At 72.3% G+C, this 57,671-nt stretch carries 43 protein-coding genes, 3 tRNA genes and 3 rRNA genes (2 of these 49 running past the window's edge); 18 read left to right on the forward strand and 31 right to left on the reverse strand.

Going from position 1 to position 57,671, the window contains the following annotated elements:
- Positions 1-660 carry the 3' portion of a phosphoserine transaminase gene (serC, locus tag BJ976_RS08935; RefSeq protein ID WP_135029998.1) on the forward strand. The gene continues 468 nt to the left of window position 1, outside the view, so 660 of the gene's 1,128 nt are visible here — the last part of the coding sequence; its start codon lies beyond the left edge, outside the window; its stop codon occupies positions 658-660.
- A gap of 55 nt (positions 661-715) precedes the next feature.
- Here the strand turns inward: serC and BJ976_RS08940 are convergent, their stop codons facing one another.
- Together BJ976_RS08940 and BJ976_RS08945 are read right to left on the reverse strand one after the other, a co-directional pair.
- Positions 716-1,189 (reverse strand): DUF3027 domain-containing protein, encoded by a 474-nt coding sequence (locus BJ976_RS08940; RefSeq protein WP_135029996.1) that lies wholly within the window; start codon positions 1,187-1,189, stop codon positions 716-718.
- A 4-nt stretch (positions 1,190-1,193) separates the two neighbouring features.
- Positions 1,194-1,577 (reverse strand): cold-shock protein, encoded by a 384-nt coding sequence (locus tag BJ976_RS08945; RefSeq protein WP_135029994.1) that lies wholly within the window; start codon positions 1,575-1,577, stop codon positions 1,194-1,196.
- 215 nt (positions 1,578-1,792) lie between these two features.
- Between BJ976_RS08945 and BJ976_RS08950 the strand changes: the two genes are divergently transcribed.
- The 5 genes from BJ976_RS08950 (at position 1,793) to BJ976_RS08970 (ending at position 6,108) form a co-directional block, all read left to right on the forward strand.
- Positions 1,793-2,083: a hypothetical protein gene (locus BJ976_RS08950; RefSeq protein ID WP_135029992.1), complete on the forward strand. Its 291-nt coding sequence runs from the start codon at positions 1,793-1,795 to the stop codon at positions 2,081-2,083.
- A 73-nt stretch (positions 2,084-2,156) separates the two neighbouring features.
- Entirely contained in the window at positions 2,157-2,864 is a 708-nt protein-coding gene (locus BJ976_RS08955; protein WP_135029990.1) for a response regulator transcription factor, read from the forward strand.
- A 1-nt stretch (position 2,865) separates the two neighbouring features.
- On the forward strand, positions 2,866-4,689 hold the full coding sequence (locus BJ976_RS08960; RefSeq protein ID WP_311768988.1) for a sensor histidine kinase: 1,824 nt from the start codon (positions 2,866-2,868) through the stop codon (positions 4,687-4,689).
- Positions 4,690-4,807: 118 nt separating this feature from the next.
- Positions 4,808-5,098: a WXG100 family type VII secretion target gene (locus BJ976_RS08965; RefSeq protein ID WP_135029989.1), complete on the forward strand. Its 291-nt coding sequence runs from the start codon at positions 4,808-4,810 to the stop codon at positions 5,096-5,098.
- 77 nt (positions 5,099-5,175) lie between these two features.
- Entirely contained in the window at positions 5,176-6,108 is a 933-nt protein-coding gene (locus BJ976_RS08970; RefSeq protein ID WP_135029987.1) for a DUF4031 domain-containing protein, read from the forward strand.
- A gap of 223 nt (positions 6,109-6,331) precedes the next feature.
- Here BJ976_RS08970 and groL read toward each other — a convergent pair whose 3' ends face one another.
- The 3 genes from groL to BJ976_RS08985 form a co-directional block, all read right to left on the reverse strand.
- A complete protein-coding gene (gene groL, locus BJ976_RS08975) occupies positions 6,332-7,966 on the reverse strand; it encodes a chaperonin GroEL (RefSeq protein WP_135029985.1) in 1,635 nt (544 codons plus the stop codon).
- A 291-nt stretch (positions 7,967-8,257) separates the two neighbouring features.
- A complete protein-coding gene (locus tag BJ976_RS08980) occupies positions 8,258-9,346 on the reverse strand; it encodes a LytR C-terminal domain-containing protein (RefSeq protein ID WP_135029983.1) in 1,089 nt (362 codons plus the stop codon).
- Positions 9,347-9,350: 4 nt separating this feature from the next.
- Complete coding sequence (locus BJ976_RS08985; RefSeq protein WP_135029981.1) at positions 9,351-9,668, reverse strand: DUF3263 domain-containing protein; 318 nt, start codon at positions 9,666-9,668, stop codon at positions 9,351-9,353.
- 52 nt (positions 9,669-9,720) lie between these two features.
- On the opposite strand from BJ976_RS08985, the gene BJ976_RS08990 reads away from it, so the two are divergent.
- The gene (locus tag BJ976_RS08990) at positions 9,721-10,398 is read left to right on the forward strand and encodes a uracil-DNA glycosylase (protein ID WP_135029980.1); all 678 of its coding nucleotides are present in this window, start codon (positions 9,721-9,723) and stop codon (positions 10,396-10,398) included.
- A gap of 21 nt (positions 10,399-10,419) precedes the next feature.
- Here BJ976_RS08990 and BJ976_RS08995 read toward each other — a convergent pair whose 3' ends face one another.
- From BJ976_RS08995 to BJ976_RS09015, 5 genes are all read right to left on the reverse strand, one after another.
- Entirely contained in the window at positions 10,420-12,327 is a 1,908-nt protein-coding gene (locus BJ976_RS08995; RefSeq protein WP_135029978.1) for a threonine/serine exporter family protein, read from the reverse strand.
- Between the two features lie 99 nt (positions 12,328-12,426).
- A tRNA-Val gene (locus BJ976_RS09000) sits at positions 12,427-12,500 on the reverse strand.
- A gap of 184 nt (positions 12,501-12,684) precedes the next feature.
- Positions 12,685-14,622, reverse strand: coding sequence for a S8 family peptidase (locus BJ976_RS09005; RefSeq protein WP_135029976.1), 1,938 nt, complete (start codon positions 14,620-14,622; stop codon positions 12,685-12,687).
- 303 nt (positions 14,623-14,925) lie between these two features.
- Positions 14,926-15,002: transfer RNA gene (locus tag BJ976_RS09010), tRNA-Thr, on the reverse strand.
- Positions 15,003-15,057: 55 nt separating this feature from the next.
- Positions 15,058-15,921 (reverse strand): DsbA family protein, encoded by an 864-nt coding sequence (locus BJ976_RS09015; RefSeq protein WP_229667232.1) that lies wholly within the window; start codon positions 15,919-15,921, stop codon positions 15,058-15,060.
- A 177-nt stretch (positions 15,922-16,098) separates the two neighbouring features.
- On the opposite strand from BJ976_RS09015, the gene BJ976_RS09020 reads away from it, so the two are divergent.
- Positions 16,099-17,433, forward strand: coding sequence for a DUF4032 domain-containing protein (locus BJ976_RS09020; RefSeq protein ID WP_135029974.1), 1,335 nt, complete (start codon positions 16,099-16,101; stop codon positions 17,431-17,433).
- A gap of 4 nt (positions 17,434-17,437) precedes the next feature.
- Here BJ976_RS09020 and treZ read toward each other — a convergent pair whose 3' ends face one another.
- The 4 genes from treZ to BJ976_RS09040 form a co-directional block, all read right to left on the reverse strand.
- Positions 17,438-19,558: a malto-oligosyltrehalose trehalohydrolase gene (treZ, locus tag BJ976_RS09025; RefSeq protein ID WP_135029972.1), complete on the reverse strand. Its 2,121-nt coding sequence runs from the start codon at positions 19,556-19,558 to the stop codon at positions 17,438-17,440.
- A complete protein-coding gene (gene treY / locus BJ976_RS09030) occupies positions 19,555-22,029 on the reverse strand; it encodes a malto-oligosyltrehalose synthase (protein WP_135029970.1) in 2,475 nt (824 codons plus the stop codon). The genes treZ and treY overlap by 4 nt, the downstream gene beginning before the upstream one ends.
- Positions 22,030-22,097: 68 nt before the next feature.
- The gene (locus BJ976_RS09035) at positions 22,098-22,559 is read right to left on the reverse strand and encodes a hypothetical protein (RefSeq protein WP_135029968.1); all 462 of its coding nucleotides are present in this window, start codon (positions 22,557-22,559) and stop codon (positions 22,098-22,100) included.
- Positions 22,560-22,609: 50 nt separating this feature from the next.
- Positions 22,610-23,620, reverse strand: a complete 1,011-nt coding sequence (locus BJ976_RS09040; protein WP_135029966.1) for an aldo/keto reductase — start codon at positions 23,618-23,620, stop codon at positions 22,610-22,612.
- Positions 23,621-23,677: 57 nt separating this feature from the next.
- Here BJ976_RS09040 and BJ976_RS09045 point away from each other — a divergent pair, with 57 nt between their 5' ends.
- Positions 23,678-24,580 (forward strand): fumarylacetoacetate hydrolase family protein, encoded by a 903-nt coding sequence (locus tag BJ976_RS09045; RefSeq protein ID WP_135029964.1) that lies wholly within the window; start codon positions 23,678-23,680, stop codon positions 24,578-24,580.
- An 82-nt stretch (positions 24,581-24,662) separates the two neighbouring features.
- Here BJ976_RS09045 and BJ976_RS09050 read toward each other — a convergent pair whose 3' ends face one another.
- A complete protein-coding gene (locus tag BJ976_RS09050; protein WP_135029962.1) occupies positions 24,663-25,913 on the reverse strand; it encodes an endonuclease/exonuclease/phosphatase family protein in 1,251 nt (416 codons plus the stop codon).
- Positions 25,914-26,018: 105 nt separating this feature from the next.
- On the opposite strand from BJ976_RS09050, the gene BJ976_RS09055 reads away from it, so the two are divergent.
- From BJ976_RS09055 to BJ976_RS09080, 6 genes are all read left to right on the forward strand, one after another.
- Positions 26,019-26,753, forward strand: coding sequence for an NADPH-dependent F420 reductase (locus BJ976_RS09055; RefSeq protein WP_135029960.1), 735 nt, complete (start codon positions 26,019-26,021; stop codon positions 26,751-26,753).
- Between the two features lie 122 nt (positions 26,754-26,875).
- The gene (locus BJ976_RS09060) at positions 26,876-28,492 is read left to right on the forward strand and encodes a DUF5129 domain-containing protein (protein WP_135029958.1); all 1,617 of its coding nucleotides are present in this window, start codon (positions 26,876-26,878) and stop codon (positions 28,490-28,492) included.
- Between the two features lie 240 nt (positions 28,493-28,732).
- Positions 28,733-29,704 (forward strand): lamin tail domain-containing protein, encoded by a 972-nt coding sequence (locus tag BJ976_RS12260; protein ID WP_477461452.1) that lies wholly within the window; start codon positions 28,733-28,735, stop codon positions 29,702-29,704.
- On the forward strand, positions 29,674-32,646 hold the full coding sequence (locus tag BJ976_RS12195) for a metallophosphoesterase (protein ID WP_135029954.1): 2,973 nt from the start codon (positions 29,674-29,676) through the stop codon (positions 32,644-32,646). The genes BJ976_RS12260 and BJ976_RS12195 overlap by 31 nt, the downstream gene beginning before the upstream one ends.
- 245 nt (positions 32,647-32,891) lie before the next feature.
- Positions 32,892-33,383 (forward strand): carboxymuconolactone decarboxylase family protein, encoded by a 492-nt coding sequence (locus tag BJ976_RS09075; protein WP_135029952.1) that lies wholly within the window; start codon positions 32,892-32,894, stop codon positions 33,381-33,383.
- Between the two features lie 11 nt (positions 33,384-33,394).
- Positions 33,395-34,594 (forward strand): pirin family protein, encoded by a 1,200-nt coding sequence (locus tag BJ976_RS09080; RefSeq protein WP_308421558.1) that lies wholly within the window; start codon positions 33,395-33,397, stop codon positions 34,592-34,594.
- 231 nt (positions 34,595-34,825) lie between these two features.
- Here the strand turns inward: BJ976_RS09080 and BJ976_RS09085 are convergent.
- A tRNA-Pro gene (locus BJ976_RS09085) sits at positions 34,826-34,902 on the reverse strand.
- A gap of 220 nt (positions 34,903-35,122) precedes the next feature.
- Between BJ976_RS09085 and BJ976_RS09090 the strand changes: the two genes are divergently transcribed.
- On the forward strand, positions 35,123-35,500 hold the full coding sequence (locus BJ976_RS09090) for a hypothetical protein (protein WP_135029951.1): 378 nt from the start codon (positions 35,123-35,125) through the stop codon (positions 35,498-35,500).
- Between the two features lie 118 nt (positions 35,501-35,618).
- On the opposite strand, the gene rrf is transcribed toward BJ976_RS09090, so the two are convergent.
- The 12 genes from rrf to BJ976_RS09150 form a co-directional block, all read right to left on the reverse strand.
- A 5S ribosomal RNA gene (gene rrf, locus BJ976_RS09095) occupies positions 35,619-35,735 on the reverse strand.
- Between the two features lie 205 nt (positions 35,736-35,940).
- Positions 35,941-39,033 (reverse strand): 23S ribosomal RNA (locus tag BJ976_RS09100).
- A 427-nt stretch (positions 39,034-39,460) separates the two neighbouring features.
- Positions 39,461-40,983, reverse strand: a 16S ribosomal RNA gene (locus BJ976_RS09105).
- The 16S, 23S and 5S rRNA genes sit together here, the layout of an rRNA operon.
- A gap of 767 nt (positions 40,984-41,750) precedes the next feature.
- The gene (glgB, locus tag BJ976_RS09110) at positions 41,751-44,000 is read right to left on the reverse strand and encodes a 1,4-alpha-glucan branching protein GlgB (protein ID WP_135030335.1); all 2,250 of its coding nucleotides are present in this window, start codon (positions 43,998-44,000) and stop codon (positions 41,751-41,753) included.
- 18 nt (positions 44,001-44,018) lie between these two features.
- Positions 44,019-46,106: an alpha-1,4-glucan--maltose-1-phosphate maltosyltransferase gene (locus tag BJ976_RS09115; protein ID WP_135030343.1), complete on the reverse strand. Its 2,088-nt coding sequence runs from the start codon at positions 46,104-46,106 to the stop codon at positions 44,019-44,021.
- Positions 46,107-46,268: 162 nt separating this feature from the next.
- A complete protein-coding gene (locus BJ976_RS09120) occupies positions 46,269-47,060 on the reverse strand; it encodes an ABC transporter ATP-binding protein (protein ID WP_135030334.1) in 792 nt (263 codons plus the stop codon).
- Positions 47,053-48,009, reverse strand: coding sequence for an ABC transporter permease (locus BJ976_RS09125; protein ID WP_135030333.1), 957 nt, complete (start codon positions 48,007-48,009; stop codon positions 47,053-47,055). Before BJ976_RS09125 ends, BJ976_RS09120 begins: the two co-directional genes overlap by 8 nt.
- Positions 48,010-48,148: 139 nt before the next feature.
- Complete coding sequence (locus BJ976_RS09130; protein ID WP_135030332.1) at positions 48,149-49,180, reverse strand: ABC transporter substrate-binding protein; 1,032 nt, start codon at positions 49,178-49,180, stop codon at positions 48,149-48,151.
- 214 nt (positions 49,181-49,394) lie between these two features.
- Complete coding sequence (gene rlmB, locus BJ976_RS09135) at positions 49,395-50,384, reverse strand: 23S rRNA (guanosine(2251)-2'-O)-methyltransferase RlmB (protein WP_135030331.1); 990 nt, start codon at positions 50,382-50,384, stop codon at positions 49,395-49,397.
- 118 nt (positions 50,385-50,502) lie between these two features.
- On the reverse strand, positions 50,503-51,954 hold the full coding sequence (gene cysS, locus BJ976_RS09140; protein ID WP_135030330.1) for a cysteine--tRNA ligase: 1,452 nt from the start codon (positions 51,952-51,954) through the stop codon (positions 50,503-50,505).
- An 83-nt stretch (positions 51,955-52,037) separates the two neighbouring features.
- Complete coding sequence (gene ispF, locus BJ976_RS09145; protein ID WP_135030329.1) at positions 52,038-53,348, reverse strand: 2-C-methyl-D-erythritol 2,4-cyclodiphosphate synthase; 1,311 nt, start codon at positions 53,346-53,348, stop codon at positions 52,038-52,040.
- Between the two features lie 124 nt (positions 53,349-53,472).
- Complete coding sequence (locus BJ976_RS09150; RefSeq protein WP_135030328.1) at positions 53,473-53,955, reverse strand: CarD family transcriptional regulator; 483 nt, start codon at positions 53,953-53,955, stop codon at positions 53,473-53,475.
- Positions 53,956-54,147: 192 nt separating this feature from the next.
- Between BJ976_RS09150 and BJ976_RS09155 the strand changes: the two genes are divergently transcribed.
- Complete coding sequence (locus tag BJ976_RS09155; RefSeq protein WP_135030327.1) at positions 54,148-54,687, forward strand: hypothetical protein; 540 nt, start codon at positions 54,148-54,150, stop codon at positions 54,685-54,687.
- Between the two features lie 94 nt (positions 54,688-54,781).
- Here BJ976_RS09155 and BJ976_RS09160 read toward each other — a convergent pair whose 3' ends face one another.
- Together BJ976_RS09160 and BJ976_RS09165 are read right to left on the reverse strand one after the other, a co-directional pair.
- Complete coding sequence (locus BJ976_RS09160) at positions 54,782-55,462, reverse strand: response regulator (protein WP_135030326.1); 681 nt, start codon at positions 55,460-55,462, stop codon at positions 54,782-54,784.
- Positions 55,459-56,685 carry a sensor histidine kinase gene (locus BJ976_RS09165; protein WP_135030325.1) on the reverse strand — a complete coding sequence of 409 codons (1,227 nt, stop codon included), beginning with the start codon at positions 56,683-56,685 and terminating at the stop codon, positions 55,459-55,461. The genes BJ976_RS09160 and BJ976_RS09165 overlap by 4 nt, the downstream gene beginning before the upstream one ends.
- 167 nt (positions 56,686-56,852) lie before the next feature.
- Here BJ976_RS09165 and phoU point away from each other — a divergent pair, with 167 nt between their 5' ends.
- The gene (phoU, locus tag BJ976_RS09170; RefSeq protein ID WP_135030324.1) at positions 56,853-57,521 is read left to right on the forward strand and encodes a phosphate signaling complex protein PhoU; all 669 of its coding nucleotides are present in this window, start codon (positions 56,853-56,855) and stop codon (positions 57,519-57,521) included.
- Between the two features lie 55 nt (positions 57,522-57,576).
- Here phoU and BJ976_RS09175 read toward each other — a convergent pair whose 3' ends face one another.
- On the reverse strand, positions 57,577-57,671 hold the end of the coding sequence (locus BJ976_RS09175; RefSeq protein ID WP_135030323.1) for a phosphoglyceromutase. It continues 661 nt past the right edge of the window; the window shows 95 of its 756 coding nt (coding positions 662-756); its start codon lies off the right edge, out of view — the gene reads right to left on this strand; its stop codon occupies positions 57,577-57,579.

The following is a 57,671-nucleotide window of genomic DNA, read 5'->3' on the forward strand; positions in this document are numbered from 1 at the left end:
GCGCCCGTGGTGCGGCCCGAGGGGATCGACGAGGACGCGCTCGTGATGGTGGACGCGACCTCCGCCGCGGGCGGCCTGCTCGTGGACGTGTCCCAGGCGGACGTCTACTACTTCGCCCCGCAGAAGAACTTCGCCTCCGACGGCGGCCTCTGGCTCGCCCTGTTCTCCCCGCGGGCGCTCGCCCGCGTGGCGGAGATCGCGGGCTCGGGCCGTTGGATCCCCGAGTTCCTGGACCTGTCCATCGCGGTGGAGAACTCCCTCAAGGACCAGACGTACAACACGCCCGCCCTGGCCACGCTCGTGATGCTGGACGCCCAGCTGCGCTGGATGAACGGCCACGGGGGCCTGGACTTCGCCACGGGCCGCACCGCCGACTCCTCCGCCCGCGTGTACGCATGGGCGGAGGCCTCGGACGTGGCCGCCCCGTTCGTCACGCGTCCCGAGGACCGCTCGGCCGTGATCTGCACGGTGGACTTCGCGGACTCCGTGGACGCCGCCGCCGTCGCGAAGGCCCTGCGCGCGAACGGCGTGGTGGACGTGGAGCCGTACCGCAAGCTCGGACGCAACCAGCTGCGGATCGCCACGTTCGCCGCGATCGACCCGGAGGACGTCACCGCCCTGCTGGCCTGCATCGACCACGTCGTGGAGCGGCTGGGCTGAGCCCGGTGCACGGGAGGGGCGGGTCGGCACGCGACGACCTGCCCCGCCGGCGTCGTCAGTCCTCGTCGGGGACGCGGCCCTCGGCGACGGCGGCCAGGCGCTCGCGCTCCTCGGCGCTGACGCGCTCCTCGTAGGGCACCCAGGGCGGGGCGACGACGGCGCCCTCCCCCGCCTCCAGGCCCGTCTCGCACACGGTCACGTGCCGACTGCGCGGGGCGCGCGCCACGGTGGAGTACCAGACCCACCCGGTGTAGCCCGGCAGGGCGGAGGCGAAGCGGTGCGTCATCAGGCGGTCGTCGTCCGCGGTGGCGCCGAGGTGCTCCCCCACCTGCTCGTCGGACGCCAGCCCGGCCAGGCCCGCGCGGGCCTCGGCCACGGCGGCAGCGAGCACCTCGTCCCGCTTCGGGGCGCGCCGCCGCCGGGACGGGGCGGCGGGGGGCGTCGCCGTGCCGTTCTCGGCCGCGGCGCTCTCGAGCGTGTCGGGGCCGTGCGTCTCGTCCGGGTCGGTCTCCGGGTCACGGGAGGTCATGGCCTCATGCCTCCAGGTCGTCGGCCACGCGGCGCAGCACGGCGGCGATCTTCTCGGCCTGCGCGCGCTGGGGGTAGCGGCCGCGGCGCAGACCGTTCGAGGTCTGGTCCAGGACCTTGATGAGGTCCTCCACGATCCCTGCCATGCGGTCCGGGGACGGGCGGTGGTTGCGCACGACCGAGGGGCCGTCCTCGAGGACCTGCACGGACAGGGCCTGCTTGCCGCGGCGGCCCTCGGCCACGCCGAGCTGGACGCGGGTGCCCGAGCGCAGCTCGGTCAGTCCGGAGGGGAGGGCCGAGGAGGGCACGTGGACCTCCTCGCCGTCGTCGGTGTGGGCGAAGCCGAACCCCTTGGCGGAGTCGTAGAACTTGATGCGGCCCGTGGGCATCTGGGCACCTGCCTTCGTCGGTCGGGGCATCCCGGGGCGCGGGCGCGGCCGGTCCGCGTGCGCACCGCACGCCGGTCCGTCGCGGGGCGGCCGGGTCCTCGCACCGGTGCGGCCGTGCGCCGCGGCATCGGTGGGACCGTCGGCCGCGCGCCTCGCTGCGGGCGGCGGGGACAAGAGTCACTGATCCCCCAGGATAGCCGCACTACAGTGGGACGGTGCCCTCCCCCCAGACCGCCCCGCAGCCCCGCCCAGCCTCCGACGACGCCCGCGGCCCCCGCACCGACCGCGTCCCCGGCGCCGCCCTCCGGACGCTGCTGGCGGTGGGCGTGGCGGTCACGGCGCTCTCCGGTCTCGCGCTGATCGGGGCGCTGGCGTCCTACTTCCTGGGCGTGACGCCGGCCTTCCTGCCAGTCCTGTACGGGCTCAGCCTCTTCGGCCTGCCGCTGGGCTTCACACTGATGGTCCTCCACATGGTCGTCTCGGCCGTCCGGCGCTCCCGCGTCTGACCCCACCGCGCTCCTCCCGCCCAGTCAGGACACGCCCAGCAGACTCCCAGGTGCGGCGGCCACACTGGGGGGCATGCAGTCCCGGAACCCCGAAGCCCGGCTCCTCGTGGTCGACGACGAGCCCAACATCCGCGAGCTCCTCTCCACCTCCCTGCGCTTCGCCGGGTTCGAGGTCCGCGCCGCCGCCGACGGCCGCGAGGCCCTCGAGGCCGCGGAGGAGTTCCAGCCCGACCTCGCCGTCCTGGACGTCATGCTGCCGGACATGGACGGCTTCACCGTCACCCGCCGCCTGCGCGCCGCGGGGCGCCACTTCCCCGTGGTCTTCCTGACCGCGCGGGACGGCACCGAGGACAAGGTCACCGGCCTGACCGTGGGCGGGGACGACTACGTCACCAAGCCCTTCTCCCTCGACGAGGTGGTGGCGCGCATCCGCGCCGTGCTGCGCCGCACGGCGTCGCTCGAGGACGACTCCGCGGTGCTGCGCGTGGACGACCTCGAGCTGGACGACGATGCGCACGAGGTCCGCCGCGGCGGTGAGGTGGTGGAGCTGTCCCCCACGGAGTTCAAGCTGCTGCGCTACCTGATGATGAACCCCAACCGGGTGCTCTCCAAGGCGCAGATCCTGGACCACGTCTGGGAGTACGACTTCAACGGCGACGCCTCCATCGTGGAGTCCTACATCTCCTACCTGCGGCGTAAGATCGACATCGGCGGCCGGGACAAGATGATCCACACCAAGCGCGGCGTCGGCTACCTGCTCCGGACCGCCGACAAGCGCTGACGTGGAGGAGGGCCTGCGCCGGGCGGCGGACCGGGTCCGCCATCCGCGCACGTGGTGGCGGACGTGGTGGGGCGCCCGCCCGCTGCGCACCAAGCTCGTGGTGATGATCACAGCGCTGATGATGATCCTCGTGGCCGTCATCGCCCTGGTCACCGCGGTCCTCTTCCGCACCGAGCTGGTGCGCCAGCTGGACGAGGACATGGAGACCAACAGGGACGCCGTCTCCGTGTACCTGACCTCCATGGCGCAGACGGGCGGGTACTACTCCCCCCAGCACTCGATCCTGCGCTTCTACGGCGTGGTCTGGGACACCCGGGGCGACCCCGTGGTGAGCACGCCGCTGCTGCCCGGCACGGACGGCCCGGCCCTGGCCGGCATGACCACCGCCGAGGTCGACGCGGTCGGGTCCGGCTCGTTCGAGGTCCCCGGCACGCAGCCCGGCTCCGACGGCTGGCGCGTGCAGCTCTACCATCTGCGCAGCGGCGAGGGCTCCCTGGCCATCGCGCTGCCGCTGCACAGCGTCACCACCTCCGTGAGCCGCGTCGTGACGCTCGTGGTGAGCATCTGGCTGATCGGCACGGCGGCGTCCGTCATCGTCGCGAACCTGCTGGTCGAGCGGGCCTTCCGCACTCTGGACCGCGTGGAGCGGACCACGGCGAAGATCGCCGCCGGCGACCTCACCCAGCGCGTGGCCTCCGCCCCGCCGAGCACCGAGGTGGGGCGGCTCTCCCGCTCCATCAACGCGATGCTCGCGCACATCGAGTCCGCGTTCCGGGACAAGGAGGTCTCCGAGGACAAGATGCGCCGGTTCGTGCAGGACGCCTCGCACGAGCTGCGCACCCCGCTGGTGACGATCCGCGGGTTCTCCGAGCTGTACCGGCACGGCGGGATCACCGAGCCGGAGGACGTGGCCGCCGCCATGGGCCGGATCGAGTCGGAGGCCGGGCGCATGCACCGCCTCGTGGAGGACCTGCTGACGCTCGCCCGCCTGGACGAGCAGCGCCCCCTGGACCACGCGCCCGTGGACCTGCTGGTGCTGGGGATGGACGCCATGATGGACGCCTCCGTCAACGCGCCGGAGCGCCGGGTCACGCTGGTCGGCCTCGACGGCGGACCGGCCGTCTCAGCACCCCTGATGGGCGACGAGAACCGCCTCCGCCAGGTGGTTGTCAACCTCGTGACCAACGCCCTGCGCTACACGCCGGAGGGCACCCCGATCGAGGTGGCGGTGGGCACCCGGGACCTCCTGACGGGCGCGGACGCGGCCGCCAGCCGCCAGTCCGTGGTCGAGGTGCGGGACCACGGCGACGGGGTCTCCGCGGAGGACGCCGAGCGCATCTTCGAGCGCTTCTACCGCGCGGACGCCTCCCGCCACCGGGAGACCGGGGGCACGGGACTGGGGCTGGCGATCGTCGCGGCGATCGTGGCCCAGCACGGCGGGTCGGTGCGGCTGCTGGAGACCGAGGGCGGCGGCGCCACCTTCTCCGTGGCCCTGCCCTGGGTTCCGTTCGAGGAGGACGACGACGAGGGGGTCGAGGACGCCGAGGGGACGACGGACGGGAGCGGCTCCTCGGGGGATCCCGACGACGGCGACCACGGCCCCGGAGCGTCCGCCGAGACCGCCCAGTGGGGCCGGCTCGCCCGCGCGGGCGAGATGTTCCGCCGGGCCTCCGCGGCGCGGCGGGGCGCGGCCGGCGCCGCGTCCGGGAAGGTCCGCGCCACCCGGGACGAGGGCGGGGACGGGGTCCCCGACGGCGGGACCGCCCCGGCCGGCGACGGAACGGGCCGGACCACTCCTGCACAGGCGACGGACGAGCCCCGCTGATCCACCGCGGGCCCAGCGTCCCGGCCGGCCCGGCGGGTGCCGCCCGTAGCGTGACGGTCAGCGGCGCCCGCCGCACAGCCGACGCCGGACCACCGGCGCCCGACCGAGGGGGTACACCATGACCATCGTCCAGATCGACGTCGAGGACCTGCGCGCCAAGAGCGGCGCCGTGGAGGGCTCCATCGCCCGCCTGCAGACCGAGGTGAACACCATGGAGGCCCACCTGCGCCAGCTGCAGGACACGTGGCGCGGCCAGGCCTCCGCCAACTTCCAGGGCGTGCTCACCGAGTGGCGCGCCACCCAGCTGAAGGTGGAGGAGTCGCTCGCGAGCATCCGCCGCGCCATGGACCTGGCCGCCACCCAGTACAGCGAGACCGAGGCCGCGAACGCCGCCATGTTCCGGTTCTGACCCGCGCTGCGCCAGCACGCCCCGACGTCCGTCCGGACGGCGGGGTGCGCGTGCGTCCGCCGCCGTAGGGTGGGCGCATGGCCGTCCTGATCGACCCTCCCGCGTGGCCCGCCCACGGGACGGTGTTCTCCCACCTCGTCTCCGACTCCAGCCTCGAGGAGCTGCACGCCTTCGCCCGGGACACGGGCCTCTCCCCGCGGGCCTTCGACCTGGACCACTACGACGTGCCCGCCCACCGGCATGCGGAGCTCGTGGCCGCCGGCGCGGAGTCCGTCAGCGGTCGAGAGCTCGTGCGCCGCCTCGTGGGCTCGGGGCTGCGCACCCCGGCCCGGCGACGTCCCGCGCGCCGGGCTGCGGTGCTGACACGCCGCTGGCAGGCCCTGTTCGCCGGGACGCCCGCCCGTGAGGCCGCCGTGACGTCGGCCGGCCGGGACCTGCTGGCGCGCTGGTCCGAGCCGCACCGCCGCTACCACTCCCCCGATCACCTGCTCGCGGTCCTGGAGGCGATGGACCTGCTGGAGAGGGCCGGCGAGGACCTCGGGCCCCGGCCGCGCGCCGTGCGCCTGGCCGCGTGGTTCCACGACGCGGTGTACGACGCCGACCCCGCCCGGCCGACGGGGCAGGACGAGGAGGACTCCGCCCGTCTGGCCGAGCGCATGCTGGCCTCGCCCGGGCTGGCGGTGCCGGCCGACGTCGTCGCCGAGACGGCACGCCTGGTGCGTCTGACCTCGGACCACCGGCCCGCGCCCGGGGACGCGGCCGGGGCGGTGCTCAGCGACGCGGACCTCGAGGTGCTGGGCCGCTGCGCCCAGGCCTACGACGCCTACGTCCGCGCGGTCCGCGCCGACTTCGCCCACGTCACGCAGGAGCAGTGGCGGACCGGCCGGGCGCGCGTCCTGGAGGGGCTCCTGGCGGCCGACCACCTGTTCGCCACCGCCGCCGGCCGGGCGCGCTGGGAGGCCACGGCGCGGGAGAACCTCGCCCGGGAGCTCGCCGCGCTCCGCGCCTGACCGACCCGTCCGCCCCCGCCCCACCCCCGCACTTTCGAACGTGAAATCGGCCGTTTCAGGGCTTTCGAACGTGGAATGGGCCCTGTTCCACGTGCGAAAACGCTCCGTGGGGCCCGTCCCCCAGGATCCGTCGTCCCCGGACGCGGCGAGGCCCGCCTCCCGGAGGGGAGGCGGGCCTCGCGTGCTGGGCGCCCGGCCGGAGCCGGGCCGGCTCAGCGGCAGATCACATCATGCCGCCCATGCCGCCCATCGGGTCCATGCCCTCGGCGCCACCGGCCGGGTTCTTCTCCGGCTTGTCGGCCACGACGGCCTCGGTGGTGAGGAACAGGCCCGCGATGGACGCGGCGTTCTGCAGCGCCGAGCGGGTGACCTTCACCGGGTCGTTGATGCCCGCGGCCAGCAGGTCCTCGTACTCGCCGGTGGCGGCGTTGAGGCCGTGGCCGTCCTGGAGGGTCTTGACCTTGTCGGCCACGACGCCCGGCTCCATGCCGGCGTTGAAGGCGATCTGCTTCAGCGGGGCCTCGATGGCGACCTTCACGATGTTCGCGCCGGTGGCCTCGTCGCCCTCGAGGGACAGGCCGTCGAACGCCTTGGCACCGGCCTGGATGAGGGCCACGCCGCCGCCGGCGACGATGCCCTCCTCCACGGCCGCCTTGGCGTTGCGCACGGCGTCCTCGATGCGGTGCTTGCGCTCCTTGAGCTCGACCTCGGTGGCCGCGCCGGCCTTGATGACGGCGACGCCGCCGGCCAGCTTGGCGAGGCGCTCCTGCAGCTTCTCGCGGTCGTAGTCCGAGTCGGTGTTCTCGATCTCGGAGCGGATCTGGGCCACGCGACCGGCGATCTGGTCGGCGTCGCCGGCGCCCTCGACGATGGTGGTCTCGTCCTTGGTGATGACCACCTTGCGGGCGGTGCCCAGCATGTCCAGGGTGGCGGTCTCGAGGGACAGGCCCACCTCGGAGGAGATGACCTGGCCGCCGGTGAGGATCGCGATGTCGGCGAGCATGGCCTTCCGGCGGTCGCCGAAGCCCGGGGCCTTCACGGCCACGGACTTGAAGGTGCCGCGGATCTTGTTGACCACGAGGGTCGCCAGGGCCTCGCCCTCGACGTCCTCGGCGATGATCAGCAGCGGCTTGCCGGACTGCATCACCTTCTCCAGTACCGCCACCATGTCCTTCACGGTGGAGATCTTGGAGTTCACGATCAGGATGTACGGGTCCTCGAGGACGGTCTCCTGGCGGTCGGCGTCGGTGACGAAGTAGCCGGAGATGTAGCCCTTGTCGAAGCGCATGCCCTCGGTGAGCTCGAGCTCGAGGCCGAAGGTGTTGGACTCCTCGACGGTGATGACGCCCTCCTTGCCGACCTTGTCCAGGGCCTCGGCGATGAGGGAGCCGATCTGCTTGTCGGCGGCGGAGATCGACGCGGTGGCGGCGATCTGCTCCTTGGTCTCGATCTCGCGGGCGGCGCCCAGCAGCTCGCCGGTCACGGCCTCGACGGCCTTCTCGATGCCGCGCTTGAGCGCCATCGGGTCGGCGCCGGCGGCCACGTTGCGCAGGCCCTCCTTGACGAGCGCCTGGGCCAGCACGGTGGCGGTGGTGGTGCCGTCGCCGGCGACGTCGTCGGTCTTCTTGGCGACCTCCTTGACGAGCTCCGCGCCGATCTTCTCGTACGGGTCCTCGAGCTCGATCTCCTTGGCGATGGAGACGCCGTCGTTGGTGATCGTGGGGGCGCCCCACTTCTTCTCCAGCACAACGTTGCGGCCGCGGGGGCCGAGGGTCACCTTGACGGCGTCCGCCAGGGTGTTCAGGCCCTTCTCCAGGCCGCGGCGGGCCTCTTCGTCGAATGCGATGGTCTTGGCCATGGTGCAGTCCTTTCTGGACGGGGGCTTCCTTGCAGTGCCTGACCCGCGGCGGTGCCCGCGACGGACGGCCCCGTGGGGCCTCACCGGTGGAGCAGGTCCTCCGACCCGGTGCGGCCGCCAGGGGTACGGCTGGCAGTCACACCGTCGGAGTGCTAAGCCCATTATGAGCACTCGCCCCGGGAGAGTGCAAAGCCCTCCCGGGGCGGGGCTGCCCGGTTCCGCAGACGGCGGACGGCCCCCGCCGCACCTCCTGCTGGAGGGCTGACGGGGGCCGCCGGGGCCGGCGCGGGATCAGCCGAAGACGACGACGGCGACGCCGTTCACCTGCAGGTTGGGTACGCGCTCCACGGGGAAGCCGAGCTCGCGGCCCACGGCCTCGGCCGTGGCACGCTGCGCGGGCGAGTTGTACAGGACGACGTCAGCGGTCACGCCGCGGCCGCGCCAATTGCGGGCGTCCACCCGGGTGAAGCCCTCGTCCTCCAGACGCGCGGCGTATGAGGCCGCCAGGTCGTTGATGCGCGTGGCGTTGTACACGATCACGGGGTTCTTCTTCACCGCGGCCGCCTCGGCCGCAGCGGAGCGGGAGGCCTCCGCCTCGGCGGCCGCAGAGCGGGACGCCTCGGCCTGCGCAGCGGCAGAGCGGGACGCCTCAGCCTGGGCGGCTGCAGAGCGGGACGCCTCAGCCTGGGCAGCGGCAGAGCGGGACGCCTCAGCCTGGGCGGCCGCGGAGCGGGACGCCTCGGCGGCGATGGACCGGGAGGCCTCCGCGACGGCCGAGCGGGAGGCCTCGGCCGCGATGGACCGGGAGGCCTCGGCCGCGGCGGCGGCCTGGGCGGCCTCCTCGGTGGAGCGGGACGCGGCGGCACGGGAGGACTCGGCGGCGGCGGACTCGGCCGCGGCGGACTCGGCGGCGGCCCGGGAGCGCGCGGCGTCGGCCGACTGCGCAGCCGCGGCGGACTGGGCGGCGGCCTGGGAACGCTCGGCGTCCTGCGAGGCCTGCGCCGGGTCGGCGGAGGACGAGGCCGCCGGAGTGGACGAGGCGGCCGGATCCGCGGAGGACGAGGGCGCCGGGGCGGCGCCCGACTCGGTCGCCGGCGAGGAGGCCGCGGGAGCGGGCTCGGACGTCGAGGCGTCCCCGCCGGCCACCGGCTCGTCGCCGCCGCCGGTCAGGCGCGGCAGGACCAGGCCGAGGAACAGGCCCAGCAGCAGGACTGCGGCCGCGGCGGCCAGCAGCCACTTCAGGACACCGCCACCGCCACCGCCGGCGGCGGTGGCGCCCGCGGCCCCGGCCGCAGGGGCGGCGGCGAACGCCTCCCGGTGAGCGCCGTGCTGATCGGTGTACTCGGGGACGTCGTCGAAGCGGTCGGCGGGGTAGGCCATCGGTCTAGTACTCCTGCGGGGACGAGGGTGAGGCGGGCGGGTCCGGTGCCGGGCCGCGCCGGGCCCGGCTGCGGGTGCCGCGCGAGCGCAGCAGCCGGGTCACGAGCAGCGGGCGGTAGGCCAGTGCGGCCTCCCGGTCCAGCAGTCCGTTCAACATCTGATAGTAGGCGGTCGGGCTGACGCCCAGGCGTTCGCGGATCTCATGGTCTTTGGCTCCGGCATGGCGCCAGGTCCGCGACTCCAGGTCCAGCACCGCCCGTTCCAGGTCCGTGAGCCCGGCGGCGCGTCCCCGTCCGGGGTCGGGGGCGGCGGACGGGAGCATGACGGCCACTCTACTGGTCAGTCGCGGGCGGCCGGCCACTACGCTCGGGCGCATGGACCTGATCGCACCCCTGGACCCGGGATGGGCCGCCGCACTGGCCGACTCCTCCGACACCCTCGAACGCATCGGCGCGGACCTGATCGCGCGCCGCACGGCCGGGGAGCAGGTCCTGCCCGCGCCGGAGCACGTGCTGCGGGCCTTCCGGCAGCCGTTCGAGGACGTGCGGGTGCTGGTCCTGGGCCAGGACCCGTACCCCACGCCGGGCCACCCGATCGGCATGTGCTTCGCGTGCGACCGCCACGTCCGCCCCCTGCCCCGCTCCCTCGCGAACATCTACCGCGAGCTGCACGACGACCTCGGCATCCCGCCGGCCACCCACGGAGACCTCACCGCGTGGACCGGGCAGGGCGTCCTGCTGCTGAACCGGGTCCTGACCGTCCGGGCGGGGGCGAGCGGCAGCCACCGCGGCATCGGGTGGGAGGAGGTCACCGAGGCGGCCGTGCGGGCCCTCGTGTCCCGCGGCACCCCGTTGGTCGGCCTGCTATGGGGCAGCGACGCGCGGCGCATGGCGCCGCTGTTGCGCGAGGGCGGGGCCGGCGTCGTCGAGTCTCCGCACCCCTCCCCGTTGAGCGCGAGCCGCGGGTTCTTCGGCTCGCGCCCGTTCAGTCGGGTCAACGCCCTGCTCGAGGCCGCCGGCGCCGAGCCCGTGGACTGGCGCATTCCCGACTGAGCCGAGCGGGGACGGGCCGGGTCAGCGCTGCCGCCCCTCCGGGCCGATGCTCCGGTGCTCGACCAGGCGGGCCGTCACGGGCCGGGCGAGGGTGTCTCCGAACACCGCGCCCGCGCCGATGCCCACCACCACCACGAGGGCGCTCACGATCCCGGCCACGCCGGCCACCGTGGACGTGGTCTCCACGGTGAACTCGTACAGGCCGCGGAAGATCGCGAAGCCAGGGAGCAGGAACAGGATGCTGGGCACCAGCACCACGATCGGCGGGGCGCCCACGCGCAGGGCCACGATCCTCCCCAGGAAGCCGACGACGGCGGCCGCGGACGCCGGCAGGAGGGTGGGGCCCACGCCCAGGCCAGCGATCAGGGTGTGGGCGCAGAACGCCGCGCCGGTCACCGCGCAGGAGGCCAGGAGGGTCCGCCAGCCCGAGCGCTCGACGACGGCGTCCGCCGCGGTGGCGACGAGCACCAGGACCAGCAGCAGCGGCGCGGGATAGTCCGCGGACACCTGCGCGGCCAGGTCGAGACGGGGGAAGCCGGCGAGGTCCGCCGCGGCGACGGACACCATGATGCCCGCCATGATGCCGACGAAGACGAGCATCGTGGAGATGAAGCGGCCGGCGGCCGTCACGGGGAAGCCGTTGATGGCGTCCAGCACGGCCGTCACGAATCGCGAGGTGGGCAGCAGCATCATGATGCCCCCGGCCACCATCAGGGCGGGGTTGATCGGCACCTCGAGGACGTACGCGCCGAACGCGACCGCCGTGGCCAGCGACGAGCCGATCATCACGGAGTAGATCTCCGGCAGGAACGCCATGGTCCGCGTGTGCAGCCAGAAGACGAACCACGTGGAGGCCATCCCCAGCAGGGCGCCCTGCCAGGTGCCGCCGATGAAGGGGACGAAGCAGGCCACGAACACGCCCGCCATGAGAATCTCCAGCGCCGGCGGGTACGGCTTGGGCCGGTGGCGGATCTCGACGAGCCGACGCTGGGCCTCCGCGCGCTCGACCATCCCGTCGGAGATCTCCTCCACGAGGCGGTGCACCGCCACGAGCCCCTCGTAGTTCGTGGAGTAGGAGCGCACCACGCGCTGGAGCGTGTACGGCACCTCGCCGCGGCTCGAGTCGGGCGCGTAGTTCAGGGAGATGGCCTGGTTGGTCAGGTCCACCTCCGTCTCGTGGACCCCGTAGGCCTGCGTCACCACGATGATCGAGGTCTCCACGTCCAGCGAGGTCGCCCCGAAGCCGAACATGGTCTCCCCCAGCTTGAGGGCGAAGTCCAGCGTGGTGCGCGCCTCCAGGGCCTGCTCGTCCTGCTCTCGCCGCCGGCTCAGGGTCGAGCGCATGCGTCGCCCGTACGGGGAGGCCTGCAGGCGGTCCACCATCACGAGGGCCTGCGTGGGCAGGGTCTCCTCGAACACCGCCCGGTGGTGGTCCCGCCCCTGCCGGCGACGACGGCGCCCCCGCGGCTCCTCGGGCCCGTGGGGCAGCACCGGCTCGGGGACCACGAGGTCCGGGACCGTCTCCGCGGCCTGCTCGGCGGTGGGGGCCACGCCCTCCACGGGGGCCAGGACGGACGTCGGCACGGCCTCGGACAGCGGCGGCGCGGTCAGCGGCGCGTCGGCCGCGGGGCCCGGGGCCTCGGCGGGCGGCGGGTCGGCGTCGGGATGCTCGTCCGACCGCGCGTCGGCCGGGGGGACGTCCCCCGGTGTGGCGGGCAGTGCCGCGGTGGCGGGGGCGAGGACCGGCGGCAGGACCTCTTCGGGGCCCTCGTCACGGGTCGGGGACGCGGCCACGTCGGCCGTCTCCTCCGCGGCCTCCGGCGGAACGGAGGGGACGACGGCGGGGCGCAGCACCGGGATGGGACCCGCCTGGGGGGCGGGCTCCGCCGCGGGCGCCTGGGGACGGTCTCGGGGGGTCTGTGGGTCCACGCTGCTCACCGTGTCCTTGCCTCGTGCCTCACCGGGCAGGCGCTCCCCGCTCTCCCGGACATGCGCAAGGGCCCTCCCGGAGGAGGGCCCTTGCGGCGGTGGATCTTACTGGACTCGAACCAGCGACCTCTCGCGTGTGAAGCGAACGCTCTAACCAACTGAGCTAAAGATCCAGGGGTCCGACCCGGCCGCGGAGGGCCCGGACGACTCGCTGAACTGTACCGGACCCTCCCCCACCGGGCAAATCCGACGCCCGGGTGGGCCTGGGGCTTTCTCGACCACGCGGGACCGGAGGCGGACGGGCCGCCGCCCCGCGAGGGGACGGCGGCCCGGGTGCGCGTGATCCGGCCGCGCGGGTCAGCGCGCGGTGACGGAGACGTCGTCGATCCGGAACACCGTGGCGGCCGAGTAGTTTTCGGTGCCCTTGAAGCGCAGGGTCACGGTCTTCCCGGCGAAGCGGGACAGGTCCACCGCGTGGGTGGTGTACGGACCGCGGTCCAGGTTGGAGTGCGACTTCAGGGTGTAGGTGCCGTAGTAGCCGTCCACCACCTGCACGGACAGGGTGTCGTACCTGGAGTAGGAGGTGGTCTCGTCCGTGCCGACCTGCACGCTGTAGGTCAGCGAGGCGCCCGAGGCGGGCACGGTCACCCGCTGGTCGATCGTGCCGGTGTTGCTGCGGCCGTAGCCGTTGAGGACGCCGAAGCGGGAGCCGGACTTGGCCGCCGCGGAGTCCGTCATGACGAAGTCGGACGGGGCGCCGGTCCAGCCGGTGGTGCCGGACTCGAAGCCGCCGTTCACCAGGACGGTGGTCGGGGTGGGGGTCGGGGTCGGGGTGGGCGTGGGGGTCGCGCCGCCGCCCAGCGCGTTCAGCGTCCGCGTGGCGTCCACCAGGCCGGCGCCGCAGCCGCCCGAGCACACGCCGGGCATCGCACGGGCGTTGGTCTTGAGCGTGGACTCCACCTGGGACGGGGTCAGGGAGGAGTTCTTCGCCAGCATCAGCGCCACGGTGCCGGCCACGTGCGGGGTGGCCATCGAGGTGCCGTTGTACTTCGTGTAGCCCTCGCCGGCCGGGGTGGTGGTGCCGGTGTTGATCGTGGAGATGATGGCCGAGCCCGGGGCGGTGACGTCCACGGACGCGCCGTAGTTGGAGAAGGAGGAGCGGTTGCCGTTGGAGTCCGAGGCCGCCACGGTGATGGTGTTCTGGCAGTTGGCCGGACGGGTCAGGGAGGCATCCCGGTTCTCGTTGCCGGCGGCCACCACCACCGGCACGCCGCGGCCGACGGCCGAGTTGATGGCGTTCTGGTAGGTGGTGCCGCACGTGCCGGACCCGCCCAGGGACATGTTGATCACGTCCACCGGGGTCGGGTTGTTCGGCACGCCGGGGACGGAGCCGCCGGCGGACCACACGATGGCGTCCGCGATGTCCGCCAGGGAGCCGCCGCACTTGCCGAGCACGCGGGCGTGCTTGATCTTGGCGTTCGGGGCGACGCCGACGACGCCCTGCGTGTTGGCCACGGCCGCGATGGTGCCGGCCACGTGGGTGCCGTGCCACGAGGAGTCCGAGCCCAGGGGCTGGCCGCACTCACCGGCCAGGAACCAGTCGCCCTCGTCCGCCGGGTTCGCGTCGCGGCCGCCGCCGTCGCGGGAGACCGTGGAGCTCGAGATGAAGTCGTAGCCGGGGACGGTGTTGGCGTTGAGGTCGGAGTGATAGGTCTGACCGGTGTCGATGACGCCCACGATCATGCCGGCGCCGGTGGTGGAGTCCCACGCCCCGGGCACGCGCATGCCGTTGACGCCGGTGAAGCCCCACTGCTGCGAGTAGAGGGCGTCCACCGGGGACAGCGCGTTCGCGGTCATGATGGCGTTCGGCTCGACGGCGTCGACCGCGCCGGAGGCCTTCAGGTCCGCCATGAACGCGGCGGACTCGCTCTTGTCCAGCGTGCGGTCGGCCTGGATCACGTGGGAGCCGAGCGCGGTCTCGCGCAGCTCCTTCACGGAGACGCCGGCCTCCTTGGCGGCCTTGCCCCACGCGTGCGCACGGCCCTTGGCGGTGCTGTTCGCGGCGGTCTCCTTGTAGGTGACGATGAACGAGTCGTAGCCGTCCGCGTTGGGCTCGGCCGGGGACGCGGCCATGCCGCGGTTCGGCGCCGGGGCGACGGCGGCGGACCCGGCCCGGTCGTCCGGCTCGGGGGCGGAGGTGGCCGGCGAGGCGGCGAGCGTGCCGCCGGCGAGGACCCCGGCGCACAGGAGGGCGCCGGCGCGGCGGCGGGCGCGGAGGGAGGTGGTGGACGACATCGTGTCTCCTCGGTGTGACAGGACCGCCGGTCGTGACCGGCCCGGGAGGTCCCCGGGGGCTCGGCGGTGGTGTCGCGGTACGGTCACGATCCGGTCACGGAACCCCCTCCGGGGGAACTCTGTCCGATGGTCATCCGCACTCCGTCCGATGGTGCCGAGCGCGCCCGGCACCATCGGGCAGACCGACGTGCCCTGCCCAGCACAGACACAGCGGCGCGCTGTTCCGTCCACGTCCGTGCGGGACCACGGACGACGCCGCACGACGACGGCCCCGGGGCGAGCGCGCCCCGGGGCCGTCCGGTGTGGAGCCCCCTACCGGATTCGAACCGGTGACCTGCTGTTTACAAGGCAGCTGCTCTGGCCAGCTGAGCTAAGGAGGCGGACGGGGCGCCGCCGTGGCCAGCGACGCCCCTCCAGGGTACAAGCAGGCCGGGATCAGCCCTCGACGATCGGGGTGGCCCACTCCTGGAAGGCCTGCTCCCCGGACCACCACTGGCCGTCCACGTACACGGTGGGCGTGCCCTGGATCGGGGCGGCCTTGGCCTTCTGGGTGGTGTAGGCGACCGCGGGGCGGTAGGTGTCCTGCTCCATGCAGTCGGACACGTCCGCGCCGAGGGCCTCGGCGCGCTGGGCGAGCTCGTCGTCGGACAGGCCCTTGCCGCCGTGGCCCTCGTACGCGCCGAAGACGTCCGTCACGAACGGGTCGTACTGCTCGGGCGCCTGCTCGGCCACGCAGTAGGCCGCGTTCGCGGCGCGGGCGGAGAAGTTCTGGTTGTTCGGCGCGCTCAGGAAGTCCACGATCCGGTACTCGACGGTGGCCTTGCCGTCGGCCAGCCAGCCCTCCAGCAGCGCGGCGTTCTCCTGCTCGAACGCAGCGCAGTGCACGCAGTTGAAGTCCGCGTAGACCACCACGTGGGCGGGCCCGCCCTCGGCGCGGGGCTGCGTGCCCGGGGCGCTGTCAGCGGGCTTCTCGGCGGGACCCTCGGGCACCTGCACCGCGGCCGCGTCCACCTCGCGCTCGCCCAGGCCCGGGTCGGCGAGGGCGGTGGGCGAGGTGAGGACGACGCCGCCCTCCTCGTTGGCGGCGGCGGGCATCGGGCCGGCGGTGGGGATGTCGCCGTCGCCCTGGGCGCGGGTCACGAGCGCCACCACGAGCCCGATCAGCAGGAGCGCCGCGAGCACGGAGCCCCAGATGACGGCGGTCCGCTTGCGGCGGTCCTTGCGCTGCTGCTCCGCCTGCATCTGGCGGGCGCGGGTGCGGGCGTCGGTCGCGGCAGACGCCGTGTTCCTGCTGGCCACTGGTCCTCCTGGGTCGGGTGCGGGGCGGCGCGCGGGGCACGCGCGCACGCGGGAGGGACGGGCGGACCCGCCCCGGAGCGAGCATACCGGCCGATCCTGGGAGGGGCGGAAGCGCTCCCCAGGCCACCGGGGCCGCCCGCAGGGCGCCGAGGCCCCCGTCTCTGCCAGGATGCACGGATGGACACGCAAGACGCCACCCCATCCCCCTCCCCCGCCGACCGGCTGACCGTGACGGCCGCCCCCTCGGGGGACGCCACGGAGGACCCGGCGACCTCGCTGCTCGCCCTGCCGTGGCAGACCCCGCTCGAGCAGTGGCCCGCGGACGTGCTGGCCGCCCTGCCCCGCGGCATCTCCCGCCACGTGGTGCGGTTCGCGCACATGGGCGGCGGCGTCGTCGCCGTGAAGGAGACCACGGAGGACCTCGCGTTCCGCGAGTACCGGCTGCTGCGCCGCCTCGAGGACCTGCCCTCGCCCTCCGTGCTGCCGGTGGCGGTGGTCTCGGGGCGGACGGCCGACGACGGCTCCCCCCTGCCGGCGGCCCTCGTCACCCGGCACCTGCGCTTCTCCCTGCCGTACCGCGCCGTGTTCTCCGAGCGCCTCGAGCGACGCACCCTGGTGCGCCTCATGGACGCCCTGGCCATGCTGCTCGTGGAGCTGCACCTGCAGGGCTTCTTCTGGGGGGACGTCTCCCTGTCCAACGTGCTGTTCCGGCGGGACGCCGGCGGGTTCGCCGCGCACCTGGTGGACGCGGAGACCGGCGAGCTGCGCGAGCGCCTGTCCACCGGGCAGCGCGAGCACGACCTCGACGTGGCCCGCGTCAACGTGGGCGGCGAGCTCATGGACCTGCAGGCCAGCGGGCTGGCGGACCCGGACGTGGACCCGATCGCCACCCCCGACCTCTTCCTGGACTCCTACCGCCAGCTCTGGCAGCAGCTCACGGAGCCCACCGTGTTCCCGCGGCACGAGCCGTGGCGCATGGACCGCCGGTTCCGGCGGCTGCAGGAGCTGGGCTTCGAGGTGGCCGAGTACTCCCTGCGCGGGGCGGACGCGCCCGGGATGCTGGTCGCCAGCCCCACGGACGTCCGCTCGGGCTACCACCGCCGGCGGCTGGAGCGGCTCACGGGGCTGCACGTGCAGGAGAACCAGGCGCGCCGGCTGCTCGTGGACATCGAGGCGGCCCGCCGCGCGTGGGACCCGTATCTGGACATCGACCACGCGGCGCACCGCTGGGTGATCGAGGTGTTCGACCCCGTGGTCCGCTCCGTGCCGCTCGAGCTGCGCGCGAAGCTGGAGCCCGCTGAGGTCATGCACCAGCTGCTCGAGCACCGGTGGTACCTCTCGGAGGCCCGGGGCGCCGCGGTGCCCCTGCAGGAGGCGGTGGACTCCTATGTGGAGACGGTGCTGCGCGCACGCCGGGACGAGGACGCCCTCGCCCTGCACCCCACCACCACGATGCTCCGGGCCGTGCCCGCCCCGGGGGGCGCGGACGACGCCGACTCCGCGTCCCGCTGAGGGCTCAGCGCGCCGCGGGCAAGCGGTGCAGGAGCACGAAGCCGGGAGCGGGGACGGCCTCGGGCAGCTCGTGCGGCCCCCCGGAGGGGCCGAGGGGGCCGAGGTCACCGTGCCCTGCCACGAGGCGGGCGTCCCGCCACTCCTCGGGGACCGGCATCGGCTCGGCGCCGAGGGCGGCCAGGACCGCCACGTCCCCGGAGCCGTCCGCGGCGCGACGCTCGAGGTGCACGTGCCGGCGTGCGGCGTCCGTCATCACCGCGGTGCGTGTGCGGTCCGGCTCGGTGAGGGCGGGCAGCTCCCGGCGCGCCGCGAGCAGCGCCCGGTAGGTCTGCAGCACCCGGGCCCCCCGGCCGGCGCCGCCCGGGGCGGCACGGTCGAGGGCCTCGGCAGGCCCCAGCACGTCGGAGGCTGACCCCGGGGCGGGCTCGGCCTGGGCCCAGTCGAGCACGGCGGCGTCGCGGGTGGCCGGGTCCTGGGGATCAGGGACGAGGGACTCGTCCCAGCCGTGGGAGCCGAACTCGCGGCGGCGGCCTTCCCGGACGGCCTCGCCCAGCTCCGGCTCGCGGTGCGCGGTGAAGAAGGGCCACGGCGTGGTGGCGGCGAACTCCTCGCCCATGAAGAGCATCGGAGTATACGGGCCGGCCAGCAGGAGCGCCGCCTGCGCGGTCAGGGCGCCCTCCGTGAGGGTGGCGGCCGTCCGGTCCCCCGCCGCGCGGTTGCCCACCTGGTCATGGTTCTGGATGCTCGCCACGAAGGCGTGCGAGGGCACCTCCGGGGGCACGGGGCGGCCGTGGTCCCGCCCCCGGAAGGTGGAGTGGACGCCGTCGTGCAGGTAGACGTGCTCGAAGGTCTTGGCCACGGCGGCCAGCGGCGCGAAGTCCGCGTAGTACCCGTGGGTCTCCCCCGTGGCGGCCACGTGGAGGGCGTGGTGGACGTCGTCGTCCCACGCCGCGGCCATGCCGAGCCCTCCCCCGCCGGGCACGCGCGGGAGCACGATGCGGGGATCGTTGCGGTCCCACTCGGCCATCAGCGGCACGGGGCGCCCCGTGCGGGCGGCGATCCCGTCCGCGAGCGCGGCCATCTCCTCGAGCACGTGCACGGCGCGCGTGTCGATCAGGGCGTGCACGGCGTCCAGCCGCAGCCCGTCCACGTGCATGTCCTCGAGCCAGAACCGGACGTTGTCCAGCAGGAGGGCGCGGACCTCGTCCGAGTCGGGGCCGTCCAGGTTGGGCCCGTCGCCCCAGCCGGTGCCGTGGTCCACCAGGTAGGGGCCGAGCACGTTGAGGTAGTTGCCGGAGGGGCCCATGTGGTTGTGCACCACGTCCTGGACCACGCCGAGGCCGGCGGCGTGCGCGGCGTCCACGAAGCGCCGGTAGGCCTCGGGCCCGCCGTAGGACTCGTCCACCGCGAACCAGCCGACGCCGTCGTACCCCCAGTTGCGGGGGCCGGAGAAGGAGTTCACGGGCAGAAGCTCGACGTGGCTGACGCCCAGGTCCACGAGGTGCGGCAGCCGCTCGATGGCCGCGTCCAGCGTGCCGGCCTCGGTGAACGTGCCCACGTGCAGCTCGTAGAGCACCGCGCCGCGCATCCCGCCGCCCTGCGGGGCGGCGGGGTCACGCTCCACGTGCGCGGGGCCGGTCCAGTCGGCGTCCGCCCACGCGAAGGCGGCGGACTGCGCGTCCCGGCGGGAGGGCCCGTGCACGGTGTCGGGCTGGCGGCGGGAGCGCGGGTCGGGCACGGGGATCCCGCCGTCCACGCGGAAGCCGTAGCCGGGGTCCCCTCCCTGCATCCCGGCGACGGCGGTGCTCGCGGCCTCGTCCGGCAGCCACCAGCCGCCGGGGCCTCGGGTCAGCTCGTGGGCGGCGGCCACGGGCCAGCGGTCCTCGGCGTCGTGCAGGGCGCCGGGGGCGGCGTCCACGAGGAGCAGCTCGACGCGCTCCGCGTGCGGGGCCCACACGGCATGGTCGGTGGCGCGCGCGGCGGCCACGGCCGCGCGGTCGGGGGCGGCCGGGTCCAGGCCGCCGGGGCCCGCGTGGCGGGCGTCCTGGCCGGGGTCCTCGGCGGCGGGGGGCAGGCCGGGGGCCACGTCCTGCGCGGCGTGCGTGTCGGGGGCGGTGGGGGTCATCGGGTCTCCTCGTCCTCGGTCAGCAGCAGGGCGACGGGCAGGCGGCTGAGCAGTCCGTCGAGGCGGACGGCGCCGCGCTCGTCGGCGGTCACGGGCGCCCCGGTGACGGCGCAGCGCCAGCGCCCCGGCGGCACGGTCACCACGGTGTCCCGCCAGCCGCCGGCCGCCTCGAGCGTGGCGGGCAGGCGGGTGGCCACCGTGATCGCCCCGCCGCGGTCGAACGCGATCGCGTGCGCGGCGGCCGGCCCGTCCACGTCGAGGGGCCGGTACCCCGTGAACAGCCCGCGCCGGTCCCGGCGGGCGCGCAGCGCGGCGGTCACCACCGCGAGCTTGGCGGAGGCGGGGTCGTCCAGGCCGGGCACGTTGCCGGCGTCGAGCCGGTCCAGCAGGGCGGCGCGGGTCTCGAAGTCCACGGCGCGCCGGTTGTCCGGGTCCACGAGGGACGGGAAGGGGATCTCGGTGCCCTGGTACACGTCCGGGACGCCGGGCGCGGTGAGCTGGACGAGCTTGTGGCCCAGCTGCACGGCCAGACCGGGCTCGGCGATCCGGTCCGCCACGGACTGCACGAGGGCGCGGGCGGCCGAGTCCGAGGCCACGACGTCGCACGCCAGGGCGCGCAGCCGGTCCTCGAACGCGGCGTCCTGGTCCGTCCACGCGGTGTGCACGGCGGCCTCGCGGGCGGCCTTGAGGAGGAACCCCTCGAGTCGCCCCGCCTCCGGTGCCGTCCCGTCCGTGGGCCACACGCCCACGATCGACTCCCACGCCAGGCGCTCGAGCCCCGGCTCGTCCAGCGGATGCAGCGCACGCAGCTCGGCGAGCTCCGCCTCCCAGCGCTGCGGCTCCTCCGCGAGCACCGCGATGCGCGCCCGGACGTCCTCGCCGCGCTTCGTGTCGTGCGTGGACAGGGTGGTCATGGCGTGCGGCCACGCGGCCTGCCGGGACTGCTGCTGCGCGTGGAAGTCCGTGACCGGCAGGTGCACGTGGGACGGGTCCCCGCCCACCTCGTTGAGGTTGGACCAGCGGGTCCACCGGTAGAAGGAGCGGTCCTCCACGCCCTTGGCCATGACCATGCCGGAGGACTGCTGGAAGCGGCGGGCGACCGGCGAGTCGGGGTCCGCCAGCACCTCGGCCACGTCCCGCAGGAGCTCGGCCCGCCCCGGCTCGGCCGCACCCGCGGCCTCGAGGGCCTGGGCCAGGTGCTCCGACCCCACGGGCAGGTACGTGCGGTAGACGGGCATGGCCGCCAGCAGGGCGGCGAAGGCGGCGGTGAGCTCCTCGTCCGAGTGCGCCCCCAGCACGACGGCGGCGCGCGCCTCACGCACGAGCCGCGCGGTCTCCGCGGCGAGGGAGCCGAGGGCCACGTCCTCCTTCTCCCGGGCCACGAGCCGCTGCCACTGGGCGCGCAGGGCGGCGTCCTCCTCCGGGGTCCCGGCCGCGGCGGGGGCCATGAAGACGCGCTCGACCTCGCCGAGCGCGTCGTAGCCGGTGGTGCCGTCCACGGGCCACGCGGCGGGCAGGGCCTCCCCCGGCTCGAGGATCTTCTCCACCACGAGGTACCCCTCGGGCAGGACGTCCTCGCGCAGGCGGCGGACGTAGGCACCGGGGTCGGCGAGGCCGTCCGGGTGGTCCACGCGCAGGCCGTGGACGAGCCCCTCGGCGGTCCAGCGGCGGATCTCCGCGTGGACGGCGTCGAAGACCTCGGGGTCCTCCACGCGCACGCCGGCGAGCGTGGTCACGGTGAAGAACCGGCGGTAGGCCAGCTCGGCGTCGCCGGCGCGCCAGTGCATGAGGCGGTAGTGCTGGCGGTCGTGGACGGCCCGGGCCAGGCGGGCACGGTCCGCGGTGGGCGCGGCGGCCGGGTCCGGGTCCGCGAACACCTCCGCGGCGCGCAGGCCGGTGGCCTCCTCGGCCGCCTCCAGCGATCCGGGGGCGAGGGGGTAGGCGCTGTCCCAGTACCGCAGGACGCCCCCGTCCTCGTCCGGGACCACCACGAGGCGGTCCAGCTCGGCGTCGGCGCCACGGGGGTCGCCCTCCGGACCGTCGCCCAGGACGGGCAGCGTCACCCGCCCGCCGCCGGCCTCCCAGTCCACGTCGAACCAGGCGGCGTGCCGGGCCTGGCGGCCGTGCCGCAGCAGGTCCTCCCAGGCCGGGTTGGCGGCGGGCGTGGCCACGCCCAGGTGGTTGGGCACCACGTCCACGAGCAGGCGCATGCCCGCCTCGTGCGCCGTGCGGGCCAGGCGCTCGAGCGCCTCCGGGCCCCCGCGTGCGGGGTCCACCCGGGTGGGGTCCACCACGTCGTACCCGTGGTCCGAGCCGGGCTCCGCGGCGAGCAGGGGCGAGAGGTACAGCCAGTCCACGCCCAGGCGCCACAGGTAGGGCACCAGCGCGGCGACCGAGTCCAGGGGCAGGTCCTCGTTCACCTGGAGGCGGTAGGTGGAGGCGGGCACGGCGGCGGGGTCTCGGCGGGTCATGACGCGAACCTAACAGAGGGCCCGGACGCGGCAGCAGGCCCGGTGGGCGGGACTCTGACAGCCGTCGGTCAGCCGCGCGGACCCGGCGTCCCGAGGGCGAGGTCCTCCCCGTGGAAGGGCTCCCCCGTGGGGTCGAGGGCCAGGTACACGTCCCGCTCCACCGTGCCGTCGGGGTGCACGAGGTCCGCGGTCAGGCCGCTGCCGGACTGGCGGACGCGCTCCACGTGGTCCACCCCGTACTTGGTGCGCACGTTGGCCTCGAACGCGTGCAGGCCCTCCACGTGCCGCCAGGCCCCCACGCCGACGGCGACCAGCCCCGCCACGAGGACCGCGGCCCCCAGGCGCCGCTGCAGGCGGGCGTCCTCGAGGACGCGCACCTCCGCGTGGCGGCCGGCGCGGGCGGCCTCGGCGCGGTGCCGGCGGCCGCGCCCGATCCCGAGGGCCAGGAGCGTCCCCCCGACCACCACGAGCACGAGCGCGCCCCAGTAGGCGAGCCACGGCGTCGTCAGGTCCACCGGGATGTACGGCATGCCCACGTCCTCCCCCAGGCCGGCCCGTGACGAGCGTCACGGTGCGGATGTCAGGGAAGCGTCTCACCGCGCGCGGCGGTCCACAAGCGGTGCCACTGGGCGCCGTCCATCCGGGCGGCCGCGTCCTCGGCGCCCGCGCACGCCGCCAGCCGCGCCGGGTCCTGCGAACCGACCACGGGACGCACGCCCCACGGCAGGCGCAGCAGCCACGCGAGCACCACGGCCTCGCGGCTCACCTCCAGTTCGAGGGCCACCTCCGCGACGACGGCGGCGGGACCGCCCGCGGCCGCGAGCGCGGCCTGCTCGGCCCGGTCCCGGGGCACGGAGCCGTCCGAGCCGCGCGTGTACCGGCCCTGGGCGAGCGGTCCCCAGGCCTGCAGCTCGATCCCCTCGGCGGCGCACACGGCGCCCAGGTCGGCGGCCCCCGCGGTGGCGGGGGCGTCGTCGTGGTTGGCGAGGACCACGGCCTCCACGAGGGTGCGGTGGTGCAGGCCCAGCTCCATCTGCACGCACTGCAGCCCGGTGCCGTCCGCGGCGAGTCCGGCCAGGGCGCGCTGGTACTCGAGGACCCGCGCCGTGCCCATGTTGGACACCCCGAGCCGGCGCACCAGGCCGGCCTCGCGGGCGTCGAGGAACGCGCGCACGGTGTCCGCCACGGGCGTCAGGACGTCGGGGCGGTGGATGAGCAGGGTGTCCACGGCGGCCAGGCCGAGGCGGTCGAGGGAGGCCTCGAGGCCGGCACGCACGTACGCCGGCGAGTTGTCGTACCGGACGCGCGGCCGCCCGTCGGGGCCGGGCTCGTGGAGGACGATGCCCGTCTTGGTCTGCACGCGCAGCGCCTCCCGCGCCGCGGCGGGCAGCTCGGCCACGAGCGCGCCCACGGTCTCCTCCGAGACGCCGGCGCCGTAGATGTCCGCGGTGTCCAGCACCGTGATTCCGGCGTCGAGCCCGGCACGCAGGGCGCCGCGGGCCCGATCACGGTCGGCACCCCATCCCATGGTCCCGAGGATCAGCGGGGATCCGGTGCGCGGCGGGGCGGGGGTCTCGTGCACGGCGGTCATGTCCCCAGCGTCTCACGGGCCGTCCCCGGTGGGGCCGCGCTGTGATGGGATGGCCCCATGAAGCTCGCCACGTTCCGCCAGCCCGACTCCGACCCGGACACCCCGGGCGCCACGTTCGCCGCCGTCGTCACCTCCGTCCACCCCGAGGATCCCGAGGTGGCGGTGCGCGTCGTCGCCATCCCGGACTGCCGGGACGTGGGCGAGCTGCTCACCGCCGAGCCCGCCGAACAGCGCGAGATGGTGGAGGCCGCCCTGCGCGGGGCGCAGGAGGACCACGACCTGCTGCTGGACGCCTCGCGCCTGGTGTACGACACGCTGATCCCGTTCCCCACCAAGGTGATCGCGGTCGGCCTGAACTACCGGGACCACATCAGGGAGACCGGCCAGGAGAAGCCGGAGCACCCGACGCTCTTCGCCAAGTTCGCCCAGTCGCTCACCGGCGCCCTCGACCCGATCGAGATCCCCGAGGAGGACCATCGCGTGGACTACGAGGGCGAGCTGTGCGTGGTGATCGGCGAGCCCGGGCGGCGGATCGCGGTCGAGGACGCGCACGAGCACATCGCCGGCTACGCGGTGGCGAACGACGTCTCGATGCGCGGCTTCCAGGGCCGCACCTCGGAGTGGCTGCAGGGCAAGGTGTGGGAGGCCTCCACGCCGGTGGGCCCGTGGCTGGTCACCCCGGACGAGCTGCCCAGGGACGCCCGCATCACCACGCGCGTCAACGGGGAGCAGCGGCAGAGCGCCAAGCTCCAGGACGTGGTGTTCTCCCCCGAGGAGCTCGTGGCCTACGCCTCGCAGATGGTCACCCTCAACCCGGGCGACCTCATCCTGACCGGCACCCCGGCCGGCGTCGCGGTGGCCCGCAAGGACGCGGACGGACGCCGGCCCTGGCTCACCGCCGGGGACGTGGTGGAGGTGGAGATCACCGGCCTGGGCCGTCAGCGCAACGAGCTCGCCTGATCCCCGTCACGACGACGACGACGCGCCGCGGCCCCGCCTCCCGGTTCACCGGGGGACGGGGCCGCGGCGTGCCCGGGGCGGCTCAGCGGCGGGGGTTCCCGGCGACCTTCACGTCCACCCACACGAGGCGGTGGTCCGAGGTGGGGAACGGGTAGGAGCCGGTCAGCTCCGAGCCCGGCTCGCCCTGGGCCGGCCAGAACACGCCGGCGTCCAGCAGCGGCAGGTTCTTGGAGGGCAGGGCCAGGTCCACGCGCAGGTTGCCCGGGGCGGGGCGGTCGTTGAAGTCGGCGGTGTCGTACCGGGGGTCGCCCTCGTGCTGGAGGTTGGCCCCGCCCTGCAGCGCGGACGCCTCGGCCGCGCCGGCCGAGGACGGCTTCGGGTCGCGGATGCGGGAGTGCTCCAGGAGCAGGTCGACGGCGCCGTCCCACGAGTCGCCGTCGAGCGGATCGGCGTTGTAGTCGCCGAGCACCACGAAGCGCTCGCCGCGCGCGAGGCCGCCGCGCACGCCCTCGTCGTCGTAGAGGTAGGCGGCGGTCCGGCCGCCGGTGATGTCGTCCGCCCACAGGCGGATCTCGTCGTGGTTGCGGCGCTGGTTGCGCTTCTCCGAGCCGTCGAAGGCGGGCGGGGTGGGGTGCGCGGCCAGCACGTGCAGGGTCTTCCCGTTGACCTCCACGGGCACGTCCCAGTGGGACTTGGAGGACAGGCGCAGCTGCTCCTCCTGCTCAGGGGTGTAGTAGTCCTCGGGCATGACGTTGCCGGGCATGTCCGCCCAGCGGAAGTCCTGGAACGTGCGGATCCGGTCCTCGAGGATCGGGTGCTGGGAGTAGATCACCATGCCGTACTGGCCCGGGAAGAGGCCGAAGCCCCATGCGTCGTTCGGTCCCCCCACGGTGCCGCTCTGGTCCAGGTCCAGACCGGAGGGCACGCCCGTGTTCACGGGGGCGGTGTAGCGGTAGGGGTAGTGGATCGGGTCCTGGCCGTTCTGGCCGACGGCCAGGTAGTTCTCCTGGAACAGGCGGGCGCCCTCGCCGGCGGCGTCGAAGTCGACCTCGTTGATCAGGAGGATCTCCGGGCGGGTGGTCTGCACGACCCCCGCGATGTTCCGGGCCTGCTCGTCGTCCGGGGTGGACAGGTCGCGGACCAGCTCCCCCTCGGCGCCGCGGTTGAGCGAGGCGTTGCAGGTGGCCACGCGGACCTCGTGGGCGTCCTGGACGGACGCGGCGGCGGATCCGCGCTCCGGGGCGTGGGCGGGGCGGGCGGCCTGGGCGGACGCGGCGCCGGTGACGGCGAGCGCGGCCACGGCCACGGCGGCGGACAGACGACGAAGGCGCATGGGGGACTCCTGGGACGACACGGGCGGGGATGGACGGTCCCAGGGTGGCAGGCGCGGACGAGCCGACGGTGACGAGCCGGTGAACACCCGTGGTGGGATGGGGACATGCCCTCCCTGCACGACGACGCCGCCCCCGCCTCCGCCTTCCGCCTCCCGGAGGCGGTGGGGATCCTCGGCGCGGGCCGCGCCGGCACGGCGTTGGCCCGGGCGATCGCCCGGATCCCGCGCCTGCACCCGGGGACCGCGGCGCCACGCGTCGTGATGGCGGCGACGCGCCCTCCGGCCGCGGTGCGGCGGCACCTGCTCATCCACGCGCCCGAGGCGGAGGCCGTGCCGGTCGACGAGCTGGCGGCGGGCACCGAGCTGACAGTGGTGGCGGTGCCGCGCGAGGACCTGGACGACGTGGACCCGGCGCTGCTGGCCGGCCCGCGCACGCTCGCCGTGGTGGACATGACCAACACGTGGGGCGACGAACCGGTGCCGGACTGGCTGGCCGGCCCGGGGGACACGGCGGCCGGGCCGGGGACGGTGCTGATCGCCCGCCGCTGGGCCGCGGCGGGGCTGAGCGTGCCCGTGGTGCGCGCGTTCTCCGAGATCTCCCACCACGAGCTGGGCACCGCCGGCCGGACCGAGGAGCCCCGGCGGGCGCTCGGCGTCGGGGCGGACGACCCGGGGCCGGGACGCGACGCCGTCGCCGCCCTGATGGCCGCGCTCGGCTTCGAGCCGGTGGAGTACGCGCCGCTCGCCCGCGCGGCGGCCCTGGAGCCGGGGGGTCCGGTGTTCGGACGGGAGACGGCGGCGGCCGACCTCGCCCGCGCCCTCGCCCTCCGCTTCCGCTGACGCACCACGCACACCGAGCACGTCCGCACCTGCAGCGGGCGGCCCGAGGGCACTCTCGTCCGGGCGAGGAACGGCGCCTGTGTCTACGATGGGAGGGCCCGTCCGTCGACCTCGGAGACACCGTGCCGCCCCTGCAGCAGCAGTCCACCCCGTCGCGTCCCGCCCTGGCACCCACCGTCCCTCGCCCAGACAGGAGGCGACGCGCGTCGGCCGTCGTCGGCGCCGCGCTGGCCGCCGGCGTGCCCATCGGCCCTCCGGGGGCGATGGGCGTCACGGCGTCCGCGCTCGCCGTCACCACGGCGGCCGTGGCACCGGCCGCCCACGCCGTCCCCGCGGCGCAGGTCGAGCTCGTGGACACCGCCGGCGTGATCGACCCCGCGGCCCTGCAGCGCGGCCTGGCGGACGTGGAGTTCCGCGAGCCGACCCGCGTGGTCGTCTACACGGAGCGCGGCGCGGACCTGTCCGCCCTGTCCGACGACGCGGCCTCCCAGGAGTTCAACGGCCGCGTGCTCGCCCACGCGCGCCGGACGCACCCGGAGTGGATCAGCGCGGATGGCCAGAAGTGGGCGGACGGGCTGATGGTCTTCGCCCTGGACCCGGCCAACCGCATGATGGGCGTCTACTACGGGGAGGACAGGAAGCTCAGCACGGAGCAGCAGGCGGACGTGCGCGAGGAGGCCGCCGAAGCCGCCCGGGACGCCCGCTGGACGGACGCCGCCGTGGACGCGGTGGACGGCTCGGCGGACCGGATCGGACGGCCGTGGTACCAGGACCCGGGGCTGGTCTTCGGGCTCGGCGGCGGAACGCTGGTGACGGCGGGGGTTGGCGCCGGCATCTGGGGCGCCGTCGCGCTGTCGAAGCGGGCGCGACGCAAGCGCGCCCTCGCCGACCTGGAGGCGGCCCGCGCCCACCTGACCTCCGTCACCCTGGACATGGACGCGACCGAGGTGAACGCCTCCCTCGTGCCCGCCGACGACCCCCACGGCGCCCGACTGCTCGAGCGCTTCCGGGGCTTCCGGGAGCGCGCTCTGGCGGCGACCGCCGAGCTGCAGCGCCTGGAGGAGGCCCCGGAGGAGGAGCAGCGGTCGAAGGAGTTCGAGAAGCAGGCAGCCGCGCTGCGCTCCGACGTGGCCGACCTCGACGGGCTCGACGACGCCATCGGCGCGGCCAGCACACTGCTGAACCGGCATCCGGGCTGGCAGGACGCGTGGGACCTGCAGACCGCACCGTTGCGGGAGGACCTGCGCGGGATCGAGGGGCTCCGGTCCACGCTCCCCTCCGACGACCCCGCGGTGACCGCCGGCCTCGACTCGCTCGAGGGGTTCCGGGCGGAGGCGGAGCGGCGGCTCGAGGAGCTCGGGGCCGGGTTGTCGGAGGAGCGTCTCACGCCCTCGGCCGCGCTGGACGCCCTGGAGGGCCTCCGCCGCGGCCTCACGTCCCGCGTGGACCGCCTCGCCGAGGCCGTGGTTGCCGGCGCTGGGCGCAACCGGGAGGAGCGCGAGATGATGCGCCGGGACATCGACGCGGGACGGCGCGCGGGCCGCACCACCCGGGGCTCGCTGCTCGACGCCCAGGCCGGGGCGGGCGTGTACTGGTCCGTCGGCTCGTTCCGTTCCGGCTACTCGGCCGGCCACAGCTCGATCGAGAGCAGCCGGACCTCCTCCTCGTCGTCGAGCGGCACGGGCTACGGGTCCTCGGGCGGCTCGTTCTCCGGCTCGGGATCCTCCGGACGGTTCTGAGCCCTCCCTCGTCGCTGCACCCGCCCAGGTCCCGTTACTCGGGCGTTCGTCTGAACGGGCCCGCCCGTTCACGCGAGCTCCGTTTTCAGCGGCGAAGGTGAGGCGGTCATCCCCGCCCCGATCGATGGAGCACTCATGTCGCCCCTTCACTCCGGTCCACACCGAGTGGTCGGCCTGACCCTGGCCGTCTCCCCCCTCGCCGCCGTCCCCGCGTCCGCCGCCACGGTGCCGCCGCCCCTGATGATCACGGAGCTGGCTCCCGACTCCGCCGGCGCGGACCACTTCGAGTTCATCGAGGTCACGAACACCACCGGCGCACCGATCGACCTCTCCCAGGCTAGTCTGGCCTACGTCTACGTGGACGGCGCGGACCGGACCCGGGACGTGCCGCTGCTTGTCCCGGCGGGGACCGTGGTGGAGCCGGGCGAGAGCGTGGTGCTGTGGCTGTCCTACGCCTCGGGCACGGTGGACAGCTTCGCCCGCACGGAGCAGGACTTCCGCGACCACTGGGCCGCGCAGGGCGCCGGCACCGACTACCGCCTCGTGCGCGTCGAGGGCCAGCCGGGCATGGCCAACGGCGGCGACCGCGGCGTCCGCCTGACCCTTCCGGACGGGCGCGCCACCTGGTCCTACTACCCGGCCGGCTCCGTCGCCGCGGGCAGGACGGCGCAGTTCCGGGCGGACGCCGCCCGTGAGTCCGGCACCGCCCTGCTCGAGGGCCGCGCCGGTGGACTTCGCCGACTACACGATCGACTACCTCTACCCGGCCGACGACCTGACGAACAACAACGTGGTCACCTGGCCGACCGACCCGGCGTCCTTCGTCCTGCAGCCCGGGGAGACGGCGGTCCTCTGGATCAAGAACGGGAAGAACGACCACCTCACCGCCGCGGACTTCGACGCCCACTACGGCACCACCCTCGCGGGCGGCTCCAGGCTGGTCGAGGTCCACACAGGGGGCATGGCCAACAGCGGCGCCCGCGGGATCGAGGTGGTCACGAAGACCGGGTTCTCGGTCAACCGGGCCTACTACAACCTCGGCGGCGCCGACGACACCCAGGCGGACCAGGGCATCCAGTACGCCGCAGACCCGGCGGACGTCGGGCGCCAGCGCCTGCTCGGCCTCGCCCCCGCCTCCCCCCGGCAGTCTCAGCGCCGAACAGACGCCGACGAGTCTCGTGGTGCCGCCGGCGGACGCGGCGGCGCCCGTGATCGAGGACCGCACCGCCGGTCAGGTCGACCCCTCGGCCGCCTTCCCGCTCGAGTTCCACATCACCGACGACGTCCAGGTCCGGACGGTCACGCTCACCGTCCGGACGTCCGGGATGGCCGCGGCGACGACGCGCACGATCCGCGCCGAGGAGGGGGACCTCTACCGCCACGTGATCGAGGCGGTCGACCTCACCGGCCAGCGCTGGGTGGAGTACTCGGTCGTCGCCTCGGACGGCGCGCACACCACCGAGCTGGCCACCCGCCGGGTCCCTGTCACGGGGGTGGACCAGAGCCCCGTCCGGCTGTCGGTCGGGGAGGGCGAGGTCGTCTCCGGGACGGAGCGAATCACCGTCGGCGGGGACGCCTACCCCTCGTCCGCCGTCGTCACGGTGGGCGGCAAGCCGGTGGAGGGCACCGCCGCGGCCCTGGAGGACGCCCCGGTCTTCGCGTTCGAGGCAACCGGCACCGATGCGTTCTTCCGCAACGGCGTCCTGATGGGGGACGACGTACTCCACGTCTTCGACGAGGGCTTCTACGAGCGGGAGGTCACCGTCCCCGTGGACGTCCCCCTGGACCGCATCACGGCCGGTGAGCCCCTGACCCTGAGCGTGTACGCGGGGACGAAGGCCTGGCCGAAGATCGACCCGGATGAGAACAACGACGACTTCCAGATCCGGAACCTCCGGCTGATCCTCCCGGACGGGCGGACCCTGCGCCCCGCCGGGCACGAGGACGGCACCCGCTGGATCCCCATGGGCGACTCGGCCGGGAAGAACGACGCCGTCCACGCCTCCTTCAGCCTGCCGGAGGACGCCTTCTCCGCCACCGCCTTCGACTGGGACACCACAGCCGTCGCCGACGGCGCGCACACCATCTCGGCGCAGGCCGCTGAGACGACCGTGACCCGGACGGTGATCGTCGACAACACCGGCCCGGTGATCACCACGAGCCTGGAGGACGGGGCGCAGGTGCGAGGCAGGGTCTCGCTCGACGCCGGCGCCTCGGACGCCGGCGCCGGCCTGGACGTGCTGACCGCGGAGCTGGACGGCGTCGCCGTCGACCTGCCCCACGAGGGCAGCTCCCTGGACCTGGCCGCGGGCGAGCACCGGCTCGTGCTCACCGCCCGCGACCTGGCCGGCAACGTCAGCACGCGCACGGTCGTCTTCACGACCCCCGTGGAGCGTCCGGGCGCGTCCGTAGCCGCGCCGGCCCAGGGCGCCGTGGTGCCGGGGCCGGACGTCACCCTCTCGGCCACGGTGGCGGACCCGAGCGGAGACCGGCTGGACGTCGGCTTCTTCGAGGGCCGCAGGCTGGTCCCCGGCGAGGCCGGCCTGCAGGTGAGTGCGGGCGAGACGACGGTGGCCGATGCGGTGGAGCGTGACGCCGCCGCCGTCGATACGCAGGCCCTCGCGCTCATGGCGGAGGACGACGGCCGGGAACACGTGGTCAGCTCCCAGGACGCCTTCCCCTACCAGGTGCTCGAGGTGGCCGTGGAGGACGCCGCCCCGGACGGACAGGTGCGGATCGCCTGGGACGGCAGCGCCAACGCCGAGGCGAAGGTGATCCTCTCGGCGTTCAACACCGTCACGGGCGCCTGGGAGGAGGTGGACCGCGCCCTCACCACGGGCGGCAACCCCACCGAGTTCACGCTGGACGGCCTCGTCTCTGTGGCGGACCACGTCCGGGACGGCAAGGTGCGCCTGCTCGTCCAGCACTCCGAGGGCTTCGCCCACACGGACCGCAGCACCCGCGACTCCGTGACGGCGCCGGTCCATCCGGCGGACCTGGCCCGGTCCGAGTTCGACTTCACCCTGGGGTGGGAGTCGGACACGCAGTACTACAACGAGACCTGGTACGAGCACCAGCGGGCCATCCACGACTACTTCCTGCAGTCCCGCGACCGTCTCAATCTTTCCTACGTGTTCCACACCGGGGACATCGTGGATGAATGGGACAAGCCGGAGCAGTGGGAGCGGGCGGACGCCGCCTACCGGATGCTCGACGACGCCGGACTGCCCTACGGCGTGCTGGCCGGCAACCACGACGTCGGCCACGCCCGGGAGGACTACGGGCCCTTCAGCGCGGACTTCGGCGCCCACCGGTTCGAGCAGAACCCGTGGTACGGGGGCTCCTACCAGGACAACCGCGGCCACTACGACCTGATCACCGTGGACGGCGTGGACTTCCTCATGCTCTACCAGGGCTGGGGCCCCGGCGACGAGGAGATCGCCTGGATGAACGAGGTGCTGGCCCAGTACCCAGAACGCACCACGATCATCACCCTCCACGAGTACATGCTCACCACCGGCGGGCTCGGTCCGATCCCGCAGCGCATCCAGGACGAGGTGGTGGCGACCAATCCGAACGTGTCGATGGTGTTCTCCGGCCACTACCACGACGCCTTCACGCGCGTGGACGGCTTCGACGACGACGGCGACGGCGTGGACGACCGCCAGGTCACCCAGGTCCTCTTCGACTACCAGGGGCTGGCGGAAGGGGGTCTGGGCTACCTGAGGCTGCTGCACTTCGACCACGAGGGTCAGAGAATGGTGGCGCGCACCTACTCGCCCTCCCTGCAGGACTACGACGCCGACGACCCCGGCCTGGCTCCCGAGCACCAGGAGTTCACGGTGCCCTACTCCCAGCTGGGGGTGGAGCCCAGGACGAAGACCCTGGGGACGGACGCCGTCTCCGTCGAGGTCCTGACGGGGCGGCCCATCGGTGAGCGGACGGACGTCGAGTCGGGGTCCCTCGTCGACATGGTATGGCGAGGCCTGCAGGCCGGCGAGTTCGGCTGGTACGTGCGCACCGAGGACCCGTACGGCGCCGTCGACCTCAGCGCTGTCCAGGAGTTCACCGTGACGGCACCTGAGCCCCAGCCGACCCCGGAGACGCCCGGGACCGGCGGCGGCCACCCCGGCAAGGGGAAGGGCATGTCCTGATCACAGACGACACGGGTCAGGATGGGGCGGCGAGGCTGTTCGCCGCCCATGAATCGGGGAGAGGCGATCCCCGTTGCCTCGTCGAGGCGACGGCAGGGTCCCGCTTGACCGAGCGGGGCCCTGCCCATGTCCTGGACGGGCCTCTGAGACCCCCTTCGTCGGTGGCGGCGGCGCTCGTCCCGACAGCCCCCGGCGACGGGCCTGGCCCTCTTGTCAGTGTATTTCAGTCTTGAAACACTGGGCCCATGACCAACTCCACCGAACTCCGCCAGGATCCCCTGGCCTTCTACCTGGACAAGGCCGTCCCGGACGCCTGGAAGGCCGTGGGCGCGCTGTCCGCCGCCGCCCGCACCGCCGCCGACGACGCCGGTCTCGACCGACAGCTCGTCGAACTGGTCAACCTGCGTGTCTCCCAGCTCAACGGCTGCGCCTATTGCCTCGGCGTGCACACGCGCGACGCCGTCAAGGCCGGCCTCAGCCCCCAGCGCCTCGGCCTGCTGCCCGCGTGGCGTGATTCCCCGGAGGTCTACTCCGAGCTCGAGCGCGCCGCCCTCGAGCTGGCCGAGACCGTGACGGAGCTGCCGGAGCAGGACCAGCAGCAGTACGTGCAGGTCTCCACGCACCACGTGCTCACGGACGCGCAGTACGCCGCGGTGCAGTGGCTCGCGATCGTCATGAACGTCACCAACCGCATCAGCATCCTCTCCCACCACCCGGTCCGCCGCCGGGACGCCTGAAGGAGGCCGTCGTGTCGAACCGCGAGCAGGACCCGCAGGTCGAGGTTGGCAGCGCCGGCCGCGCCGCAGCCACTCCCGACGCCGCCGCCCCCTCCCCCGCCGAGGCCGGCGGCCTGCGGGAGGACTTCCCCGCGCCGCGCTTCACGCAGGGCCTGAGTTCGGGGGTGAGCGAGCACGAGGGCGAGGGCTGCGTCGTCGAGCTCCTCGAGCCGCGCGCGGTGCCGCTGGGCGGACCGCGCGCCATGACGGTGCAGCGCTCCCTGCCGCAGCGGGCCCGCAGCCTGATCGGTGCGTGGTGCTTCCTGGACTTCTACGGCCCCGACGACGTCGCCGCCACCGGGGGCATGGACGTCCCCCGCCACCCGCATACCGGCCTGGCCACGGTGTCCTGGCTGTTCGAGGGGCGGATCGACCACGTGGACTCCGCCGGGAACTGGGCCACGGTGCGCCCGGGCGAGGTCAACCTGATGCACGCCGGCCGCGGCGTCACCCACACCGAGTACTCCACCGCGGACACCACCGTCTTGCACGGCGCCCAGCTCTGGTACGCCCTGCCGGATGCGCACCGCTTCTCCCATCCGGACCTGCACTCCCACCGCCCGGATCCGGTGATCGGCGAGGGCTGGGAGGCGAAGGTGTTCCTCGGCGAGCTCCTGGGCCGGCGCTCCCTGGTGCCCACGGCCATCCCGCTGACCGGCGCGGAGCTGCGCCTGCAGCCGGGGGCGGAGATCGTGGTGGAGGTGCCCGCCCACCACGAGCACGGCCTGCTCACCGTCTCCGGCGCGGTCACCCTGCAGGGCGTGGACGTGCCGGCCGCGCACCTGGGGTACGTCGGACCGGGCGCGCGGCGGCTGACGGTCCGCGCCGGGGACGAGCCGGTGATCGCGTTGCTGATCGGCGGCGGGCCGCTGGGCGAGCAGATCATCATGTGGTGGAACTTCGTGGGCCGCACCCAGGAGGAGATCGAGACCTGGCGCGCCGCCTACCAGCAGGAGATGGGCTTCGAGACCCCGACACCGGACTCGCCGCTGCGCCGCGAAGCCGACGAGCCGCTCGGCGAGCAGGTCGGCGGCGCCCTGTTGGACTCCCTGGTGGGCACCGCCTACGACGACGGCCGCCCCTTCCCGCAGTTCGGCGCCTTCCCACCGGACCCGAAGGGCCCGATCCCGGCACCGCCACTGCCCAACACCCGCATGCGAGCCCGCGGCTGACCACCGCTCCGCCTCGCCCGCCTCCGCTGACGCGACACGCGTGCCCCATCTTCTTTAGCGGACGCAACACGCCCACCCGCGCAGCTTTCCCTGACGCCCGCAGCCCGCGGGCGTGAGCGCTGTCCCCCTGCACCCCTCTCGGAGGGGTCTGGGAACGAACGAGGCGCGGAGAGGACGGCGGCCCGCGCAGACGACGAAGGCCCCCGCTCTGCTGAGCGGGGGCCTTCCGTATGGTCGGGGTGACAGGATTTGAACCTGCGACCTCGTCGTCCCGAACGACGCGCGCTACCAAGCTGCGCCACACCCCGTCAGACCGCACAGCGGCGGACCAACAGGGGATGACTGTACCAGCCCCCTCTCCTCCGCGCCACTCCACCAGCGCCTGGCCCTGCGGGCAACGATGCTGCCGCCATGATGGTGGTCGATCGATGTCGAAGGAGAAGACACATGATGATCCGATGGCGCCCGCGCCGGTCCGCTTCGTCGCCTGGAGAGACGTCCCGCCCCGCAGTGAGCGCCCCCGTGGGGATGAGCGAACTGGATGAGCATCTGGCCGACCTCCGCGGGCTGCTGACGGCGGAGCGCTCCCGCCTCCGCCCGGACACCTTCGCCCTCCTCTGGGCGGCCCTCGAGCACACGGAAGGGCTCCTTCCGTCGTGGGACCGCTGCGCCGCGGTATGTGCGGCCGACGCACTCCAGCTGGTCGACGTGCTCACCCGGCGGGTGCTTCCCGGGCTGCGAGACTTCCTCGTCCTTCCCGACACCGACAAGCCGGCCCACGCGGACCTCTTCCACGACGACGTCCACCGCTGGACGGATCAGATCGCCCGTCATCGACGCCGCCTCTTGCGGGTCATCACGAGCCGGCAGGACGCTCGGCGGGAGATCGACGGGCCTCGTGGATGAGGCTGGGAGGCGTGGGCGGCGGGCGCCCACTTCAGAACACTCTGTTTCAGAACACGCCCTCAACGCGGGGAGGCCCCACACCAGAACGGTGTGGGGCCTCAACCCTCTATCAAAGAATGTCCGGCGGCGACCTACTCTCCCACAACCTCCCGGTTGCAGTACCATCGGCGCTGTGGGCCTTAGCTTCCGGGTTCGGAATGGAACCGGGCGTTTCCCCCACGCTATGACCGCCGTAACCCTCACCCCAACCACACCCCAAAAACACCAGGACGCGTGGGAAACCTGCGAGAGCCACAACAAGTGGCACACTCATTCACTTATCAACCACACCAACACTACCACACACGGTAACCCTGGCGTGAGGCTGCAATCAGACAACCGCACAGTGGACGCGAACACCCCGAACCCTTCCCACCAGAAGCGGTGAGAAGAAATGATGTGTGTAAAAGTCATCGGCCTATTAGTACTGGTCAGCTCCACACGTCTTCAGTCCGTGCTTCCACATCCAGCCTATCAACCCAGTCATCTCGCTGGGGGCCTCACACCCTCAAAGGGGCAAGGAAATCTCATCTCGAAGCCGGCTTCCCGCTTAGATGCTTTCAGCGGTTATCCATCCCGAACGTAGCTAATCAGCCATGCACCTGGCGGTACAACTGACATACCAGAGGTTCGTCCGTCCCGGTCCTCTCGTACTAAGGACAGACCTTCTCAAATTTCCAACGCGCGCAGAGGATAGGGACCGAACTGTCTCACGACGTTCTGAACCCAGCTCGCGTACCGCTTTAATGGGCGAACAGCCCAACCCTTGGGACCTACTCCAGCCCCAGGATGCGACGAGCCGACATCGAGGTGCCAAACCATGCCGTCGATATGGACTCTTGGGCAAGATCAGCCTGTTATCCCCGAGGTACCTTTTATCCGTTGAGCGACGACCGTTCCACAACGAGTCGCCGGATCACTAGTCCCGACTTTCGTCCCTGCTCGAGCTGCCACTCTCACAGTCAAGCTCCCTTGTGCACTTGCACTCGACACCTGATTGCCAACCAGGCTGAGGGAACCTTTGGGCGCCTCCGTTACATTTTGGGAGGCAACCGCCCCAGTTAAACTACCCATCAGGCACTGTCCCTGACCCGGATCACGGGCCGAAGTTAGACATCCAGTATGACCAGAGTGGTATTTCAACGATGACTCCACGAACACTGGCGTGCCCGCTTCACAGTCTCCCACCTATCCTACACAAGCCACACCGAACGCCAATACCAAACTATAGTAAAGGTCTCGGGGTCTTTCCGTCCTTCTGCGCGTAACGAGCATCTTTACTCGTAATGCAATTTCGCCGAGTTCACGGTTGAGACAGCGGGGAAGTCGTTACTCCATTCGTGCAGGTCGGAACTTACCCGACAAGGAATTTCGCTACCTTAGGATGGTTATAGTTACCACCGCCGTTTACTGGGGCTTAAATTCTCCGCTTCGCCGAAGCTAACGGGTCCTCTTAACCTTCCAGCACCGGGCAGGAGTCAGTCCGTATACATCGTCTTACGACTTCGCACGGACCTGTGTTTTTGATAAACAGTCGCTTCCCCCTGGTCTCTGCGGCCCCGATCCCCTCACACCAGCGCGTGGTGCTCAAGGTTGGGGCCCCCCTTCTCCCGAAGTTACGGGGGCATTTTGCCGAGTTCCTTAACCATGATTCTCTCGATCGCCTTAGTATTCTCTACCTGACCACCTGTGTCGGTTTAGGGTACGGGCAGTTGGAACCTCGCGCCGATGCTTTTCTTGGCAGCATAGGATCACCGGATCACCCACATCGTGGGCGCCCATCAGGTCTCAGGCACGCAGCCGGCGGATTTACCTACCGACAGCCCTACACCCTTAGACCAGGACGATTCCATTGCCTGGCCCGGCTACCTTCCTGCGTCACACCTGTTAATACGCTTGCCTCCCCGGTTCAGGTCCCGTGCTCCACGCACCCATCCACCCCCGAAGGGGCAGTGAGGGGCGCTTCAGACGGTGAGTATCACCGGTTCAGCAGGGACGGTTCTTCACTGGTACGGGAATATCAACCCGTTGTCCATCGACTACGCCTGTCGGCCTCGCCTTAGGTCCCGACTCACCCAGGGCAGATTAGCTTGACCCTGGAACCCTTAGTCATCCGGCGGACGGGTTTCTCACCCGTCTTTCGCTACTCATGCCTGCATTCTCACTCGTCCACAATCCACCAGAAGTCACCCGCTGGCTTCACCTCGTGAACGACGCTCCCCTACCCATCCAGAAAACTGAATGCCACGGTTTCGGCGGTGTACTTGAGCCCCGCTACATTGTCGGCGCGGAATCACTTGACCAGTGAGCTATTACGCACTCTTTCAAGGGTGGCTGCTTCTAAGCCAACCTCCTGGTTGTCTCAGCAACTCCACATCCTTTCCCACTTAGCACACGCTTAGGGGCCTTAACCGGTGGTCTGGGCTGTTTCCCTCTCGACTATGAAGCTTATCCCCCACAGTCTCACTGCCACGCTCTCACTTCCCGGCATTCGGAGTTTGGCTGAAGTCAGTAACCTTGTAGGGCCCATCGTCCATCCAGTAGCTCTACCTCCGGGAAGAAACACGTGACGCTGCACCTAAATGCATTTCGGGGAGAACCAGCTATCACGGAGTTTGATTGGCCTTTCACCCCTACCCACAGCTCATCCCCTCCATTTTCAACTGAAGTGGGTTCGGTCCTCCACGCGCTCTTACACGCGCTTCAACCTGGCCATGGGTAGATCACTCCGCTTCGGGTCTAGGACACGCGACTCAATCGCCCTATTCAGACTCGCTTTCGCTACGGCTTCCCCACACGGGTTAACCTCGCCACGTATCACTAACTCGCAGGCTCATTCTTCAAAAGGCACGCTGTCACCCCAACAAGGAGGCTCCAACGGTTTGTAGGCACATGGTTTCAGGTACTATTTCACTCCCCTCCCGGGGTACTTTTCACCATTCCCTCACGGTACTGATTCACTATCGGTCAACAGGGAGTATTCAGGCTTACCAGGTGGTCCTGGCAGATTCACACGGGATTTCTCGGGCCCCGTGCTACTCGGGCGACCCCTCAACAGCGGCGGAACACATTACGACTACGGGGCTCTCACCCTCTACGGCCCAGCATCCACACTGGTTCGTCTATATGCCCGCACCTCACTGCGCCACGCCGGCAGACGTGACAAGAGAGGGCCCACAACACCGCACACGCAACCCCTGCCGGGTATCACACGCATACGGTTTAGCCCCATCCGCTTTCGCTCGCCACTACTCACGGAATCACTTTTGTTTTCTCTTCCTGTGGGTACTGAGATGTTTCACTTCCCCACGTTCCCTCCACCCGGTCTATGTGTTCAACCGGGGGTCACACGACACGTCGTGCGGGGTTTCCCCATTCGGAAATCCTGGTCTCAACGTCCGGTTATCGACTCCACCAGGCTTATCGCAGATTCCCACGTCCTTCATCGGCTCCTGTTGCCAAGGCATCCACCATGCGCCCTTAGAAACTTTCACACACATGAAAGTCCTCAAATGAGCAATTATCTAACTAAGATGTCATTCTCGGCGTCACCACCACGTCCAACGCGACCACCCAGGGGGATGACCACACGCAACGATGACGAAATAAGATGCTCGCGTCCACTATACAGTTCTCAAACAACAGCCCTCACCCCACTCCACGCACCCCGACCGGGGCACGCTTCACAAGGGAGACAGAAACAACACACCCCACACCCCAACAAGATGCAGGGCGCCTGCTGTTCCAGGACCCAACAGTGTGCCAACACCAGCACGCAGCCACCAACCACACGCATTCCAACCCCACAAGGGCGTACTCGCGTCCAGCCGGCACCACCACTGGCACCATTTCCTGATGTTCCACCCATGAGCAACCCGCCATCACACACGCGGTGATGCAACGGGCACTGATGCTCCTTAGAAAGGAGGTGATCCAGCCGCACCTTCCGGTACGGCTACCTTGTTACGACTTAGTCCCAATCGCTGGTCCCACCTTCGACGGCTCCCCCCACAAGGGTTAGGCCACCGGCTTCGGGTGTTACCGACTTTCGTGACTTGACGGGCGGTGTGTACAAGGCCCGGGAACGTATTCACCGCAGCGTTGCTGATCTGCGATTACTAGCGACTCCGACTTCATGGGGTCGAGTTGCAGACCCCAATCCGAACTGAGACCGGCTTTTTGGGATTAGCTCCACCTCACAGTATCGCAACCCATTGTACCGGCCATTGTAGCATGCGTGAAGCCCAAGACATAAGGGGCATGATGATTTGACGTCGTCCTCACCTTCCTCCGAGTTGACCCCGGCAGTCTCCCATGAGTCCCCACCACTACGTGCTGGCAACATGGAACGAGGGTTGCGCTCGTTGCGGGACTTAACCCAACATCTCACGACACGAGCTGACGACAACCATGCACCACCTGTGAATCCGCCCCAAAGGGGAAACCGTGTCTCCACGGCGGTCGAAAACATGTCAAGCCTTGGTAAGGTTCTTCGCGTTGCATCGAATTAATCCGCATGCTCCGCCGCTTGTGCGGGCCCCCGTCAATTCCTTTGAGTTTTAGCCTTGCGGCCGTACTCCCCAGGCGGGGCACTTAATGCGTTAGCTGCGGCGCGGAAACCGTGGAATGGTCCCCACACCTAGTGCCCAACGTTTACGGCATGGACTACCAGGGTATCTAATCCTGTTCGCTCCCCATGCTTTCGCTCCTCAGCGTCAGTTACAGCCCAGAGACCTGCCTTCGCCATCGGTGTTCCTCCTGATATCTGCGCATTCCACCGCTACACCAGGAATTCCAGTCTCCCCTACTGCACTCTAGTCTGCCCGTACCCACCGCAGATCCGGGGTTAAGCCCCGGACTTTCACGACAGACGTGACAAACCGCCTACGAGCTCTTTACGCCCAATAATTCCGGATAACGCTCGCACCCTACGTATTACCGCGGCTGCTGGCACGTAGTTAGCCGGTGCTTCTTCTGCAGGTACCGTCACTTTCGCTTCTTCCCTGCTGAAAGAGGTTTACAACCCGAAGGCCGTCATCCCTCACGCGGCGTCGCTGCATCAGGCTTTCGCCCATTGTGCAATATTCCCCACTGCTGCCTCCCGTAGGAGTCTGGGCCGTGTCTCAGTCCCAGTGTGGCCGGTCACCCTCTCAGGCCGGCTACCCGTCGTCGCCTTGGTGAGCCGTTACCTCACCAACAAGCTGATAGGCCGCGAGTCCATCCATGACCGAAAGATCTTTCCAGCACCCGTCATGCGACAGGCGCTCCTATCCGGTATTAGACCCAGTTTCCCGGGCTTATCCCAGAGTCAAGGGCAGGTTACTCACGTGTTACTCACCCGTTCGCCACTAATCCGCCCAGCAAGCTGGGCTTCATCGTTCGACTTGCATGTGTTAAGCACGCCGCCAGCGTTCATCCTGAGCCAGGATCAAACTCTCCGTAAAAAATTACAGAACGACACCCCGACGGCCGGAAATAACCATCAGGACATCCATTCGATTACCTGGCGGACCAGGTGCACATCGCACGGGGGTGCGGGCACGCTGGTCAACCAATGTGTTAAAACAATTGGCATCAAAAAACTTGGCACACTATTGAGTTCTCAAACAGCAGACGCTGCCGGCTTCAGCACCGCTCATTCGCGGCGTTTCGCTCCGGAGCAACTTCTCCAGCCTAGACCATCTGATTCACACTGTCAACCCCGTCACCGGGATCGATCTCGAACCGTGATCCGTCATCGGAAGGCTTCATAACCTTACCACGTTCACGATCCGTGTCAACTCCGTTTCCGCAGTCGACACCAGCTGTTCACATCAGTGGGCCATCAGACCCTCCCACACGATCCCAGCCAGTTGAACCAGATCATCTCTTCAGGAATACCGCTCCCATCCCCAAGGAAGGAACCGGATGCCGTGGTGAACCCTGCCAGAAGAACTGCGATCACGCGCCAGATTCCCCGGTGTTCGGGCTGCTCACCGCGCCGCCCGTGTCACCGGACCGCGCCTCAGCACGAGAAAGAACTCTACACACCCTCCGGCCCCCACACCAAATCGAGAGTGCCTCAAGAACCCGCCCCTACCGCGGTGACCACGTTTCCGCATGATCACGCGGCCGCATGACGACGTCGGGCGCTCCCCTGCCCCTCCCGCACCCCTCTGGAGCCAGAACTCCCCTCCGTGACATCGATCACGGAGGGGAGTCTGCCCCGCGGTCAGCCGGCGTGCGGCTCCAGCCACAGGGTGGACAGCGCGGGCACGTCCACGGTGAGGTACGCGGGCTGGCCCTGCCACTGGCCGGTCTCCGCTCGCAGCACCTCCGGCTGGCCTGCCTGCTCCCGCCGGCCGTCGCCGTGGAAGTCCGTACTGTCCGTGTCCAGCACGACCGTCCACTCCCCCGCGGTCGGCACCCCCACCCGCAGTCCGTGGCGCATCGCGCCGGAGAGGTTGGTGATGTTCAGCAGGGGCGCACCACCCTGCCCGTCCGCAGGACGGCGGAGGAACACGAGGGTGTTGCCGTCGGCGTCGCCGCCGTCCACCCAGGCGAAGCCCTCCGGGCTGTGGTCCGCGGACCACAGGGCCGGCTTGGCCCGGTACAGCGCATTGAGTTCGCGCACCGTCAGCTGCACCCCGCGGTGCGCGTCGTCCCAGGACGCCGCCCAGTCCAGGCCCCGCTCCTCCGACCACTCGGTGGGCTGCCCGTACTCGCCGCCCATGAAGAGCAGCTGCTTGCCCGGGTGCGCCCACATGTACGCGTAGTAGGCGCGGAGCGTGGCCAGCTTCTGCCGATGGTCCCCCGAGATCTTCCCCAGCAGCGAGCCCTTCCCGTGCACCACCTCGTCATGGGAGAGCGGCAGGACGTAGTTCTCCGAGTACGCGTAGACCATGGAGAACGTCCACTGGTCGTGGTGCCACCGGCGGTTCACCGGGTCCTCGGAGAGGTAGGCCAGCGTGTCGTGCATCCAGCCCATGTTCCACTTCTTGCCGAAGCCCAGGCCGCCGGCGTCGACCGGCGCGCTCACGCCCGAGAACGCGGTGGACTCCTCCGCGATCATGAGCACCCCCGGGTGCACGCGGTACACGGTGGAGTTGACCTCCTTCAGGAAGCTGATCGCCTCGAGGTCGTGGTTGCCGCCGTGCACGTTCGGGGTCCACTGTCCGTCCTCACGGGAGTAGTCGCGATAGAGCATCGAGGCGACGGCGTCCACGCGCAACCCGTCCACATGGAACTCCCCGATCCAGTACAGGGCGTTGGCCACCAGGAAGTTGCGCACCTCCGTGCGTCCGAAGTCGAACACGTAGGTGCCCCAGTCCGGGTGCTCCCCGCGCTGCGGGTCGGCGTGCTCGTACAGCGGCGTGCCGTCGAACCGCCCCAGCGCCCAGGCGTCCTTGGGGAAGTGCGCCGGCACCCAGTCCACGAGCACGCCGATCCCCGCCGCATGCAGCGCGTCGACCAGGTGCTTGAACTCGTCCGGGGTGCCGAACCGGGACGTCGGTGCGTAGTAGCCCGTCACCTGATAGCCCCAGGAGCCGCCGAACGGGTGCTCGGCCACCGGCAAGAACTCCACGTGCGTGAAGCCCTGCCAGGTCACGTACTCCACCAGCTGCTCGGCCAGCTCCACGTAGGACAGCCCCGGCCGCCACGAGCCCAGGTGCACCTCGTAGATGCTCAGCGGACGCTCGTGCGGGTCCGTGGTGCGGCGCCGCTCCATCCACTCCTCGTCCGTGAACGCGTAGTCCGACTCCAGCACGCGGGAGGCCGTGGCCGGCGGGACCTCGGTCCATCGGGCCAGCGGGTCCGCGTTCTGCTGCCACGCGCCGTCCGCGCCGAGGACCTCGTACTTGTAGCGGGCGCCGTGCTCCACGCCGGGCACCAGCAGCTCCCACACGCCCGAGGAGCCCAGGGAGCGCATCGCATGCGTCCGCCCCGTCCAGCCGTTGAAGTCGCCCACCACGCGCACGGCCCGGGCGTTCGGTGCCCACACCGCGAAGGACGTGCCCACCAGCCCGCCCGAGCCGTCCCGGCGCACCCGCGCGCCGAGCACCTCCCACAGTCGCTCGTGCCGCCCCTCGCCGATCAGGTGCAGGTCCAGCTCACCGAGGGTGGGCAGGTGGCGGTAGGCGTCATCGTGGACCTCGACGACGTCCTCCCCCGCCTCCCCCGGGTACGTCACCTCGAGCCGGTAGTCGCCCGCGGGCACTCCGGCGCGTCGCGGCAGCGGGCCCGCGCCCACGAAGACGCCGTCCCGCTCGTGGACGAGCTCGATCCGCTCACCGTCCCCGTCCCGCACCACCGTGACGGCGCTCGCGAACGGGCGCAGCGCGCGGTAGGTGACGGCGGCGCCGTCGGGATGGGGGTGCGCGCCGAGCACGGCGTGCGGATCGTGATGGCGACCCTCGGCGACGGCGGCGAGCGTGTCGGCGTCGACGGGCAGGGGGGCGGGCGTGGCGGTGGGGGTGGTCATGGGTCTCCTGGTGGTCGCTCAGCCGCGGCGGACGACGCGGAGGACGTGGGCGGGCTCGACCGACGGGTCGAGCCGGACATAGGGGTGCTCGTCCCAGCGCCAGCGCTGGCCGCTGAGGAGGTCCTCGACCTCGAAGCGGCCCTCCTCGTCCCGATCCTCGGGACGCACGCGCAGGGCGGCCGCGTCGAGGTGCAGGGTCGCCTCCGCCACATGGTGGGGGTCGCACGCGACGACGACGAGCACCGTGTCCTCGGCCGGCCCGGCGTCGGTGACGGCCTCGGCCGCGGCGTGCAGGCCCTCGGGGAGCGCCGACCGGGTCTTCGAGTAGACGAGCAGCTCGGGGTGCGTGGAGCCGTGCAGCGTGAGGTTCTGCAGGTCCCGCAGCGCCGGATGCGCCGCACGGATCGCGTTGAGCCGGGTCAGGTACGGGGCGAGAGACTCGCCCGCGGCCTCGGCGCCGGCCCAGTCGCGGGGACGGTACTCGTACTTCTCGTTGTCGATGTACTCCTCCGCGCCGGGGCGGGCCACGTGCTCGAACAGCTCGAATCCGGCGTACACCCCGTAGAGCGGATTGGAGGTCGCGGCGATCACGGCGCGGGCGCGGAAGGCCCCCGGACCGCCGTGCTGCAAGTACTCGGTGAGGATGTCCGGGGTGTTGACGAAGAAGTTGGGACGGTAGAACCCCGCCGTCTCCGCGGTGATCTCGGTGAGGTACTCCTCGAGCTCCTTGCGCGTGTTCCGCCACGTGAAGTAGCCGTAGGACTGCTGGAAGCCCACGCGGCCGAGGCCGTGCATCATGGCGGGCCGGGTGAACGCCTCGGCCAGGAACACGACGCGCGGCTCCACCGCGTGCACCTCACGGATCAGCCACTCCCAGAACCACAGAGGCTTGGTGTGGGGGTTGTCCACGCGGAAGATGTGGACGCCGCGCGCCACCCAGCCCAGGACGACGTCCAGGACCGCGTGGGCCAGGCCGTCGGCGTCGTTGTCGAAGTTCAGCGGGTAGATGTCCTGGTACTTCTTGGGCGGGTTCTCCGCATAGGCGATGGAGCCGTCCACGCGAGTGGTGAACCACTCCGGGTGCTCCGCCACCCACGGGTGGTCCGGGGAGCACTGCAGGGCCAGGTCCAGGGCGAGCTCCATGCCGAGCTCGCGGGTGCGCGCCTCGAACGCCGCGAAGTCCTCGAACGTCCCCAGGTCCGGATGGATCGCGTCGTGGCCGCCGGCCTCGCCGCCGATCGCCCACGGGGAGCCCGGGTCCTGCGGACCGGCGGTGAGGGTGTTGTTCGGCCCCTTGCGGTGGGCCGTGCCGATCGGGTGGATGGGCGGCAGGTAGACCACCTGGAAGCCCATCTCCGCCACGGCGGGCAGGCGCTCGGCCGCGGTGCGGAAGGTGCCGGAGTGCCACGTGCCCGTGGCCTCGTCGTGCCGGGCGCCCTCGGAGCGGGGGAAGAACTCGTACCACGCGCCCCGGCCGGCCAGCTCGCGCTGCACGTCCAGCGGGTACGGCTCGGAGCTCGTCACGTGCTCCCGGATCGGGCGGTCGTGCAGGACCGCCGCGACGTCGGCGGACTCGGCCGCCGCGAGCCGGCAGGCCGGGATGGCCCGGGCGTCCGAGAGCCCCCGGGCCGCGTCCGCGAACACGGCGCGGTCCTCGGCGGAGCGCTCCGGGTCCTCCGCCGCACGGCCGAAGAGGGCGGCACCCTCGTCCAGCATGAGCTCGACGTCCACCCCCGCGGCCAGCTTGACGGAGGCGGCGTGCAGCCACGTGCCCACCGGGTCGTGCCAGCCCTCCACCACGAACCGGTGGACGCCGATCTCGGCCGGACGCAGCGTGGCCACGAACTCGTCCAGCCCGGGTCGGCCCGGGCGCATGTGGACGCGCTGCACCTCGGCCCCGTCAGGGCCGAGCAGGCGGACCGTGGCGCGGACGGCGTCGTGGCCCTCGCGGTACACCGTGGCGCGGACCGGGACGTCCTCGCCCACCACCGCCTTGGCCGGGAACCGGCCCTCCTCGATCACCGGCTGCACGTTCGAGACCGGGATGCGGCCCGTCAGGGTGCTGCGGCGGACGTCCGAAGCCGCGGTGCGGCCTCCGGCCTCCAGGGCCGACTCCGGGACAGCGGGCCCGGGGGCCTGCGCGGCGGGGACGCGGTGCTCGGTGCTGCTGGACGGGGGGGTCTTCGGCTTCGCGGTGCTCACGCGGCCGACGCTACCGCCCGACCGGGCCCGACTGAATGCCTGACGCGTCGCGTGACGGACCGGCGGTCAGGACAGCATGGTCTTGTCGTCCACCACGGCGCCCTTGATCTTCCCGAACTCCGCGAGCAGGTCCGCGGGGGTCGCGCGCGCCTTCTGCTCCGCGTCCAGCTCGAGGATGACCCGGCCGTCGTGCATCATGATCAGCCGATTGCCCACCTGGAGGGCCTGGGACATGTTGTGCGTGACCATGAGCGTGGTGAGGGCGTGCTCGGCCACCACCTGCTCGGTCAGACGCGTCACCAGCTCGGCGCGGGACGGGTCCAGGGCCGCGGTGTGCTCGTCCAGCAGCAGGATCTTCGGCCCGGAGAAGGTGGCCATCAGCAGGCTGAGGGCCTGACGCTGCCCGCCCGAGAGCAGGCCCACCTTGGCGGTGAGGCGGTCCTCCAGCCCCAGCTCCAGCTTCACCAGCTCCCGCCGGAACACCTCCCGGCGCCCCCCGGAGACGCTCCGGCTCAGGCCGCGGGCGTGGCCCCGGCGCAGGGCCAGCGCCATGTTCTCCTCGATGGTGAGGTTGGGCGCGGTGCCCGCGGTGGGGTCCTGGAACACCCGGCCGATCCAGCGGGCGCGGCGGTGGTCCGCCATGCGGGTCACGTCCTTGCCCGCCACGCGGACGGAGCCCGCGTCCGGGGTCAGCTTGCCCGCGATCGTGTTGAGGATGGTGGACTTGCCGGCTCCGTTGGAGCCGATCACGGTGACGAAGTCGCCCTCGGCCAGGTGCAGGTCGATCCCCTGCAGGGCTCGGCGCTCGTTGACGGTGTTCGGGAAGAACGTCTTGCGGACGTCGTGGATCTCAAGCACGGGGGGCCTCCTGGGCGGTGGCGGCGGTCGCGGCGTCGTCGGCGCTCCCCGCGGCGGGGGCGGCGGGCGTGTCCGCGGTCTTCGGGGTGCGCAGCGAGAGCCGGCGGGCGAGGCCGAAGCGGGGCAGCAGCAGGGCCAGCACCACGAGGGCGGCCGAGATGAGCTTCATGTCGTTCGGGTTCAGGCCGGCGTTCAGGGCGAGCTGGATGATGAGGCGGTAGACCACGGCGCCCACGATCACCGCGAGGGTGGCGAGGAAGACCGTGCGGCGGCCGAAGATCGCCTGGCCCACGATCACGGAGGCCAGGCCCACGAGGATCAGGCCGATGCCCATGCTGATGTCCGCGAAGCCCTGGTACATGGCCATCAGCGAGCCGCACAGGCCCACGAGACCGTTGGAGAGCATGAGGCCGAGGATCTTCATGCGGTCCGTGGAGACGCCGTAGGAGCGGATCATCTCCTCGTTGTCGCCCGTGGCCTGCAGCGCGAGACCCAGGTCGGTGTGCAGGAACCAGTCCAGGGCGAACTTGATGACCAGGACGCCGGCCAGCAGCACGAGCACGGAGCCCAGGTTCTTGGCCAGGCCCATCTCCGCGAGGGAGCGGAACAGCGTGTCCTCGCCCAGCAGCGGCACGTTCGCCCGGCCCATGATGCGCAGGTTGACCGAGTACAGCGCGATCATCGTCAGGATGCCGGCGAGGAGGCCGTCGATCCGGCCCTTGGTGTGCAGCAGACCCGTGACGAGGCCCGCCAGGCAGCCCACGACGAACGCGGCCAGCATGGCCGCGGCCACGGGGACCCCGTTCGTGATGAGCACGGCGGCCGTGGCGGCGCCGGTGGTGAACGAGCCGTCCACCGTCAGGTCGGGGAAGTCGAGGATGCGGAAGGTGAGGTAGACGCCGAGCGCCATCACGGCGTAGATGAGGCCGAGCTCCACAGCGGTGATCATGGGGGTCCTTTCAGGCGGCCCGCGGGCCGGGACGAGGAGGCGGGCCGTGGACCGGCCCCGGACGCGGCGGCGTCCGGGGCCGGTGCGGCACGGCGGGAGGGGGGCGACGCCGGCGCGCGCCGACGTCGTCCGCGGCGGGTCAGCCGACGATGACCTCGTCGGCGCGGTCGACGAGCTCCTGCGGCAGCTCGACGCCGTACTTGCCCGCGGCCTCCTTGTTCAGCACCAGCTCGAGGGAGTCCTCCGCGGCGAAGCCGACCGGGATGTCACCCGGGTTCTGGCCGTCCTTGAGGATCTTCACGGCCATCTCGCCGGCCTGGCGGCCGTGCTCCTCGTAGTCGATGCCGTAGGTGCCCAGCGCGCCGCGCTCCACCGAGTCGGTGTCCGCGGAGATGACCGGCACCTGGTTGGCCTGGCCGAAGGACACCACGGACTCCAGGGCGGACACCACGGCGTTGTCCGTGGGCACGTAGATGCCGTCCACGCCCTTGAGGGACTCGACGCCCTGCTGGACCTCGGAGGAGTTGGTGATCGTGGCCTCCTTGATCTCCAGTCCCAGCTCCTCGCCGGCCTCCTTCGCCTGGTCCACCTGGACCTTCGAGTTGGACTCGCCGGAGTTCCAGACGATGCCCACGGTCGTCGCCTCGGGGTCCACGTCCTTGAGCAGCTGCAGCTGCTCCTTGACCGGGTTGCGGTCCGACATGCCGGTGACGTTGCCGCCCGGCTTCTCCTCGGAGTCCACGAGCTGCGCGCCGACCGGGTCGGTCACGGCCATGAACACGACCGGCTTGTCGGTCACCGCGGTGGCGGTCGCCTGGCCGGCGGGAGTGGCGATGGCGGCCACGAGGTCCACGTCCGAGGACGCGAAGGTGGAGGCGATCGACGTGGCGGTGCCCTGGTCGCCCTGGGCGTTCTGCTCGTCGAAGGTCACCGTGAGGCCGGCGTCCTCGAAGGCGGACTCGAAGCCCGTGCGGGCGCCGTCGAGGGCCGGGTGGGAGATCAGCTGGTTGATGCCGACCGTGTACTCCTTGCCCTCTCCGCCGGCGGCAGCGGAGGAGGACCCGCCGGCGGCGGAGGAGGACCCGGCGGCGGAGCCGCCGTCACCGCACGCGGTGAGGCCGAGGAGGGCGACGGCGAGGCCGGCGGTGAGACGGAGGGTGCGGTGCTTCATGGGATACCTCTGTGGTCCTGGTGCGGGATGTGGCCCACGGGGACGCGAGGCCCCGTGCGATGCGCACCAGTGTGCGGCGTGATCCGCGACACAGACAATTGTGACGATCACATCGCGGAGGATCGGACGCCTCGACCCCGCCCCGGCAGACGAACTGTCGCCAGGGCGGCCCGTCAGGGCCCCGCCCTGGACGAACTGTCGTCGCAGGGCCGAGTCAGCGCCCGCCCGCGCGCCCCACCGCGATCTCGTACAGCGAGATGCCCACCGCCATGGAGGCGTTGAGCGACTCCATCTCCGACTGGATCGGGATGGACACGATCTGCTGGCAGTGCTCGCGCACCATGCGCGACAGGCCCTTGCCCTCGGCCCCCACCACCAGGACCAGCGGCTCCGAGGCGAGTGCGAGGCCGGGCAGGGAGACGTCCCCGCCGCCGTCGAGCCCGAGGACGAAGTACCCCATCCGGTGCAGGTCCACCAGCGTGGAGTTGAGGTTGCCCGCCTGGGCCACCGGCACACGGGCGGCGGCGCCGGCGGAGGTGCGCCACGCCGTCGCCGTGACGCCCACGGAGCGGCGCTCGGGGACGATCACGCCGTCCGCGTCGAACGCGGAGGCCGAGCGGATGATGGCGCCGAGGTTGCGCGGGTCGGTGATGCCGTCGAGTGCGATCAGCAGCGGGGCCGTGCGCAGGTGGCCCCTGGCCTGCTTCTCGATCGTCTCGCGGCCCAGCTCGAGCGCATCCGCGTACTGGTACGGCGGGATCTGCAGCACGAGGCCCTGGTGCACGGCCTCGCCGGAGAGGCGGTCCAGCTCCGGCTTCGTGGCCTCGAGCACGGGGATGGACTCCTCCGCGCACAGGCGCAGGACCTCCTTGACGCGGTCGTCCACCTCGATGCGCACGGCCACGTGCAGGGTCTTGGCCGGGATGCCGGCGCGCAGGGCCTCCAGCACGGGGTTGCGGCCCGAGACCGTCTCGTCCGTGAGCTTGACGCGGCCGCGCACCTGGTCCCGGGCGGGGCCGCGTCGGGCGGCCGAGCGCTCGGCGAGCTGCTTGGCGCGGTGCGCCTTGTGGTACACGCGGTCCTCGGCCTTGGGCGTGGGGCCCTTGCCCTCGAGCGCCTTGCGGCCGTGGCCGCCGGTGCCCTTGGAGGGGCCCTTCTTCCCCTTGGGCTTGCGGGAACCGCCGGAGCGGGGTGCGGTGGACATGGGAGGACTCCTGAGGTCAGGGGGCGAGGGGGCGGGGCGTGGGCACGACGACGTCGGCCGCTCCGCGGATCGGCCCCAGTCTAGGCGGGCCGCCCGACAGGACGCGGGGCCCGCGCCGTCAGTCGGACAGGTGCCAGGCGGCGCCCGCGGCGCCGTCCTCCACCACGACGCCGGCCGCGGCCAGGGCGTCCCGGATGCGGTCCGCGGTGGCCCAGTCCTTGTCCGCGCGGGCCTGCGCGCGGGCCTCGATCTGGGAGCGGACCAGCGCGTCGAGCGCCGCGGCCTCGGGGCCGCCGGCGGCGCCGGACTCGGGGACGTCGTCCAGGCCCAGGACCGCCGTCATGGCGGCGACCTCGACGAGGCGGGCCCGGGCGGCGTCGTCGTCCCCGGCCGCGAGCGCGGAGTTGCCGGCCCGGACGGCCTCGTGCAGCGCCGCGAGCGCCTGGGGGACGGCGAGGTCGTCCTCCAGGGCAGCGCGGAAAGTGGCGGGGACGTGCTCGGCCAGCGGCGCGGTCAGCTCGGGCGCGCCGTGGGTGGCCGTGGCGCGCTGGACGAAGCCCTCGATGCGCTCGACGGCGGCCGCAGCCTCGTCGAGGGCGCCGGGACGGTAGTCCAGCTGGGAGCGGTAGTGGGCCTGGCCCAGGAAGTAGCGGACGGCCCTGGGGCGGGCCAGCTGGAGCATCTCCTCCGGCGAGATGGTGTTGCCCACGGACTTGGACATCTTCTCCCCGCCGTAGGTGACCAGGCCGTTGTGCAGCCAGAAGCGGGCGAAGCCGTCCCCGGCGGCCGCGGACTGGGCCAGCTCGTTCTCGTGGTGCGGGAAGCGCAGGTCCAGGCCGCCGCCGTGGATGTCGAACTCCGCGCCGAGGTACTTCGTGGACATGGCCGAGCACTCCAGGTGCCAGCCCGGACGGCCCGCGCCCCACGGTGAGTCCCACACCGCGGTGGCGGGCTCACCCTCCTTGGCGCCCTTCCACAGGGCGAAGTCGCGGGGATCGCGCTTGCCGCGCGGGTCCGCGTCCGGGGCGTCCTGCATGTCCTCCACGCGCTGGCGGGTCAGCTCGCCATAGCGGTCCCACGAGCGGACGTCGAAGTACACGTCCCCCGAGCCGTCCTGCGCCGGGTAGGCGTGGCCGCGCTCGATCAGCCGCTGGATCAGGGCGAGCATCTCCGGGACGTGGCCCGTGGCGCGGGGCTCGTACGTGGGTCGGCGCACGCCCAGGGCGAGGTAGGCGGCGTCGAACGCCTTCTCGAAGCGGTAGGCCAGCGCCCACCACGGCTCCGCGGCGGGGTACAGGTGGCTGGCCTCGAAGCCATCCTCGTGCGAGGCGGCGGAGCGGTCCAGGATCTTGTCGTCGATGTCCGTGACGTTGCGGACCGAGGTGACCCGCAGGCCGGTGGCCTCGAGCCAGCGGATCAGGACGTCGAAGACGATCGCGCTGCGCACGTGCCCCACGTGCGGCATCCCCTGCACCGTGGCCCCGCAGTAGTAGACCGACGCCTGGCCGGGCACGAGCGGGACGAAGTCCCGGATCTCGGCGGTGCGGGTGTCGTAGAAGCGCTGGGGCATGGGGGCGCTGTCCTTCCGGACGGTCGTGGGGCGGGTCGGGACCAGCGTAGTGGCTGGTGGCGTCGGCGCCCGGGGCCGCGGGGTCAGGCGAGGGGGACCACCAGCGCCGTCGCGAACCCCACGAGCCCCTCGCCCCGGCCGATGAACCCGAGCCGGTCCGTGGTGGCCGCCGAGACGGACACCGGGGCACCGCCGAGCGCCGCGGACATGGCCCGCTCCATCTCCGCGCGCCGCGTGCCCACCTTGGGCCGGGGCGCCACCACCTGCACGGCCACGTTGCCGATGCGGAACCCGGCCGCAGCGAGCAGGCCCGCCACGTGCTCGAGCATCGCGGCGCCGGTGGCCCCGCGCATCTCGACGCGGTCCACGCCGAACACGGCGCCCAGATCCCCCAGGCCGGCGGCGGAGAGCAGCGCGTTGCAGGCCGCATGTGCCGCGACGTCGCCGTCCGAGGTGGCGGCCACGCCGCGCTGGCCCGGCCACTCCACGCACCCGAGCCACAGCGGGCGCGGGGCGTCCTCGGGGGCCCACGCGTGCACGTCCGTGCCGAAGCCGGTACGCGGCAGGGCGGGGACGGACGCGGCGGGGGCGCGGGCGGGGGCGCGGGCGGGGGTGGCCTCCACCCGCTCGGGGCTCGCCAGCATCCCGGCGGCCGTGCCGAGGTCGCGGGGCGAGGTCACCTTGAACGCGGCCTCGTCCCCGGGGACCACGCGCACCGCGTGGCCGGCGGCCTCCATGGCCATGGCGTCGTCGGTGAGGGCGGCCGGGTCCGCCTCCGCCGACGCGCGGGCCGCCTCGTGGGCGGCCAGGAGGAGGTCGAGGTCGAAGCCCTGCGGCGTCTGGACGGCGCGCAGGGAGGACCGCGCCGGCGTGCCGGTGACGACGGGCTGCTCCGCCGGACCCGCGACGGTCTTGATCGTGTCCGTCACGGGCAGTCCGGGGACCGCCGCGGGCGCACCGTCCCCGAGGGCGTCCTGCACCGCGCGGAACACGGACGGCGGGGTGAAGGCGCGGGCGGCGTCGTGCACCAGGACATGGCGCGGCCCGGACCCGGCGGCGTGGCCGGCGTCGGTCAGGGCCGCGTCGGCAGCGGCCAGGCCCGCGCGGACCGAGTCGGCCCGCTCGGCGCCACCGGGGACGCACGTCACCGGGACGGCCAGGTCCGGCTCGTGGCGCGCGACGACGTCGGCGACCCGCCGCGCGTCGGCCCCGGCGGGCGGGACGAGGACCACCACGGCGTCCAGCACGACGCCCGCGGCCCGGGCCACGGCGACGGACTCGAGGCAGTGGTCCAGGAGGGGGCGGCCGTCGGCGAGCGGGGCGAGGGCCTTGGGCACGCCGGCACCGAGGCGGGTGCCGGCCCCGGCGGCGGCGATCACGAGTGCGGTGGGCATGCGGCCATCCTAGGGAGGGGCGGGGGAAAGCACGCGGGGGCCGGCGCACACCGCCCGGACGACGACGGCGGGGCGGCCCGTCTCCGGTCCGCCCCGCCGTCACGGGGTCCTGGTGGGTGGAGGATCAGCCCTCGAGCACCGTGTCCAGCATGCCCTCGGCCTCCTCCTCGGTGACCTTCTTGGCCAGTGCGAGCTCCGAGACGAGCACCTGGCGGGCCTTGGAGAGCATGCGCTTCTCCCCCGCGGACAGGCCGCGGTCGTGGTCGCGGCGCCACAGGTCCCGCACGACCTCGGCGACCTTGTTCACGTCCCCGCTGGCCAGCTTCTCCAGATTGGCCTTGTAGCGGCGCGACCAGTTGGTGGGCTCCTCCACGTGCTCGGCCTGCAGCACCTGGATGACGTGCTCCAGGCCCTCCGAGTCCACGACGTCCCGGACGCCGACCAGGTCCACGTTCTCCGCGGGCACCTCGATGGTCAGATCCCCCTGCGCCACCTTCAGCTTGAGGTACATCTTCTCTTCGCCCCTGACGGTGCGCGTCTTGATCTCCTCGATGCGAGCCGCACCGTGATGGGGATAGACGACGGTCTCTCCAACCTCGAAAACCATGTGAAATGCCCCTTTCCAGTCGCTACATCCTAGCATGGGGGCGGGAAACGCCGTGCGTCCGTGCCGGTCCCGGGCAGGCGAGTGTGATAATGGGGTCCGCGTCCCATCGGGGGTGGGCGCACCCCGATGCGGTAGCGTATCCCCGAGCCCCCGTGGGGGCGACTCCGTCAACGCACCTGTAGGAGAACCTCCGTGAAGTCCGCCGCCTCCCGGCCCGCCCGGCGTCGCATCGCCGCAGGCGCTCTCGCCCTCACCGCCCTCCTCGGCGCCACCGGCTGCTCCGCCGTGAGCCCGGTGGCCACGGCCATCCCCTACAGCCCGTCGGACGGCATCGTCGTCACCCAGCCGGACCTCGTGGAGGTCCGCAACCTCGCCCTCGTCGGCGAGGGCGCCTCGGGCCCCGCGCGCCTGATCGGCACGCTGAAGAACCCCACGGACGCGGACAAGACGTACACCATCGCGCTGCAGGACGGCGGCCAGGCCACCGTCCAGGTCCCCGCCGGCCAGTCCGTGCGCCTCGAGGACGAGCAGAACAGGCAGGAGATCGAGCGCAACGTCTGGCCGGGCCAGAACGCGCAGGGCACCATCGCCGCCGACGGCGCCTCCGTGGACGTCGCCGTCCCGGTCCTGTCCGCCACGCAGGAGCACTACGCCGAGTACCTGCCCGCCGGCCAGCAGCCCTCCACCGAACACCTCGACCAGGAGACCCTGCACTACGGCGAGGGTCACTGACCCGGACGGGGCGCGCCCCGTCCCCCGCCCCGGCGACGTCGGCCCGCCCCTCCCTGCGGAGGCGGCGGGCCGACGTCGTTCCGGGAGGAGCCCGTCAGGCCTCGAACTTGTAGCCCAGGCCGCGGACGGTCACGAGGTGACGCGGATTCGAGGGGTCCGGCTCGATCTTGGAGCGCAGGCGCTTGACGTGCACGTCGAGGGTCTTGGTGTCCCCCACGTAGTCGGACCCCCACACGCGGTCGATCAGCTGGCCCCGCGTGAGCACGCGGCCCGCATTGCGCAGGAGCATCTCCAGCAGCTCGAACTCCTTGAGCGGCAGGTTCACCTGTTCACCGCCCACGGCCACCACGTGCCGCTCCACGTCCATGCGGACCGGCCCCGCGGCCACGGTGGAGGCGATCAGCTCCTCGGGCTCGCCGCGGCGGCGCAGCACGGCACGGACGCGGGCCACCAGCTCGCGGGAGGAGTAGGGCTTGGTGACGTAGTCGTCCGCGCCAAGCTCGAGCCCCACCACCTTGTCGATCTCGGAGTCCTTGGCGGTCAGCATGATGATCGGGACGTTGGAGCGCTGCCGCACCTGGCGGCACACCTCCGTGCCGGACATCCCCGGAAGCATGAGGTCGAGCAGGATCAGGTCCGCTCCGCCGCGGTCGAACTCCTCGAGCCCCTCGTTGCCGTCGGCGGCGACGGCCACCTCGAAGCCCTCCTTGGTGAGGAGGTAGGAGAGGGGGTCGCTGAAGGACTCCTCGTCCTCGACGATCAGGATCCGGCTCATGCGCTGTGCTCCTTACGGGACGGGGCCGCGGAGACCGCGGCGCGGCCCCCTCGGCGCTCGGTGGACGGCGGCTCGACGGGGGCGGCCCCGCGCACGGCGGGCTCCTCCCATTCGGGCAGCCGGATGGTGAAGGTCGAGCCACGGCCGGGCTGGGACCACAGGGTCACCTCACCGCCGTGGTTGATGACCACGTGCTTGACGATGCTCAGCCCCAGGCCCGTGCCGCCGGTCTGACGGGAACGGGCCCCGTCCACCCGGTAGAACCGCTCGAAGACGCGGCCCTGCTCCTCGGGGCTGATGCCCACGCCCTGGTCTGTGACCGTGATCTGCGCCAGCCCGTCCCGCGAGGACAGGCCGATGCCCACGGTGGTCCCGTCCGGGGAGTACCGCACCGCGTTGTCCACGAGGTTCCGGACCGCCGTCATGAGCTGGTCCGCGTCCCCGTGCACCACGGCGTCCACCCGGCCGCCGGCCTTGAGCCGGATGTCCCGCGCCTCGGCCGTCAGCCGCAGCCGGTCCACGGCCTCGGCCACCACGCGGTTGAGGTCCACGGGCCCGCCCTCGCGGACCACGTCCTTGGCCTGGACGCGGGAGAACTCGATGATGTCCTGCACCAGCGCGGTCAGGCGGGTGGACTCGATGCCCAGGCGCGTGGCGAACCGGCGGACCGCGACCTCGTCGTCGGCGGCGTCGTCGATGGCCTCCGCCAGCAGCGAGATGGCGCCCACCGGCGTCTTGAGCTCATGGGACACGTTCACCACGAAGTCGTGCCGCATGGCCTCGGTGCGGGTGGCGTCCGTGCGGTCGTCCGCGAGAATGAGGATGTACTCCTCGTCCAGGGGCGCCACCCGCATCTCGAGCACCAGCGTGGACTGCGCCAGCGGGTCGCGCGGAAGCTCCACGCGGCGCTCCACGATCACCCCGTCCGCCCGCACGGAGCGGGTGAGGTCCCGGAGCTGGTCCAGCACCAGAGTGTGCCCGCGGACCAGGCCGAGCGCGTACGCGGACGGGTTGGCCCGCACCACGCCGTCCACCGCGTCCACCACCACGTACGCCCGGCCGAGGACCGAGAGGACCTCGGCGGCCCCGGGCGAGAGGGTGGGCTCGCCGACGGCGAGGTCGACCGTGCGCGAGCGCTCGGACGCGCGGAAGGCCAGCATGGAGGCCACTCCGATGAGCAGTCCGACCGCGCCGCACAGCAGGCCGATGATGACGGGATCCACGCCCCCAGGGTAGCCCGTGCGCACGCGCCCGCCCGCGGATCTCCGGGCGACAGACGACGTCGACGCCGTGTTCACACCGCGTTCACCTCGCCCTGGGAGGGTGGGCTGCTCATCCACCCGGGGCGACGTGCGTCCGGGCCGTGCGCGTGAGGAGGGGAGGCGGCACCATGCGCGAGCTGTACCGCGCCAACCTGGCCCGGCTGGGCCGCGACCTCCTCGAGATCGCCCGACTCGTCCACGGCGCCGTGCTCGACGCGCGGACCGCCCTCGAGACGGCCGACGTCCACGAAGCCGAACGGGTGATCACGGAGGACGCCCGGATCGACCGGCTGCAGGAGGCCCTCGACGACCAGGCCGCCCGCCTGCTCGCGCTGCAGGCCCCCGTGGCCACGGACCTGCGCACGGTGCTCGCGAGCCTGCGGATGAGCGCCTCGCTCGAGCGCATGGGCGACCTCGCCCGGCACCTCGCCCAGCTCACGCGCCTGCGCTACCCGGAGCTCGTGATCCCGGCGGACATGCGGGTGCTGTTCGCCGAGATGGCGGACGCCGCGGTGAAGGTGGCCCACGAGGTGGTCCTCCTGCTGGAGACCCAGGACCTCGCGCACGCCGACCGCATCCACGAGCTCAACGAGGTGGTCAACGAGCACCACGTCGCCGTGTTCCGGGCCATCGCCGCCCCCACCTGGACGGCGACGCCGTCCACCACCACGGACGTCACGCTCGCCTCGCGCTACCTGGAGCGGTTCACGGACCACGGCCTGTCCGTGGCCGCCAAGGTCCGCTACCTCGTGACGGGCGAGCAGACGCGCCGCGGGCCCGAGGTCGGCTCCGTCTGAGCCGGGCCCGGGCCCGTCGGTGCCACGGGGCGCCACCAGGCGGCGCCCCGTCCCCTCACTTCTTGTCGCCCTGGGCGGCCACGGCGGCGGCGCCGGCGGCGGCGGCCTCCGGGTCCAGGTAGCGGCCGTGCGCGGTGACCGGCTTCAGGT

The sequence above is a fragment of the Micrococcus flavus genome (assembly GCF_014204815.1).
Lineage (GTDB): Bacteria > Actinomycetota > Actinomycetes > Actinomycetales > Micrococcaceae > Micrococcus > Micrococcus flavus.

Bases quoted from the DNA above. Each gene is read 5' to 3' on its own strand.
- BJ976_RS08940 (WP_135029996.1), bottom strand. From the start codon at position 1,189: ATGACCTCCCGTGACCCGGAGACCGACCCGGACGAGACGCACGGCCCC.
- BJ976_RS08945 (WP_135029994.1), bottom strand. From the start codon at position 1,577: ATGCCCACGGGCCGCATCAAGTTCTACGACTCCGCCAAGGGGTTCGGC.
- BJ976_RS08955 (WP_135029990.1), top strand. From the start codon at position 2,157: ATGCAGTCCCGGAACCCCGAAGCCCGGCTCCTCGTGGTCGACGACGAG.
- BJ976_RS08965 (WP_135029989.1), top strand. From the start codon at position 4,808: ATGACCATCGTCCAGATCGACGTCGAGGACCTGCGCGCCAAGAGCGGC.
- BJ976_RS08970 (WP_135029987.1), top strand. From the start codon at position 5,176: ATGGCCGTCCTGATCGACCCTCCCGCGTGGCCCGCCCACGGGACGGTG.
- groL (WP_135029985.1), bottom strand. From the start codon at position 7,966: ATGGCCAAGACCATCGCATTCGACGAAGAGGCCCGCCGCGGCCTGGAG.
- BJ976_RS08980 (WP_135029983.1), bottom strand. From the start codon at position 9,346: ATGGCCTACCCCGCCGACCGCTTCGACGACGTCCCCGAGTACACCGAT.
- BJ976_RS08985 (WP_135029981.1), bottom strand. From the start codon at position 9,668: ATGCTCCCGTCCGCCGCCCCCGACCCCGGACGGGGACGCGCCGCCGGG.
- BJ976_RS08990 (WP_135029980.1), top strand. From the start codon at position 9,721: ATGGACCTGATCGCACCCCTGGACCCGGGATGGGCCGCCGCACTGGCC.
- BJ976_RS09005 (WP_135029976.1), bottom strand. From the start codon at position 14,622: ATGTCGTCCACCACCTCCCTCCGCGCCCGCCGCCGCGCCGGCGCCCTC.
- BJ976_RS09020 (WP_135029974.1), top strand. From the start codon at position 16,099: ATGGACACGCAAGACGCCACCCCATCCCCCTCCCCCGCCGACCGGCTG.
- treZ (WP_135029972.1), bottom strand. From the start codon at position 19,558: ATGACCCCCACCGCCCCCGACACGCACGCCGCGCAGGACGTGGCCCCC.
- treY (WP_135029970.1), bottom strand. From the start codon at position 22,029: ATGACCCGCCGAGACCCCGCCGCCGTGCCCGCCTCCACCTACCGCCTC.
- BJ976_RS09035 (WP_135029968.1), bottom strand. From the start codon at position 22,559: ATGCCGTACATCCCGGTGGACCTGACGACGCCGTGGCTCGCCTACTGG.
- BJ976_RS09040 (WP_135029966.1), bottom strand. From the start codon at position 23,620: ATGACCGCCGTGCACGAGACCCCCGCCCCGCCGCGCACCGGATCCCCG.
- BJ976_RS09045 (WP_135029964.1), top strand. From the start codon at position 23,678: ATGAAGCTCGCCACGTTCCGCCAGCCCGACTCCGACCCGGACACCCCG.
- BJ976_RS09050 (WP_135029962.1), bottom strand. From the start codon at position 25,913: ATGCGCCTTCGTCGTCTGTCCGCCGCCGTGGCCGTGGCCGCGCTCGCC.
- BJ976_RS09055 (WP_135029960.1), top strand. From the start codon at position 26,019: ATGCCCTCCCTGCACGACGACGCCGCCCCCGCCTCCGCCTTCCGCCTC.
- BJ976_RS12260 (WP_477461452.1), top strand. From the start codon at position 28,733: ATGATCACGGAGCTGGCTCCCGACTCCGCCGGCGCGGACCACTTCGAG.
- BJ976_RS09075 (WP_135029952.1), top strand. From the start codon at position 32,892: ATGACCAACTCCACCGAACTCCGCCAGGATCCCCTGGCCTTCTACCTG.
- BJ976_RS09090 (WP_135029951.1), top strand. From the start codon at position 35,123: ATGAGCGAACTGGATGAGCATCTGGCCGACCTCCGCGGGCTGCTGACG.
- glgB (WP_135030335.1), bottom strand. From the start codon at position 44,000: ATGACCACCCCCACCGCCACGCCCGCCCCCCTGCCCGTCGACGCCGAC.
- BJ976_RS09125 (WP_135030333.1), bottom strand. From the start codon at position 48,009: ATGATCACCGCTGTGGAGCTCGGCCTCATCTACGCCGTGATGGCGCTC.
- BJ976_RS09130 (WP_135030332.1), bottom strand. From the start codon at position 49,180: ATGAAGCACCGCACCCTCCGTCTCACCGCCGGCCTCGCCGTCGCCCTC.
- rlmB (WP_135030331.1), bottom strand. From the start codon at position 50,384: ATGTCCACCGCACCCCGCTCCGGCGGTTCCCGCAAGCCCAAGGGGAAG.
- cysS (WP_135030330.1), bottom strand. From the start codon at position 51,954: ATGCCCCAGCGCTTCTACGACACCCGCACCGCCGAGATCCGGGACTTC.
- ispF (WP_135030329.1), bottom strand. From the start codon at position 53,348: ATGCCCACCGCACTCGTGATCGCCGCCGCCGGGGCCGGCACCCGCCTC.
- BJ976_RS09150 (WP_135030328.1), bottom strand. From the start codon at position 53,955: ATGGTTTTCGAGGTTGGAGAGACCGTCGTCTATCCCCATCACGGTGCG.
- BJ976_RS09160 (WP_135030326.1), bottom strand. From the start codon at position 55,462: ATGAGCCGGATCCTGATCGTCGAGGACGAGGAGTCCTTCAGCGACCCC.
- phoU (WP_135030324.1), top strand. From the start codon at position 56,853: ATGCGCGAGCTGTACCGCGCCAACCTGGCCCGGCTGGGCCGCGACCTC.